Below are 40,992 nucleotides of genomic sequence, written 5' to 3'. Positions count from 1 at the left end.
TCATAGTGTTTCGGTGGTCATAGCGGTTGGGGAACACCCGGTCCCATTCCGAACCCGGTAGTTAAGCCTTCCAGCGCCGATGGTACTGCACTCGTGAGGGTGTGGGAGAGTAGGACGCCGCCGAACATACTTCACCCTCAGGGGCACTCGATCCGTCGAGTGCCCCTGAGGGTTTTTTGGCGTTCGGCACAGATTTTCCACGCGACCGCGACCCCTTTCCACGCGACGGCGAACCGTCACTTTCCGGCGGCTTCGACCGCTGTTCGGGCGACGCGCCTGGCGCGACCGGGTGACGTGCAGTTTGCCAGGGTCGATCGTCCATACCGTAGCCGGCATGAGCAGCGATGGATGGACGAGGGAGGCGTCGGTGCCATGGCGCGCGCGCAGACAAACGAGACGAAGAGGCAGGCACGTCCGTGTCCGCCCGTCGTCGTCGGAGACACCGATGTGGGCTTCGACCGTTCTCGGCCTGGTGGTCCTCGTCGCTTTGATCTTGTTGTTGTTGACCTACGTCTAATCCGTCGTCACTCGCCCGGCTTCGGAAACTCGCCCGGCTTCGGGACTTCGACGGGCTTCAGGTCACCGGTCGGGAAGCGGCGTTCGTTGCGCTCGATCTTGGCGAACGCGGCCTCGACCAGGTCGACGTCCAACTTGTCGGCCAACCGCACCAGGTAGTGCATGACGTCGGCCAGCTCGTCACGGACGTTCCACGCCAACTCGGGGTCGTCCATCGCGTGCGCGGCCTGCTCGGGCGTGAGCCACTGAAAGAGGTCCGTCAGCTCACCGACCTCCCCGGACAACGCCATCACCAGGTTCTTCGGGGTGTGGTACTCGTCCCAGTCACGCGCGGCGGCGAACCGGCGCAGCGCGTCCCGCAGGTCTTCCAGGTCCTTGCCCGCTGAACCAGTACCCGCTGAGTCGTTACCCGCAGAGTTCATGCCCGCAGAGCTACCACACGGTGGTCGCTGGGCCGCACGCCGCGTACCCGTTTGAACGCCGTGCTGAACGCGAACCCGTCGCCGTAGCCGACCGCACGTGCCACGGACTCGACCGTGGCGTCCGGCTCGCCCAAGAGGTCCGCGGCGACGTCCATGCGCCACTGGGTCAGGTAGGTCAGCGGCGGCACACCGACCAGTGCGGTGAACCGGCGCGCCAACGCCGCCCGCGACACCCCTGCGCGCGCGGCCAGTTCCGCGACGGTCCACGCACGCTGCGGCTCGTCGTGCATCGCGCGCAGGGCGGGGCCGACGGTCTCGTCGCCCAACGCCCGGTACCACGCGGGAGTGTTCGCCTCAGGCCGGGCGAACCACTCGCGCAGCGCGTACACGAGCAGGAGGTCGAGCAGTCGTTCGAGCACGATGTCCTGCCCGGCCTGGTCCTTCGCCACCTCCGCGGCCAGCACGTCCACCGTGGGGCAGTGCTCGTCGTCGCACGTCACGACGAAGGCGGTCGGCAGGGCGTTCAGCAGCCGCGCCGCCACGCCACCGTCGACCGAGTAGGCGGCGGTGATCACGAGCGCGTCACCGTCGCCGGCGAGGCCGTAGGTGCGGGTGCCGACGAGCCACTGCTCGCAGTCCACCTCACGGACTTCGAGCTGCGGTGGTGTGGACGGGTCGTCGGCCAGGACGAACCGCTGCGGTCCGTGGATCAGGCCGAGCGAACCCGGTCGCAGCAGGACCTGGGTCCCGTCCTCCGCGAGCAGCCAGGTGTCGCCGCGCACGGCGGCGACGAGCGTGAACGGCCGCGTCTCCGTGAACGCCAGCGCCCACGGCGGTGAGGCGAACGAGCGGCACACGTCGGCACTACGCGCGCGCAAGCCGCGCAGGAGATCGGTGAGCGCGTCCATGTCATCCACGTAGACGATTGAACATGCATCGGGGACGGTGAGCCATGTTCCGTCCAGCACGATCTTGGTTGTCTTGTGGCATGACGATCCTGGTGCTCGGCGCGACCGGCAAGACCGGTCGCCGTGTCGTTTCCTCCCTCGACGCCCTCGGCGTCGACTACCGCGCCGTGTCCCGCCGCACGGAGATCCCCTTCGACTGGTCGGACCCGTCCACCTGGGCGCGTGCGCTCGACGGCGCCACCGCCGTCTACCTCGTGCCGCTCGCGATGAACCTCGACGACGCCGAGTTGGCGGAGTTCGTGCCGCAAGCCGTGGCGGCCGGTGTGCGGCGGATCGTCCTGCTCTCGGCCCGCGGCATCCCGTCCGACGACGGTCGCGAGCGCGCCGTGCGGGAGTCCGGTGTGGACTGGACGATCCTTCGGCCGACGTGGTTCTCGCACAACTTCAGCGAGGACTACTTCCTGCCGGAGATCCTGGCCGGCGAGATCGTGCTGCCCGTCGGCAACGGCGCCGGCAACGGCGCCCACCCGTTCATCGACGCGCAGGACATCGCCGACGTGGCGGTGGCGGCGTTGACGCAGGACGGCCACGCGGGCGTCACCTACGAGCTGTCCGGGCCGGAGGCGTTGACGTTCGCCGAGGTGGTGGCGCGGATCGGTGAGGTGTCGGGTCGTTCGATCCGCATCACGGACGTGCCCGCCGCCGACTACACCGGCATGTTGGTGCAGGGCGGCATCGAGAGCGCGTACGCGGAGGTGTTGTCGATGTCGTTGACCGCGATCCGCGACGGCCACGACGCCGCGTTGTCCGACGGTGTGCCGTCCGTGCTCGGGCACGACGGGCGGCTGTTCGGCGACTACGTGAAGGAGGCGGCCGGGAGCTGGGTCACTCCCTGACGAGGGTGAGGTTCGGCCTGGTCGCGCGGCCGGGGTCGCCTCGACCCGGCAGGGCGGTGAGCACGAGGCCGAACACCAGCCCGTTCAGCTCCTCGACGTCCAGCAGGAGCTCGCGGGCGACGCCGTGCGGGGTGGTGCCCTGGGCGCGCAGGGCGCGGAAGACCTTGGCGAGCAGCTGGGACGTCTCGCGGTGGGTCATCCCGACCGTGCGGCGGGCCAGCTGTGCGCACACGGTCGCGTGCTGGGGTCGCGTCAGCAGGCCGAGGTCGCGCAAGCGGTGCGCCATGGTCTCCGGGTCGACGTGCCAGCCGGCGCTGTGCGCGACGACGTGCTCGGTCAGCGGGCCTCGGGTCACGGCGGCCAGCACACCGGCGCGGGGCAGCAGGAACGCGGTGGCGAACGTTTGCGCGTCCGCCGCCCCGGTCAGCCGCCCGAGCTCGCGCGCCGCGTCCAGGCGCGCCTGGCCTGGCGCGACCGCCGGGTCCAGGAAGACGTACGGGGTGCCGGCGTGGCGGCACGAGAACGGACCGACGCCCGCGCAGTCCGGCGGCAGGGAGAAGACCCGGACGCCGTGCGCTTCCAGCAGGTGCACCATGTTGGGCGCGGGCCGGTGCGGGATGCCCCAGCGGGCGCGCAGCACCTCGGCGGCCGTCTCCGGGTCGGGGTGCTCCCACGTCGGCACGTCCGGCTCGGGGAACGTGAACGCGCGCGTCAGCCAGCCGTCGAAGCCGATGGCCAGGCGGGCGGCGCCGATCGCGGCGTCCCGTTGCCGCTTGGCGGCCGGCCTGGTGAACGCCACCTCGATCTCCGGCACGTCGTCGGCTTCGAGGAAGCCCGGCGGGAAGCCGAGGGCCTCGGTGAGCCTGGCGGTGGTGGCGGGTCGTGGTTGGCGGCGGCCGTGCTCGTAGTCGCCGATGCTCGCCGGGCTCGTGCCCGCCTTGCGCGCCAGTTCCACCGCGGTGAGGCCGCGGCGGGTCCGGGCGAGGACGAGGCGGGAGGGCGTGAGCATGATCGCGCCATTCTCGCACCCGCCTAGCGGCGCGGCGTGACGGTGACGTCCACCTCGTCCGGGCCGTGCGGGTCGCGCGGGGTGGGCAGGGGGCCGAAGACCAAGGGCGGCAACGTGATCCGGCGCGCCCACCGGTCGACGACCTGGCCCTGCGGCGTGGGTTCGGGCTGCGCCACCTCGCGCAGCACGACCAGCCGTTCGCCTTCCTGCTGGGGGTAGGTGACCAGGAACCACAGCTTCCACTCGTGCGTGTGCAGCGAGTCGAAGAGGGTGAACTGGTCGCTGTCGTTGCCGCGCATCATGGCGGCGATCGCCGGGCCCTTGGCGTAGTCGCTGCGCAGGGGCGCACCGGGCGTGCCGGTGTGGCGGTTGCCCTGGAGCGTGCCGAGCACGACCGGCTTGGTGGGGTGCTGGACGAGGCCCGCGTTCCACTTGTCGACCCGCGTCCAGCCCTCCGCCACGAGGACCTCGCGGAGTCTGCCGACCCGGTGGATCCAGTCGAGCAGGCCGGCGCCGTTGGTCGGCCCGAGCGGGGGCGCGGAGGCCCGGGCGTCGACCCCGGCCCAGATCGCCTCGTCCAGGTGGTCGGTGCGCAGGCCGAGCTCCGCCAGCTGGGCGTGGTGCTCGGCGGTCAGCTCGGTGGCGTTCGACATCCTCATATCCGGCACGGTAGCGCCGACCACCGACAATCCGACCCCACCGCCGGCCAGGACCGCCCGCGACCCTGAGCGCCGACGACACCGGCGCGCCGTTCAGCCCACCAGGTTCAGCATGACCGCCTCGGCCAGCCGCCGGGCCCCGTCGCACGGCTTCGCGAGATCCGGTGAACCGCGCTTCGCCGTGAACGACGCGACCAGGTACTGCCCTGCCGCCGTGTCCACCATGACGTCACACGAGGCGGTGTCCGACGGGATGGTGACGGTGACCGCCGGGAAGCCGCGAACCGGGTCGGTGACCTCCGACCGGGCCGCCCGCTCGTTGCCGGTCCACGCCTCGATGCCCTCCGCGGTCACCGGGACCAGGGTGTAGCTCGCGTTGGCCGAGGTCCAGTTGCAGCCCGTCGTCTCGTATGTCTTGATGGGCAGGGGCTTGCCCTCACCCTCGACGAGCAGCTCGGCGCGTTGCGCGTCGGTCAGGAGCAGGCACGGCTGCTCGGCCTCCAGCCTGACCTCCCGGGGCCGCGTCACCGGTGACGTGGGAGAAGGGCTGGACTGTGACGTGGGTGCGGGCTCCGGCGAGGCGGGCTCCGCCGGCGTCGCGGAACCGCACGCCGTCGTGAGCGCGACTGCCACCAGAACACCGGCGAGGGATCGACGCATGGCTCGGGCTTCCCCTGTTCCGCTGCTTTCCGCCGACGATCGACGTCAGGTGTGACGCCGTCGCGCGGAACGGGGTTCCACGCCCGGGAAGTGGAAGGATGACGTGGTGGATGCGCGGCGCAGGAACAACGTGGTCGTGACCGGCAACGCCCGCGGTCCCGTCGTCATGCTCGCGCACGGCTTCGGGTGCGACCAGACCATGTGGCGGCTGGTGGCGCCCGCGCTCGCCGCCACGTGCCGCGTAGTGCTGTTCGACCACGTCGGCGCGGGCCGGTCCGACCTGTCCGCGTGGGACGCGCGGCGTTATTCGACGCTCGACGGGTACACGCGGGACGTGCTGGACATCTGTCACGACCTCGACCTGCGCGACGTGGTGTTCGTCGGCCACTCGGTGTCGGCGATGGTCGGGGTGCTGGCCGTGGCCGCGGAGCCCGCGACGTTCGCCAAGCTCGTGCTGGTCACGCCGTCGCCGCGGTACATCGACGACGTCGACTACCGGGGCGGGTTCAGCGCCGCCGACATCGGCGAGCTGCTCGACTCGCTGGACAGCAACTACCTGGGCTGGTCGGCGTCGATGGCCCCGGTGATCATGGGCAACGACGACCGGCCGGAGCTGGCCGCGGAGCTGACCAACAGCTTCTGCCGCACGGATCCCGAGGTCGCGCGGGTGTTCGCCCGCACGACGTTCCTGTCCGACAACCGGGCGGACCTGGACCAGGTGACCGTGCCGACGCTGGTGCTGGAGTGCGAGCAGGACGTCATCGCGCCGCCCGAGGTGGGCGCGTACGTCCACGCGCGGATCCCCGGCAGCAGGCTCGTCACGCTCCCCGCCACGGGCCACTGCCCGCAGCTCAGCGCACCCGAGGCCACCGCGGCGGCGATCGCCGGGTTCGTGGCGGACAGCGCGTGACCGGCGACCGCGAGGCGTTCTCGGCGTTGTTGGAGGACAGCGCCGAGGACCTCTACGAGAACGCGCCCTGCGGCTACCTGTCGACCATGCTGGACGGGCAGATCGCGAAGGTGAACGGGACGCTGCTGCGGTGGCTGGGGTACGAGCGCGAGCAGCTGGTGGGTCGGCTGCGGTTCGCGGACCTGCTCAGCGTCGGCGGCAAGCTGTACCACGAGACGCACTTCGCGCCGTTGCTGCGGATGCAGGGCGAGGTCGGCGGCGTGGCGCTGGAGATGGTCGCGGCCGACGGGACCCGGCTGCCCGTGCTGGTGAACTCCACCGTGAAGACGAGCGGTGACGGCGAGCCGTTGCTGATCCGCACCACGGTGTTCGACGCGAGCGACCGCCGTGCGTACGAGCAGGAGCTGCTGCGCGCCCGGCAGGAGGCGGAGCGGGAGCGCGACGAGATCCGGCGGCTCGCGACGACCCTCCAGCGCACCCTGCTGCCGCCGGTGCTGCCCGCCGTGCCGTGGGTGGAGACGGCGACGCACTACCACCACGCGTCGCCGTTCGAGGTGGGCGGCGACTTCTACGACCTGTTCCCGCTGGCGGACGGCCGGTGGGCGGTGTTCCTCGGTGACGTGTGCGGGAAGGGCGCGAACGCGGCGGTGGTGACGTCCCTGACCCGCTACACGCTGCGTTCGGCGGCCGTGTACGACCCGGACCCGGTCGCCGTGCTGACCAACCTCAACGCCGTGCTGAACCAGGAGGTGGGCACGGGGTTCTGCACGGTGACATTCGGCGTGCTGACCGTCGAGGAGGATCGCTGCGCGCTCACCCTCGCGGCCGGCGGCCACCCGCCCGGCCTGCTGCTGCGGGCCGACGGCACGGTCGAGTACGTCGAGATGCCCGGTGGTCAGCTGATCGGGATCCTGCCGGACGCGCGGGTCGTCACCACGACCGTCCACCTGACCGCCGGCGACACGTTCGTGCTGTACACCGACGGGCTGATCGAGGCGAGGACCGGCCCGGACACCCGGTACGGCGAAGAGGAGCTGCTGGCGTTCGCGGCCACCCTGCCGCCGGTTTCCGCGACGGGCGCCGTGGACGCGCTCGTCGGCCTGCTCGACCGGCTCGGCGACGGCGTCGAGGACGACACCGCGGTGCTCGCGATCGGCGTCCCGACCCACTAGCCCTCAGCGGCGCGCGGGCGGTCCGAGCAGCCGTCGGCCCGTGATCAGGGCGATGGTGGCGAGCACGAACGGCATGGCCAGCAGGAGCATGAGCGTCCACACGCCAGGCCAGGAGATGGAGCGGGCGTCCCTGTTGAGCGGTGCCGTGGACAGCCCGAGCGACAGGCCGCCGAAGGCGAACATGGTCATGAAGAGCGACGCCGTCCACGCCACGACGATCCCCGAGCGCAACTCGCCGACCTTGTGGAGGTCGAGGTGCTCGGCCGACACGTGGCGTCGGGCGGCGAAGAGGAAGACGCCCGCCAGGACCACCATGACCATGCTGCTGCCCACGAGCGACCAGCTGAAGACGCCGAGCGCCGGGTACACGGGGGGCAGTTGACCGCTGAGCAGGGCGAGCAGCGGGATCAGCACGAGGCAGGCCGTGATCAGCAGCAGGGCGACCCGTCGGCACCTCGTGCGGATCAGGTGCGCGTGCGGCGCCGGGATCCACAGGTACCGAGGTGGTAGGGGCGGCGGCGGGTAGCTCACGGTTCTGCCAATCCGGTCGGAACGACCTCGTGCCGGTGTGCGCGTGTGCCACCGGTCCCGACATCCTTGCAGCGGGTAGTCAACCAGGTTCGGAAAGTAATCGGCTTTGCGGGTTGCTCTACGGCTCCCAGACCTGGATCGCCCTGACCACGAAAGGCGCGTCCGGCACGTAGGTGCCCTTGCCCGGGTAGGTGGTGAACTCGGCCTCGGTCGAGCACGTCACCCGCTGGTAGACCGAGGTGTCCCTGGTCAGGTTGTTCACGAACGAGCGCGCCACGAAGCCGTCGGGCAGCGGGATGCACTCGCGCGGGTTCGCGGACTCCAGGTCGAGCCGGTGGGCGTCGCCGGTGTACTGGACGCCCGACCACACGCAGAACTCGCCGCGGTCGCAGGTGGGGTCGGGCTGCCGCGCCACCGCCGTGCCGCTCGATGCCAGGGCTCCGGTGGTGAGGGCCAGGGCGGTCACGAGGCCGAGGGTCGTCATCGGGGTCACCGCTCCAGGGTGCTGTGGTCGGCGGCCGTGCGGGGGCCTGGCGACCGCCGTTCACCTGATTGTGTGGGCAGGTCCGGGTTTCGGCAGGGCGAGGCGTTCGGCGAGGCGGAGGGCGTCGTGCGGTGCGACGGCGTCGGTGTCGTTGTCGAAGTACGCGTAGACGTCGTGGTCGGCGGCCCAGGCGCGGATCTTCGCGGACCACTCGTCCAGTTCGTCGTCGGTGTAGCTGCCGACGTACAGGGCCTGGTTGCCGTGCAGCCGCACGTAGGCGAAGTCCGCCGTGACGTCTTCGAGGTAGGGGAACCGGTCAGCGGAGTGGGAGACGACCAGCGCGATCCCGTGCGCGCGGAGGAGGTCGTGGAACTCCGGGACCTGGAACGTCGGGTGCCGGACCTCCAGCGCGTGCCGCAGTGGCCGGTCGGCGTCCGTGGTGGTCCAGGCGCGGTCGTCCGGCAGGCGGTCGTCGTGCCGTTCGGCGAGTTCGGCGGCGGCGGTCGTGGTGCGGGGGAGGAGGTCGAAGAACGTGGTCAGCCGGTCGGGGTCGTAGGCGGTCGTCGGGGGCAACTGCCACAGCACCGGTCCGAGCTTGGGGCCGAGCGCGAGCACGCCGGAGGCGAAGAAGTTGGCCAACGGGGTCTCCACGTCGCGCAACTGCTTGAGGTGGGTGATGAACCGACCGCCTTTGACCGCGAACAGGAAGTCGTCCGGCGTCTGCCGCGCCCACGTCCGGTAGCTGGAGGGGCGTTGCAGGGAGTAGAAGGAGCCGTTCAACTCGACCGACGTGAGGAGCCGGGAAATGTGCTCCAACTCCCGCCGCTGTACCAGGCCTTCCGGGTAGAACGCCCCGCGCCAGGTCGGGTACACCCAACCCGACGTCCCGATCCGCACCTCGCCCGTCACGTTGGCGGGGTACCCGGATGATCTCCGGCGTACCCCGCGAGCGGGTGGGACCATGCCGGTGTGGGATTCGCCGACCGCGTTCTCCAACTGCTCGCCGAGCACCCGGAAGGGCTCAGCGACCGCGAGATCGCGGACGCGCTGCACGCCAACCACTCGCAGGCGAACATCTACTGCCGCCAGTTGGCCGGGGAAGGGCGCATCGCGCGGGACGACTTCGCCCGACCCATCCGCAACCGCCTGCTCGAGCCCGAAGGGCCTGCGCCCACCCGGCCGTCCACTCGGTTGACGGCCCCACCGCGAGACGTGGTCGACCGGACGGAGGCCGCTGTCCAGGATCGGGTGGTCTCCTGGTTGGTGGGTGAGCGGTGGCGGGTGTTGCGGGTCGCGGACACCGCCGCCCGCGAGCGCGGCACCGACATTCGGGCCGAACGCGCCGGAACGCTGCTGCACGTCGAGGTGAAGGGTTACCCCTCGACGTCTTACGCCGACCCTCGTCGGGTGCACGAGGCCAAACCGACCCAACCGGCCACCCAGGCGCGGGTGTGGTTCGCGGGTGCGGTGGTGAAGGTGCTCCAGCTCCGGCAGGAGCACCCCGATGACGAGCTGGCGTTCGCGTTCCCGGACGTGCCGACCTACCGTTCGTTGCTGCGCACGATCGAGACGACGGTGACCGCGATGCGCCTGTCGGTGTTCCTCGTGCGCGACGACGGCTCGGTCGACGCCCACTGGCCTTGACCTCCACCGCACTCGAAGGTGCAAGTTGTGCGCATGGACGACCGCACACTTGACGCCTACCTGGCCAGGATCGGCGCGACGCGCGCGAGCACCCTGGTCGAGCTGCACGAACTGCACGTCGCCTCGGTGCCCTTCGAGAACCTGAGCATCCACCTCGGCGAGGCCATCGTGCTCGACGAGGACCTGTTGGTGGACAAGATCGTCAACCGGCGCCGCGGTGGGTTCTGCTACGAGCTCAACGGGGCGTTCGCGGCGTTGCTGCGGGCGCTGGGGCACGACGTGCGGATGCTGTCGGCCAAGGTGTTCAACGACGGCGCGTACGGGCCGCCGTTCGACCACATGGCGTTGCGCGTGGGCGATCTGCTGGTCGACGTCGGTTTCGGGCGGTTCAGCTTGCGGCCGTTGGACCTCGTCAGCCGGGAGGACCAGCACGATCCCGCCGGTGTGTTCCGGATGGTCGACACCCCGGAGGGGGACGTGGACGTGTTGTTCAACGGCGTGCCCCAGTACCGCCTCGAACTGCGCCCGCGTGCGTTGGAGGAGTTCCGCGCGACGTGCTGGTACCAGCAGACGTGGCCGGAGTCGCCGTTCCGGCGTGGTGCGACGTGCTCGTTGCCGACGGCGACCGGTCGGATCACCATCGCGGACAACAAGTTGATCACCACGACCGGTGACGACAAGGTGATCGAGGAGCTGGACGACGGCGCGCTGCTGGATGCCTACGCCAAGCACTTCGGCGTCGTGCTGGACCGCGTGCCCAGGCTCGGTTGACTGCGGCTCAGCCGAGGCGTTCGGCGAGCGCGAGGGCGTCGAACGGCGCGGCGCCGCCCATCGTGTTGTCGAAGTAGACGTACACGTCGCGCGAAACCGACCACTCGCGGAACCGTGAGGCCCAGCGGTCCAGGGCCGGGTCGGAGTACGCGCTGACGTAAAGCTCTTCGTCGCCGTGCAGGCGGGCGTAGACGAAGTCGGTGGTGAGCTCGCGCGGTTCCGGGAAGCGGCCGGCAGATTCGGCGACGACGAGCGCGACGTCGTGCTGTGCCAACAACTCCACCAGTTCGGGTGTGTCCCAGCTCGGGTGGCGGACTTCGAGCGCGTGCCGGACCGGCGGGTCCGGCAGCAGTTCCAGGAACGCGGCGAGCCGTTCGGGCCGCCACGGCAGCGTCGGCGGTAGCTGCCACAGGACCGGCCCGAGCTTCGGCCCGAGGTCGAGGACACCGGAGCCGAAGAACTCCTCCACGTCCTTCCCGACGTCGCGTAATCGCTTCGTGTGGGTGATCTCCCGATGGCCTTTGACGGCGAACACGAAGTTCTCGGGGGTGCGTTCGAACCAGGACTTGAAGTCCGTCGGCTTGCGCAGCCCGTAGAACGAGCCGTTGATCTCGACCGTGTCGAGGCGTCGTGACAGGAACTGCAATTCCAGCCGCTGTTGCAACCCTCGCGGGTAGAAGTCGCCACGCCACTCGGGATAACGCCAGCCGGATGTGCCGATTCGGATCTTGCCCACGGTGACGATGTTGCCCATCGGTGTGACCACCCAAACGTGTTCGGCTAGAAGCCCGCGCCGTCCAAGGCGCCACTCACCACGCGATCGACCCGCGCCTGTTGCGGATCACGCGCCAACGCCTCCGTGCACGGGCACCCGGCCAAGTCGTTGCCGCACAGGTACACGCCGAGCACCCGCAGGCTGCGCGCCGTCTGCCGCAATCGCGCCGCACCCCGCAACCTGACCTGCCCGTACACCGCCTTGGCGAGCTGGTACGGCACGCCGGGCCCGAGGTCGACGCAAGCCTGGCTGTCCAACTCTTCCGCCACGTGCGCGATGGGCCGACACCCATACGCCCGCGCCGACCGCACGAGCCTCTGGTCCAGCCTCGCCACCAGCCGCTTGGCCACCTCGTCCCGCCACGCGCGGTCGGCGCGGAGGTAGGCCACCAACTCCTCCACGCGCACGGGATCGGGCCGGGGACGGCGGGCGCGCGCTCTTCGTCGTTGCGACATGCTCTCAAGATCGTGCGTCGCAATCCATCGTGAGCACCCCTCACCCGCCTGCGCGGCGAGAGCACCCGCGTGCAGTAGCGCCCACCCACTCAGCGACGCCACCGCGCCTGACCGGCCGGACGATCAGGCGCAGTGTGACGGGCGGGGCGACGAACACCGCACCTGTGGTTCGCGTGTCGCTGGCTCCGTCCACTCACGTGGGCTTGTCCCAGCGCGGCGTCAGAGTGCTGCCGGCGCCTTCTCGTACCAACCGGCGATGACCTCCACGAGGTGGACGATGTTCTGCGTTCGCATGATGGGTGCGGCCGCGTTGGGCTCGAAATCGACTTCGGCGTTGGTGCTGCGCCAGATGCTGGTCTCGATGACAGGCGCGGCCATGTGCGGGTCGAGACGCTTGACGAACTCGGTGATGTCGTTCAACTTCGCGGGGTCATAGGACGAACGTCGCTTCGCGTTTCAGGTATCACCCGTTCAGCGCGGTAACAGTGCTCGTCATCTTGCGGACACCGGTGGCGCGAACAGTCGCCGACCGGCGAAGAACGCGACGCCGGTGGACGCTCCCGGCACGAGCGCCAGTGCCGGCACCGCCCACGCAGCGGCCGAGTGGTGGACGAGCCCGGCCTGACCTTCGGCCGCCGTCGAGAGCCCGAGCCACAGGGCGATAGCGGAGAACACCGTGCTGAACAGCCCACACCCCCAGACCACGGCGAGTGACCTGCGTGTCGTCAGCGCCCCGTGCACATCCAGGTGCTCGCCCGTGACGTGTCGGCGGGCACCGCGGAGCACGCTGGCCGCTATGAACACTTGGACCACGCCGATGGCGGCGAAGGTCCAGCCCAGGACACCGAGCGCCGGGTAGATCGGGGGCAGTCGACTGCCGATCAGCACGATGATCGGCGGCAACAGTGCACCGACGGTGAGCATCGCGGTGCCGAGCCGCCCGCACGCCACGCGGACTGCGTGTGCGCGCGGCGCCGGAATCCACACGTGGCGCTGTGGCGGCGGGTAGGGCATGGCCGGAGCAGCCGTCACTCCCGGGTGGTCGGGAGGTGGAGCAGTGACCAGGAGACGGCGGCCCACGACAGACAGGACACCGGCCAGCACCGGAGGTGAGGCCATCAGGCACAGGTACGCCCAGACACCGATCCTGAATCGCACCTCGGGGTGGCGGGGGTTGTCCGACTCGGCCGCGACGGTTCGCGAGTGCTTGCATGGTGGCCGCGTTCGTCGCCGCTGTGACGGCCGAGCCCAGACTCCTGGGGTCAATGGCCTGCTTCCACTGCGCCGCCAGCGCCACTGACAGCACGTCGGCCGAGTCGTCGACCGTCACGGTCACGACGCCGCCGGAATCCCTCCCCCGCAGGCCGTCGGCCTGAGGTCCTCTTCGTCACCCTCTTCGAAGCCGAGATCGAATGTCTCGCCCACGTCGCCCCCTGCGATCCGTAGTCAATCAACTTCGGACTGTAGCGAGGCGGCGAGGTGGGGCGCAGCCGAACCCGGGATAACCCGCCGGCGGGCACCTCGAAGGGGGTGCCCTGCTTCCGGATGGCGGCTTCGCTCAGCGACTCCGCCACACCAAGTGCATGTACCGGCGGCGATCGTCGGGTGCGTGTTCCGCGGTGAACAGGTCATCGCTGGTTCGGTAGACGCAGTCGATTCCCAGTCGGTGCAGGAGACCGACGCCGTCGGTACTGGGGCGCTCCGGGAAGAGGGCCACCAGGCGGGTGACCGGCTCCGGGCTGTCCACCGCGTAGTCGAGCAGTTGGGCGACGGCCTCCCGCACCTTCCCGTGCGTGGCCAGACTCTTCGCCTCGATGACCACGACATCCGCGTCGTCGCGGTAGTACAGGTCGGCCCGCTTGCCGTTCGGCGTGACGAAACTGTGCATCTCGACGTCGGAGCGGAAAGCCCGGTAGTGGGCGACCAGCCGAGCCTCGACCCGCTCGTGGGCGGTCTGCCGCTCCGCGATCCGGTGCCAGACGACGTCCACATGGGTTCGTTCGACGGGGATCACGCGGGTGTCCAGTCCGACCAGGTCGGCGGCGGAGTTCAGCTTGGAGCTCAACTCCGCTTCCACGGTGCCCGGGTTGATGCCGAAAGCGGTGATGAGGCGTGACGACCGGGGCTCTTCGACGACGCGTTGCCCGTACACGTAGTCGCCTGCGGTGAATCCTTCGATGCCCCAGAGGTCGGTGATCGGGTAGTCGGTGAGCCGGACGTTGAGGACGCTGTACACGTTGGTGAAGCTCGAATCGTTGGCGTGCTGGTTCCAGAGGAGGTCAGCCAAGGGTTCGTTGCGGAACAGGTGTCCGATCTCGCCGGTAGCCTTGATCTTCTTCTCGCCGACGAACAGCACCACGCCGCCGGAGCGCAACCGTTCCATGGGCTTGTCGTGACGGGGGATCGCACCCCAGAACTGCGCTTCGCCGGACGGGTGCAACTCCTGCAACCGAGCCAGGTCGGTCTCGGACAGAAGTGAACGATAGGGCTCCCGTGCGAAGGCGATCGAGCCCTCGATCGTTTCGTGGAACCGTTTCCTCGTGTCGGGGTTGCCGTAGCAAGGGGCGAGAAGAGCGAGCGTCATGGACGGTCCCACCGGTCGTCACCTGATCGTGTGGGGTTGACCTTAGGTCCCGATGTTCACCGGAGGATGAACAGGGTCGAGTTCAGCCGGCACGGCGCCGCCGAACGCCTCGCCGGCCGTCGTGGGTTGTCGTCGGCGTGATCGTCATTCCTTGACCAGGACCTTCGCCTGGCGCGAGAGGTACTCGTTCACCTCGTCGGCGTCGAAGGCGGCTGGGTCGAAGTCGGCGGCGGAGTCCAGGTCGAGCCACTCCAGCCGGTCCGCGTGCTCGGGGTGCTCCGGGTCGGCCAGCACGTCGCACAGGTCGGCGTAGCCCCAAATGCCGCCGCTGTCCTCCGGTGGAGCGGCGCGGCGGCCGGTCAGGCAGCGGGGGTAGGCGAGACCCGGCTCGGCTTGGACCACGTCTTCCACCACGATGTCGTGGTCCCACGCGTCACCGAAGTCGTACAGGTAGCCGATGCGGTCCTTGGGTGCCTTCGCCACGTCGGCCAGCGCCACGGTCGCGGCGTCGCCGTGGCCCAGTTCCGGGTCGGGCATCCCGTACTCGCCGTCCGGGGTGTCGAAGACCCACATGTGGTAGTCCTCCCAGGCGAACGCGTCCTGGACGACCTGGTGCAGCCGCACCAGCGGCGTGGCGGACGGCACCTCCAAGCGGCGCCAGATCGGCGGCTTCGAACCGCGCAAGGTGATCTTCAGGCGGTGCACGCTGGTGTCGAGGGCGGTCGGCGCGGCCTCCGGGAGCAGTTCCAGCCGCTGCCGCAGCAAGGCTAGGTTGGACCGCACGTCCTCGACCTGGTCCGGTTCGACCGGGCACGGGTCGCGTTCCAACGCGTCCGCCACGATCGCGCGTGCCTGTTCGGGCGTGTACTCGCGGAACGGGAAGCCGTGTTCGCCGGCCGCCTCGACGTACCCCGCCCGGATCGCCTTCGGCTGGTCGCTGACGAAGCAGTCCTTGAGGCCGCCGAGGTCGTGGTCGATGAGCAGGACGAAGGCGTGTGCCTTGCGGCCGTACGAGAAGGTCAGCGCCAACCCTTCCTGAGCGCCGCGCGGGTCCGCGTAGCCGAAGCACGCGCCGACGGTCGGCTTGCCCACCGTCCGCGTCCACCTCGGGTCCTTCAGCCCGGTCGCGACGAGGCGGTCGGCGGCCTGGGACGCGACCGGCCGCACCTCCGGCGGCGCGAGCACCGCGAACGACCGCGCCAGCGCGAGGGCTTCCGCCTCACCGGTGGCCTCAGCGTCGGCGATCATGGCGGCCACCATGTCCGGGAAGTCCTGGGGATCGGCGTTGTCGCGCATGGCACCCAGGAACTCGGACGCGCACAGCTCGGCGTCCAACGGTCCGCAACCCTGCTCCAGCAGCGGCGTGAAGGCGTCGAGGAACGCCATCGCGAGGTCGGCCACCGGCTGGACGAAGCCCGCCGTGGTCAGGCGCTCCAACGCGTCAGGCACGTCAATCGCGGCGTCGACCAGTCGCAACACCTCATCGGGGGCACCCTGGTCCGCGAGCATCGCGCGGAGGTCGGACAAGGTCGGTTCGACGTCGTTCGGCACCCGTGTCATCGTGCCATTCACGTGATGGGGCGTTGCCAGGGCTTCCAGAGCTGAAGGGCCCTCATGACCGCGTCGCTGGGCAGGGGACGCACCCGCGTCGGTCCGCTACTCCACGGTTCGCAACTCCCGCCCTTCAGTCAGCCGCGCCACCGCACCTCTGTCGGCGGTGCGACGGGTGGCCGGAACAGGGCACGTCCGAGGAAGAAGAGAACGCCCGCCACCACCGAAGGCGCGGCCAACAGGAGCAGGTAAGCCCACACCTCACCGGTGAACCCGACCTGCCGACTTCCGCTCGTCACCGTCATGACCAGCAGGAACCACGCGATGACGGCGACGATCAGCGCGCCCGCCCAACCGCCGGCCAGCGCCCGCCTGGCCGCTCTCGCGCCGTTCACGTCGAGGTACTCGCCCCGGACGTAGGACCGGGCCGCGAGCAGGCTCACCGAGGACAGGAGCACCGCGAAGACCGAACCGCACCCGGCGATCCAGACCAACGCGTTGATCGGGTGGTAGGCCGTCGGCAACGCCCGACCGAGCCCCACGATCGCCCACGCGAGCGCCAGGCAGGCTACGAATCCCGCCGTGCCGAGTGCGCCGCACAGACCTCGGATCCTCCGAGCCTGGGCAGGCGGTATCCGGAAGTAGCGCGGCGGCGGCCCCGGGTGCGTCACGAGTCGGGTCGCCAGTCGGAGCCGTCCCCGTCGGCGACGCTCGCGTCCGCCATGTCCGCGGTGTTCGGCATGGCCCACGTGGAGCCGAGGTCGTGGATCTTCTGCTGGATCGTGGACTGCTCGGTCTCGATCGTGTTGACGTGGGACTCCAACGCCATGATCGCCGCGGCAATGGCGCCGATCGTCGCGGCCACCCCTCCGATGATCAACGTGATCGCCGCGGGGATGCCCACGAGCGTGCACGCGGCGACCACCGCGCTGACGATGGCGACGACCGCGCCGAGCAGCGCGAACCCGATCGCCATCCAGAACATCTCGATCGAGTTCGCCAGGCTGTTCAGGGACGAGCGCAGTTGTCCGGCGATGTCCTTCACCGAGTTCAGCCCGGCCGCCTGCGGTGGCACCGTCGCCTGGTAGGCGCGGGCGGCGCGGCCTTCCCACTCGATCGTGGTGCGGAGCTTGTCCAGCCCGATCGTCTCCGCGACGTCGCCGAGCGCGTTGCCGACCTGCGACACCCACTGCTCGCCGACCTGCTTGAGGCGGTCCGGGTCCCCGGGCTGCTCCCACAGCAGCTTGATCCGGTCCCAGAGCTCCTGCATCTTCTCGTTGAGCACCTGCATGCCGCGGATGATGGGGTCGACGAGGTGTTCCAGCACCGAGGGGACCCAGCTCATCACGCTGTTGACCTGCTCGAAGAACTTCTTGACGTTCTCCTCGATCTCCTGCGCCTTCCGCTGCGCCTCCTCCACGAGCGGCGGGTTCATCGGCCACCGCCGTCGTTGTGGATGCTGTTCATGGCGTGCAGGTTCGCTTCCTCTTCGGCTTCGTAGGTGTTCGCCGCCGCGTTGAGGGTCTCGCTGAGGCTGCGGAACGCCTGGGTCGCCTGGGTGAGCATGTCCTCCAGGGCCAGGCGGGCGTCGTTGTAAGTGCGGTCCAAGCCGCGGTCGACCGCCCACAGCGACACGTCGGCGCCGGTGAGGACCAGGCCGCCGATCGTGGAGCGCGGGCCGTCCAGGTTGTCGGATGCGGTCGCCCACACGGTGGCGTCGGACCGCATCGCTTCGAGAGCTACTTGAAGGCTCATGGCAGCAACCCCACTCGGCGCAGCAGCGTGTTCGGATCACTCACCAGCGCGGTGAGCTCGGTGATGGCGGGGCTTTGCGGGCCCTGCGCCAGGTCGGCGGGAACGCTCTGGGCGCGCAGGTTCCGCAGCACTTCCAGGAACTCCTGCTGCATCTCCGTGACGCGAGCCGAGTGCGTCCAGGCGGGATCGACCTCAAGGTCGAGGATCTGTCCCCGGTGGATCGTGCCGCGGACGTGCCCGCCCCGGCTCTCCACCGTCAGCGGACGGTCCACGACCTCGTTCATCCGCTGCGTGAACCGGGCCAGGTCGGCGCTGACGGCGTCCATCAACCTCAACGCCTGCTCGGGCGTGATGCGTTCGTCGGACTGCGGTGGCGGTGCCTCCTGCCGTGGCGCGGGCTCCGCCGGTCGGTCGATCTGCTGGACCAGCGCGGCCATGGAAGCGGCGTTCGCGGCCTGGGTCACCGCGGAGCCGAGGACGCGGGGGTCGACGGACTGCCGCCACCGCGTGGCGATGGAGACCGCCTGGAACTCCGCACTCTCGTTCACCGTCACGGTGACGACACCGTCGGCGTCACGTCCTACCAGGGCGTCTTGCGGGGTCTCGGGTTCTTTGGGCGCGGAGCGAGGGCGCTGGTCCTCTTCATCGCCGTCCTCGAAACCGAACCTGTACACGTCATCGTCGCTCATGTGTCCCCTTGCACATCCGGTGACGAGCTGATTCCCGAACGTAGCGGACGGCGTCGGTTGCCCGCAGCCGGTTCGGCCGGCTCGTCGACGACGCAGCGTTCGGTGATCGTTTGGATGCGCAGAGTAGCGGAAGCGCATGCGACGCTGCGGGCGGCGGGTGGTGTTGAGGTTCGCAGAAAGCACCGCGCCCCGGCTGCGAGAGCAACCGGGGCGCGGGGATCGGGGGTCAGGCAGGCACGGAGGCGACGCCGGGCGCCAGGAAGCGCTTGCCCGTCACCTTCTCCGAGATGCCCGAACGGTCCAGGTAGGGGGTGATGCCGCCCAGCCAGAACGGCCAGCCGGCGCCCAGGATCATGCACAGGTCGATGTCCTGCGCCTCCGCCACCACGCCCTCGTCGAGCATGATCCGGATCTCCTCGGCCAACGCCTCCAGCGCACGCGCGAAGACCTCGTCACCGGTCAGCGGTTTGTCGCCGAACGACCACAAGTCCTGCACCTCGGGGTCGACGCTCTGCTTGCCCGACGAATCCCACTGGTACACGGCGGTCTTGCCGGCCTTCACGAACGCCTTCATGTTCTCCGACACGCCGAACCGGTCGGGGAAGGCGGCGTTCATCGTCTCCGCCACGTGCAGCGCGACGGCGGGGCCGACGAGCTGCAGCAGGATCAGCGGCGACATCGGCAGGCCCAGCGGCTCGGTGGCCTTGTCCGCGACCTCGAACGGCGTGCCCTCGTCGATCGACTTCACGACCTCGCCCATGAAGCGGGTGAGCAGCCGGTTCACCACGAACGCCGGGGCGTCCTTCACCAGCACGGACGACTTCTTCAGCTGCTTGCCCACCGCGAACGCGGTCGCCAACGTCGCGTCGTCGGTCTGCCCGGCGCGCACGATCTCCAGCAGCGGCATGATCGCGACCGGGTTGAAGAAGTGGAAGCCCACGACCCGCTCGGGGTGCTTGAGGCCCGACGCCATCTCGGTGATCGACAGCGACGACGTGTTGGTCGCCAGCACGGCCTCCGCCGAGACGAACTCCTCGACCTCGGCGAACACCTTCTGCTTCACGCCCAGGTCCTCGAACACTGCCTCGATGACGAAGTCCGCGTCCGAGAACGCCGCCTTGTCCAACGAGCCGCTCACCAAGGCCTTGAGCCGGTTCGCCTTGTCCGCCGACACCCGGCCCTTGCCCAGCAGCTTGTCGATCTCGCCGTGCACGTACCCGACGCCCTTGTCCACGCGCGCCTGGTCGATGTCGGTGAGCACCACCGGCACCTCCAGCCGCCGCGCGAACAGCAGCGCCATCTGCGACGCCATCAGGCCCGCGCCGACGATGCCGACCTTGGTGACCTTGCGCGCCAACGACTTGTCCGGCGCCCCGGCCGGCCGCTTGGCCCGCTTCTGCACCAGGTTGAACGAGTACAGCCCGGCCCGCAGCTCGTCGCTCATCACGACGTCCGCCAGCGCCTCGGTCTCCGCCGCGTACCCGGCGTCCAAGTCGTTGGCACGAGCCAGTTCCAGCAGCTCCAACGCCTTCAGCGCACCCGGCGCCGCGCCCTTGGTCTTGCCCTCGACGATCGCCCGGGCCCGGGCCACGGCGGCGTCCCAGCCCGCACCGCGGTCGATCTCACGACGAGCGGGCACGACGTCGCCGCGCACCACGGAGGCCAGCCACAGCAGCGACTGCTCCAGGTAGTCCGCCGAGTCGAACAGCACGTCCGCGATGCCCAGGTCGAGCGCCTGCTTCGGGTTGAGCATCTTGTTCTGGTTCAACGCGTTCTCGAAGATCACGGTGACCGCGTCGTGCGCGCCGATCAGGTTCGGCAGCAGCTGCGTGCCGCCCCAGCCCGGGAACAGGCCGAGGAACACCTCGGGCAGCGCGATGGCCGCCGCGTTGGACGCCAGCGTCCGGTAGTGGCACGACAGCGCCAGCTCCAGGCCGCCGCCCATCACCGCGCCGTTGACGAACGCGAAGGTCGGCACGGACGACTCGGTGAACTTGCGGAACACGTCGTGGCCCAGCTGACCGATCGTCACGGCCTGCGAGCGCTCGGACGCGCCCTCCACGGCCGTCAGGTCCGCGCCCACGGCGAAGACGAACGGCTTGCCGGTGACCGCGATCGCCGCCGGGTTCGCCGCCGCGGCCTCGTCGAACGCCGCGCTCAGGCTCACCAGCGACTGCGGGCCGAACGTGGACGGCCGGGTGTGGTCGTGGCCGTTGTCGATGGTGATCAGGGCGACCTGGCCGGCCAGCCCGGGCACCGTGATCAGCTTGGTGCGGGCGTGGGTCACGACCTCGTCGGGGAACAGGGCCTTGGCCTCGTCAGCGGTCAACGTGGTCACTTGGCTGCTCCGTTCCAGTGCGGGTTCTCCCAGATGACAGTCCCGCCCATGCCGATGCCGATGCACATGGTGGTGATGCCGTAGCGCACGTCGGGGCGCTCGGCGAACTGCCGCGAAAGCTGGGTCATCAGGCGCACGCCCGAGGACGCCAGCGGGTGGCCGGTGGCGATCGCGCCGCCCCACTGGTTGACCCGCGGGTCGTCGTCGGCGATGCCGAAGTGGTCGAGGAAGGCGAGCACCTGCACGGCGAACGCCTCGTTGATCTCGAACAGGCCGATGTCCTCGATGGACAGGCCCGCGCGCTTCAGCGCCTTCTCGGTGGCCGGCACCGGGCCGACGCCCATGACCTCGGGCTCGACGCCCATGAACGAGTAGCCGACCAGGCGCATGCCGACCGGCAGGCCGAGCTCGCGCGCGGTCTCCTCCTCGGCCAGGATGCAGCCGGTCGCGCCGTCGTTCAGGCCGGCCGCGTTGCCCGCGGTGACCCGGCCGTGCGGGCGGAACGGCGTCTTGAGCTTCGCCAGGTCCTCGACCGTGGTGCCCGGGCGGGGCGGCTCGTCGGCGGTGGCCAGGCCCCAGCCGTTCTCCGCCGAACGGGTCGCGACCGGCACCAGCTCCGGCCCGATCTTGCCGTTCTTCACCGCGTCGGCGTACTTGGCCTGCGACGCCGCCGCGTACGCGTCCGTGCGCTCCTTGGTGATGTGCGGGAACCGGTCGTGCAGGTTCTCCGCCGTCGAACCCATGACGAGCGCGGACGGGTCCACGATCTTGTCCGACAGGAACCGCGGGTTGGGGTCGACGCCCTCGCCCATCGGGTGGTGGCCCATGTGCTCCACGCCGCCGGCGATCACCACGTCGTACGCGCCGAACGCGATGCCGCTGGCCGACGTCGTCACGGCCGTCATCGCGCCCGCGCACATGCGGTCGATGGCGTAGCCGGGCACCGACTTGGGCAGGCCCGCGAGCAGCGCGGCGGTGCGGCCGATGGTCAGGCCCTGGTCGCCGATCTGCGTGGTGGCGGCGATGGCCACCTCGTCGACCCGCTCCGGCGGCAGCCCGGGGTGGCGGCGCAGCAGCTCGCGGATCACCTTGACGACCAGGTCGTCGGCACGGGTCTCCGCGAAGATTCCCTTGGGGCCGGCCTTGCCGAACGGCGTGCGCACGCCGTCCACGAAGACCACGTTCCGAACGCGTGCCGGCGCTACTGGTGCGGCCACGGCGTCTCCTCCGCTTGTGGTGACGATTCGCCCGAGCGGTCGGGCGCGACTCCTACCGATCGGTAACACAACTCTAGCCCCTGTTACTGGCCGGTAACCACCGTGGTCGCCCTGTCGGGTCGGTCACAGAACGCCCGGATGGCCAGGAACAGCCCGAACCCGAACGGGGACAGGACGATCGTCAGCACCAGCAGCGGGCCCATGAGCAGCGGGTGCAGCCCCAGGCGGCGGCCCTCCCGGTGCATCCACGCGCCGATCAGCAGGTCCCACGCGATCACCTGCGCCCAGACCGCCGAGGCGCCCCACGCGGTGGCCAGGAACTCCCTCAGCGTGTCCAGGTTCGGACTGCTCATCGTCGCCCACAACTCCGGCAGGTGCGCGGCGACCAGGACCGTGTAGACGACCAGCGGCGGCACCGCGATCAACGGGGACGAGACGATCCGGTTCGTGAGGGCGGACGTCGGCGCGAAGATCATCAGGCCCCAGAACGGGACGGTGAGCCAGAACGTGATCTGGAAGAGGAACCCGGTCATGCGTGCACGACCTCCTTCTGGTCGTCGGTCGTGTCGGTCGTCCGCAGGGTCCTCGCGATCACCGCGGCGGTCCAGGTCGCCACGGCCAGCGCGCCCAGCGCGGTGAGCAGGTCGGGGCGCAGCAGCGGCTGCCCGCGCAGCGCCTGCCACGTGACCAGGGCCATCAGGCCCGCGTAGCCGACGGTCAGGCCCCAGGCGAGCTTCGGGGTCGCGCGCCGGCCGAACAGCGCCACGGCCAGCGGGATGACCTGCAGGGCGTGGATGCCGACGAAGTGCGGCACGCGGAGGTCGCCGCCCTCGGTGCTCCAGCCCGTCAACGGCATGTAGGGGCCGCCGTCGCGCACGCCGACGCTGTGCGCGCCCACGATGCCCGCGGCGACGTCCTCGTCGTCCGCCCGGCCGGTCATGAGGGTGCCGAGGCCGAGGCCGACGAGGGCGAGGAGCAGGCCGAGTCGGATGGAGAGCCCGGTGGCGCGGTCGCGGAACCTGGTGAACAGCAAGGTCACGGCGATCACCGCGTGCATGATCCAGAGCGTCAGGATGCTGTAGGTCATGATGTCCCACAGCAGTTCGTCGAACGGGGTGCCGACGTTGAAGTGGCTCCGGGCGCCCCGCAGCACCTGGCCCACGATGATCGCCATCTCGGCGGCGGAGGCGAGCGCGATGACCGTACCGGCCCACCAGCCGACCCGGCGGAACCTCGTGACCAGGGTGAGCATCCACGCCAGCGTGACGGCGTAGAGGCCGAGGGAGACGGCGAACTTGAACGGCTTGAACCAGATCGGTGACCCGACCAGGATCCGGTCGTCGACGACCAGGCCGACCAGTGAGACGGCCGTCAGGGCGGCCATCAGCAGGGAGAACAGCATCAGCGGCAGGTGCCAACGCAGGGCGCGGGTCATGGACGACTCCTAAATGGATAGCAGCACTTTCTACTATCGGATAGTTACAGTATCCATGCTGAGGATCGCCTCAGGAAGGGGCCGTGCGGGATGCGCATCGCCGAGTTGAGCCGTCGCAGCGGCGTGCCCGTGCCGACGATCAAGTTCTACTTGCGGGAAGGGCTGCTCCCGGCCGGTGAGCTGACCAGTCCCAACCAGGCCAGGTACTCCGACGGGCACCTGCACCGGCTGCGGCTCGTGCGGGCGATGGTGGAGCTGGGCGGGCTGTCGATCGCGGCCGTGCGGGAGGTGCTGGGGGCGTTGGACGACCCGGAGCGGTCCCTGCACAAGGCGATGGGCACGATCTCGGCCGCGGTGGCGCCGGCGGACCTGGGCAGCGAGGACGAGGTCGCGCACGAGCAGGTCGAGGCGTTCCTGGAGCGGCAGGGGTGGGTGTGCCGCCCCACGTCGTACGCGTACAAGGCGCTGGTGGGGGTGCTGGCGACGGCGCGCGAGGTCGGGCACGAGCGGTTCGCGGACCTGCTCGACGGGTTCGCCGCGGCCGCCCGGCCGTTGGCCGAGGCCGATCTGGGCTACGTGCTGGGCGCGGGGTCCGCGGACGAGTCGTTGGAGGCCGTCGTCGTGGGGACCGTGCTGGGTGACGCGGCCATGGCGGCGGTGCGCGCGCTGGCCCGGCGCGAGCTGTCCGGCACCATCCAGTCCACCGAACCCCCGACCCAACCCTGCACCGACACCTGACCAGACCCCGCGAGAGTCCTACCTTCACGGCGCGAGAGTCCTACGTTCACGGCCCCTGAATTCAACGTTCGGCGCATGGACCGGCGCGCCTGAGTGTTCAACTCAGGGTGTCTGAACGTAGGACTCTCGGGCCCTGAAGGTAGGACTCTCGCGGGCTGGAGGTAGGACTCTCGCGGTTAGGTCGGTGGTTGGGTCAGGGCCTCGGAGAGGACGTCGGCGGTCAGGGCGATCTGCCACGAGCGGGCGCCGCCGTCGCGCAGGGCCGCGGCCACGCCCTCGGGCGAGACGTCCGCCGGCGGCTGCCAGCACGTGCGCCGCACGAGGTCGGGCAGCAGCAGGTTCTCCACCGGCAGGGTGTTCGCCTCGGCCACGGCCGTCAGGGCGGTCCTGGCGGCGGCCAGGCGCGCTGCCGCGACCGGGTCCTTGTCCGCCCAACGGTTGGCGGGCGGCGGGCCGTCGTGCTGCTGTGACGGCTCCGGCAGCTCGTTGCGGGGCAGTGCGGCGGCACGTTGCAACGCGCCGAGCCACACGCCGACCATGCGCCGTTGCGCACGTCCGCGGAACACGGGCAGCGCCAACAGCGCCGCCTCGTCGGAGGGGTTCTTCACCGCGGCGTCGACCAGCGCGGCGTCCGGCAGCACCCGACCCGGCGCGATGTCGCGCTCACGGGCCAGCGCGTCACGCGCCTCCCACAAGGCCCGCACCGCGGCCAGTTGCCGGGGACTGCGGATCCGGTGGATGCCCGACGTGCGCCGCCACGGTTCGGCGCGCGGACGCGGCAGGGGCGCCGTGCGGGCCGCCTCGAACTCCTCGAGCGCCCACTCCAGCTTCCCCTGCCGCTTGAGCTCCTGCTCGAGCACGTCACGCAGCTCGACCAGCAGTTCGACGTCGAGGGCGGCGTAGTTCAGCCAATCGGCGGGAAGGGGGCGGCGCGACCAGTCGGCCGCGCCGTGCCCCTTCTCCAACCGGTAGCCCAACAACCGCTCGACGAGCGTGCCCAGCGCCACCCGTTCGAAGCCGGCCAGCCTGCCCGCCAGCTCGGTGTCGAACAACACGCTCGGACGCAGCCCGAGTTCGGCGAGGCACGGCAGGTCTTGCGACGCCGCGTGCAGCACCCACTCGGTCCCGTCCAGCGCCTGGACCAGCGGATCGAGCCGACCGCCGAGGGCGATCGGGTCGACCAGCACGGTCCCGGCACCTTCCCGGCGCAGTTGCACCAGGTAAGCGCGTTGCGAGTAGCGGTATCCCGAGGCTCGCTCGGTGTCCACCGCAACCGGACCCGGGGGGGGGGGCCCCCCCCCCCCCCCCCCCCCCCCCCCCCGGGGCGGGGGCCCGGCGCCCCGCACGGTGCCCCCCGCCCCCCCCCCCCCCGCCCGGGCGCCCCCCCCCCCCCCCCCCGGCCGCGACGGTGCGTCGGCGACGACAGGCGGAACGCCGTCAGCGGGTTCCACCAGCGGCACCGGATCAGCACCGGTTGGTTCGGTTGGCTCGTCGGAGGGTACGTCCACGGCGGAAGACCCTACGACGAACGCACCACTCGCGGGTGTGTTCGGCCGGTTCAGTGTGCCGACCTGCTCAGCGGATCACGCCGGCACGCATGGCCAGCGCCACCATCTGAGCCCGATCCCCGGTGCCCAGCTTGCGTCCGATCCGCGACAGGTGAGACTTCACCGTGAGCGCGGAAAGGCTGAGCGCCTCGCCGATTTCCTTGTTGCTCTGGCCATCGGCGACCAGCTGGAGGACCTCGACCTCACGCGCGGAAAGCTCCCGCGGCGTGTTGTCGGTGCCCGGCACCCTCGTGCCCGCGGCGAGCACGGGCGCGACGCTCGGGTCTGCGTAGACGCCGCCGTCGAGGACCCTGCGCACCCCGTCGGTGACCACCATCGGCGAGGCGGACTTCAGCAGGTACGCCTGAGCGCCTGCCTGGAAGGCCGACCTGACCGCGTAGGGGTCGTCGGAGGACGCGAGGACCACGATGCGGGGCCAGCCCTGGGCACGGAGTTCCGTGACCAGGTCGATGCCGGTGCCATCCGGCAGACCCAGATCGAGGATCGCGAGGTCGCACGGTCCGGTAGCGAGTGCCCGCGCCCGAGCCTCCGCAACCGAAGCCGCCTCATGCACTGTCCCGGCTCCCATCTGGGTGAGCCGAGCCGATATCGCCTCCCTCAGCAGTGGGTGGTCGTCGACCACCAGCACTGAAAAAAGCTCCTCCCGCGGGTGCGGGACCATGTTCGCCGGCAACGTGCCGGCTGGCGTGGTACGAACGGCCTGACCTAAGCCGACGGCAGCCACGTCACTACCTCCCTGGAGTCGGTCGTGCCCCCCGACCGGCACCGGGACTTTCGTCCAATCAGCCGCGCCACTGATCGACCGAAAGTGGTGTCGTCTGGGGCAGCGTAGCCGCCCAAGCGGGTCTACGGGACGATCAATCGGGTATCTATCCCGAATGAGTTGTCACTGATGGCCCCCGCTGTCACACGATCGGCTGACAACTCGATCGGGCACGTAACGCGAGCGGTTCTCACGACGACATCAAGGAGTTGCGGGTGGCGAGCACCACAGGTCGAGGCCGGGCCGAGGAACTGCTGGCCCGGGTGCCCCTGGTCGACGGGCACAACGACCTGCCGTGGGCGCTGCGCGTGCTGGGCGCCGAGGGTGAATTCGGTGAAAAGTCAACGGCCGGTGATCCGGCCGCGGCCGTCTCGATCGTCGACCTGATGGTGCGCCAGCCCGCTCTCCAGACCGATCTGGTCCGGGCGCGCGACGGCCGGTTGGGCATGCAGTTCTGGTCCGTCTGGGTGCCCTGCCAACTGGCGGGCGACGCAGCCGTCACCGCCGTGCTGGAGCAGGTCGAGCTGGTGCACGACCTCGCCGCGCGCTACCCCGACCACCTGCGCATCGCGACCACCGCCGACGAGGCTGAACGGGCCTTCCGGGACGGGCGGATAGCCTCCCTGATCGGCGCGGAGGGCGGACACAGCGTCAACGGCTCGCTCGGCGTGCTGCGCGCGTTGCGGCGGCTCGGCGTGCGGTACATGACGCTCACTCACAACGAGAACACGACGTGGGCGGATGCGGCGACGGACACTCCCGTGCACGGCGGGCTGACCGACTTCGGGCGGGACGTGGTCCGCGAGATGAACCGCATCGGGATGCTGGTCGACCTGTCGCACGTCGCGCCGTCCACCATGCGGGACGCCCTGGAGGTCTCGACGCGGCCGGTGGTCTTCAGCCACTCGTCGTGCCGCGCCGTCGCCGACCACCCGCGCAACGTGCCGGACGACGTGCTGGCGCGGCTGCGGGACAACGACGGGGTGTGCATGGTGACGTTCGTGCCGCAGTTCCTGTCGCAGGCCTACGTCGACTGGGACGCCCGGCTCAAGGACGCGATGGAGGCGGCGGGGGAGAACCACAACGACCTCGACGCCCGCAACCGGTTCGCGGACGCGTGGCCGGCCGCCGGCCCAACACCGCGCGTGACCATGGACGATGTCATCGCCCACTTGGATTACGCCCGTGAGGTGGCCGGCATCGACCACATCGGCCTGGGCGGCGACTACGACGGGACGCGCAGCCTGCCGGAGGGCATGGAGGACGTCTCCTGCTACCCGGACCTGATCGGCGCCCTGCTGGACCGGGGGTGGAGCGAGGACGACTGCGCCAAGCTCGCCGGTCTCAACGCCCTGCGCGTGCTCCGCGCCAACGACTGATCCGCCTCGCTGCCGCAGGGGTCCCCGCCGGGGGACCCCTGTCTTTATTCTGCCGGCCGGCACCGACGGATTCGGGCGGACGGATGGCGCCTGTGGACAACCGGTGGCCGCGGTCAGCGCAACGTCGACACGCCGACCGGGGGTAGGCCCACGGCGGTGGCCATGACGTCGTAGAACGCCGTGCCGTGAGCGGCCAGGTCGGCCGTGCGGGCGGTCCAGGAGGCGCGTAGTTCCAGGTCGTCCGTGCGGGCCGGGCCGGCGATGTCGCCGAACCTCGCCGACGACGTCTGCGTGACGGTCCCGCCCAGCGCCAGGAACTCCGCCCCGGCCACCTCCAGCGCCTCCACCAGCCACGACCACCCGACCTCGGGCAGCAGCGGGTCGGCGGCCAGTTCCGCGTCCAGCTCGACCCGCACGTAGGCGACCAGCCGGAACACGCCCGACCACGCCTCGACCCCGTCCGGGTCGTGCAGCAGCACGAGCCGTCCCGAGGACAGCTCGTCGGCGGGCCCGGTCACCTCCGCGGTCAGCGCGAAGGCCCAAGGCGCAAGCCGTTGCGGCGGGCGCACCTCGGTCAACTCCAGTTCGGGTCGGGTTCGCACCGACCGGAGCGTCGCCACCGCCCGCTGGAACAGTTCGGGCTCCGTCACACCACGGACTGTAGGCCCCTAAACCTCGGAACGTGAGCGCGGCACGCCGTGCCTGAAGACCCCGCCCGAAGACGCGCCCGACGACGTCCACCGCCCAGCCCGTGGGAGCATGGAGGGCGAGATGAACGACATCACCGAAGCCCCGTTGCTCGTCGCCGCGCGCGGCGGCAGGCCGTCACGCACCCCGGTCTGGTTCATGCGCCAGGCGGGCCGCTCCCTGCCGGAGTACCGCAAGCTGCGCGAAGGCACCGCGATGCTGGACGCCTGCATGGACCCGGAGATGGTCTGCGAGATCACCCTCCAGCCGGTGCGCCGCCACGACGTGGACGGCGCGATCCTGTTCTCCGACATCGTCGTGCCGCTCAAGGCCGCGGGCGTCGACCTGGACATCGTGCCGGGCACCGGTCCGGTGGTGGCCAAGCCGATCTCGACGGAATCCGACGTCAAGGCCATCCCCGAGCTGCACGAGGAGCAGGTGCGCCCGGTGGCCGACGCGATCGGGCTGCTCAACGCCAAGCTCGGGAACGTGCCGCTGATCGGCTTCGCCGGCGCGCCGTTCACCCTGGCCTCCTACCTGGTCGAAGGCGGCCCGAGCAAGAACCACGAGCGCACCAAGGCGCTCATGCACGGCGACCCGCACCTGTGGCACGCGTTGCTGGACCGGCTGGCGGGCATCACCGCCGAGTTCCTGCGGGTGCAGGTGCGCGCGGGCGTGAAGGCGGTCCAGCTGTTCGACTCGTGGGCGGGCGCGCTGTCCGAGCGCGACTACCGCGAGTTCGTCCTGCCGCACTCGGCGAGGGTGCTCCAGAGCGTCAGCGGCGTGCCGCGCATCCACTTCGGCGTCGGCACGGGCGAGCTGCTGCCCGCGATGCGCGAGGCGGGCGCGGACGTGGTCGGCGTCGACTGGCGCACGCCGCTGGACGTGGCGGTCGAGCGGCTGGTGCGGGCCGCGCCGGACCTGCCGAAGCCGGTGGTCCAGGGCAACCTCGACCCCGCGCTGCTGTTCGCGGGCCTGCCCGCGCTGGAACGCGAGATCGAGCGGATCAAGCGCGAGGGCCGGGCCGCCGCCGGGCACATCTTCAACCTCGGCCACGGCGTGCTGCCCGACACCGACCCGGACGTGATCACCCGGGCCGTCGAGCTGGTCCACCGGGCCGCATGAGAGCGCCGCGGGTGGCGGTGGTCGGGGGCGGGATCTCCGGCCTCGCCGCCGCGCACCGGCTGCGCCACCTGCTCGGTCCCCGGGCCGTGATCACCGTGGTCGAGCAGTCCGACCGGCTTGGCGGCAAGCTGCGCACCGCCGAGGTCGGCGGGCGCGCCTACGACGTGGGCGCGGAGGCGTTCCTGCACCGCCGCCCCGAGGCCACCGCGCTGGTCGCCGAACTGGGCCTGGCCGACCAGCTCGTGCACCCCGCGAAGGTCGCCGCGAGCATCCACGCCGCCGGCGACACCCGCCCCATCCCCGCGCACACCCTCATGGGTGTCCCCGCGTCGGTCGACGCCGTGCGCCAGGTGTTGTCGCACGAGGGCCAACGCCGGGTCGCCGCGGAACCCGACCTGCCGCCGATCCGGCTGGACGGCGCGGACGTCTCCGTCGGCGCGCTGCTGCGCGAGCGGTTCGGCCCCGAGGTCGGCGACCGCCTGGTCGGGCCGCTGCTCGGCGGTGTCTACGCCGGCCGCACCGACGTGCTCGGACTGCGCGCGACCATGCCGCAGCTGGCCCGCGCGCTCGACTCGGGCGTCGGTTCGCTGCTGGCCGCCGCCGCGACCACGATTCCCGCGCCACCCCGGCCGGGTGTCGCCCGACCGCCGGTCTTCGGCACGCTGCGCGACGGCCTGTCGACGTTGGTCGATCGTCTGGCGGAGGCGGCCGAGGTCAGGCTCGGCCTGCCGGTGCGCGCCCTGGTCCGCCGCGAGCACGGGTGGCGGCTGGAGATCGGCTCCGCCGCCGCGCCTGAGCACCTGGACGTGGACGGTGTGGTGCTCGCCGTGCCCGCGCCCGCCGCGCGCAAGCTGCTCGCCGACGTCGTGCCCGCCGCGGCCCGCCGCTACGCCGAGGTCGAGCTGGCGTCGATGGCGGTGGTGGCGCTGGCCCTGCCGCCCGGCACCGAGCTGCCCGAGCGGTCCGGCGTGCTGCTGGCCGAGGACGAGCGGGCAGCCGACGGGGTGCCGTTCACCGCGAAGGCGTTCACCTTCTCCAGCCGCAAGTGGGCGCACCTGGCCGGCGAGCCGGTGCTGGTGCGCGGCAGCGTCGGCAGGCACGGCGAGGCGCACCTGTTGCAGCGCGACGACGGCGAGCTGATCGCGGCCGTCCGGCACGACCTGCGCGAGCTGACCGGCGTCACGGCCCAGCCGATCGACGCCGTGGTCACCCGCTGGGGCGGCGGCCTGCCGCAGTACGGCGTCGGCCACCTGGACCTCGTCGGGGGCATCGAGGACGCCGTCGGCGCGGTACCGGGCCTGGCCGTGGCGGGTGCCACGCTGCACGGCGTCGGCATCCCCGCGTGCATCGCGACCGGGGACGCCGCCGCCGCGCGTGTCGCCGCTCACGTGCTGCCCCGCGCCGGCTGAGTGAGAGGATTGGGCCATGGCCCGCCTGAACTACAACGAACTCAACGACACCATCCGCTACACCATGTGGTCGGTCTTCCGGGTGGAGCCCGGTCGCCTGCCCGACGACCGCGGTCCGGCGGCCTCCGAGGCGCAGGAGTACCTGGACGGCCTGGAGTCCAAGGGCGTGGTGGTGCGCGGCGTGTACGACGTGGCGGGCCTGCGCGCGGACGCCGACTACATGATCTGGTGGCACGCCGAGGAGATCGAGCAGGTCCAGCAGGCCTACACGGGGTTCCGCCGCACCGCGGTCGGCCGCGTGTCCACCCCGGTGTGGAGCCAGGTCGCGCTGCACCGGCCCGCCGAGTTCAACCGCAGCCACATCCCGGCGTTCCTGGCGGGCGAGGAAGCGCGCAAGTACGTGTGCGTGTACCCGTTCGTGCGGTCCTACGAGTGGTACCTGCTGCCGGAGGAGGACCGCCGCCGCATGCTCGCCGACCACGGCAAGGAGGCGCGGGACTACCCGGACGTGCGGGCGAACACGGTCGCGTCGTTCGCGCTGGGCGACTACGAGTGGATGCTGGCGTTCGAGGCCGACGAGCTGCACCGCATCGTCGACCTCATGCGGCACCTGCGCGGCACGGAGGCGCGGCGCCACGTGCGCGAGGAGATCCCGTTCTACACCGGGACCCGCGTGCCGGCCGCCGAGCTGGTCACGAACCTGCCGTAAGGGCGGCGACGACGCGCTGGGCGTGGGCGCTGCCGACGTGCGCGCCGAACGTGCCGAGCACGATCCACGAGCCGTCCCGGAACACCAGGCCGAACCGTCCCCGCGCGAGCAGCCGGGGACGGCGCCTGGCCGCCGCCACGACGTCGCGCGGCATCGCCCAGGCCACGGTCATCCGGTCGTCGGCGTTGACCAGGGCGACGACCCGCTGCGACGTCACGGCGAAGAAGCTGTGCCCGGTCACGACCGCTTCGAGCTGCCTGGCCAGTGACCCGACGGGGCCGTAGCACGTGCGCCCGCCGATCCAGCTCTCCGGGAACTCGCCCGGCAGGTCGAGCGACGGCGACGCGAACGCCACCCCGCCGACCCCGGCCAACGCCTTGCCGACCCAGCCCTTCGGCTCCGGCACGGCCCGGTTCACCCGGTCGGCGACCCGACCCGCCGGCGTGGTCCAGAAGTCCGGTTCGGCCCCGCCGCGCGCGCCGTAGGCCACGCCGACGGACGTGATCGCGAGCAGGGCCTCACCGGGGGCCAACGCGCGCCGCGCGTCGTCCCCCCACACCTTGAGGTCGTCGACCATCAGTCGTCGTCGGTCGCGTAGTTGTAGACGTCCTTGCCCATGTTGAACAGGCCGCCCGCCGGTCCGCCCGGCACCGATTCGCCCAGCACCTGGCCCAGCGGGATGCGCACCGGCGCGGTGTAGATCGACTTGGCCACGCCGAGCGCGATGCCTTCCTTGCTGAACGTGCCCGCTGCCTTCTTCAGCGCCTTGATCGCCTTCAAGCCCGCCTTGTACGCCTTGGCGGCGTCGGCCAGCTTGCGCAGCATGTTCGAGAGCTTCATCAGCAGGTCGGCCAGCTTCTTCACGATCTTGAAGACCTTGCCGAGGGTGGCCGCGGCCTTGGCGGCGGCCGCGGCGGCGCCGGCGGCCAGCGACGCGCCGAAGCTGACCACCGAGAGCGCGAGGCTCACCAGCAGGTCGGTCACCAACATCATGATCAGGTCGATGACGAGGTCGATGATCAGGTTCGCCGAGTCGACGCAGCCCTTGGCGGCCTCGACCAGCATCCCGGACGTGTCCTGGACGTTCTGGGCGAGCTGGTCGATCTGCTCCTCGATCTCGGTCAGCCTGCCGTTGAACTTGTCCGCCGCCGGGCCCTGCCACACGCCGCTGACGGCCTGCCGGGCGCTCGCCTCGTCCGACACGATCGCGCGGATGTCGGTGGCGGCCTTCTCCCATGCGTCGGCCGCGCGGATCAGGTCGTCCGGATCGCCCGCGACCCAGTCGATGGCTTCCAGGAACGGGTTCAGCAGCGGCCGGATGATGCCCTGGACCGGGCCGGGGCAGCCGTTCAGGAAAGTCTCGATCTTGTTGTTGACCTCGACGGTCGTGCTGGGACTCATCCGCCCACCTTCGGAATCGTCAGACCTTCGAGGCCTTGGACGATGTCTGTGAGGATCTCTCCGATTCCGCCGTCGACGCCCTGGTAGTCCTCGGCGGTGTCGCGCACCGATTCGGCGATGTCGCGCATGGCCTCGGCGCATTCCTTGAGATCGTTCATGGTCGAGGTCACGCGCTCTTCGTACGAGGCGTGGATGTCGCCGCTGGACGGCATCTTGCCGAACGACTCGCGGCCGACCTTGGCGGCCTCCAGAGCGGCCATGACCTGGTCGAACCGGTCTCCCCGGCGGACCGACGTGCCCGCGAACTCCAGGATGCCGTCGAGCTTGACGTCGAACTTCGCCGTCATCGCGCCACCTCCCCGATATCGAACCCTCGGACGGTCGCGATCACGCTCTGGTTCCACCGGATCGCGAATTGCGCCGCCGTTCGGTGCACTAGCCTGCGGCAGACAGTAGTACAGCGGATCGAGGGCGCGATGCGAGAAGATCTCGAACAGAAGCTGGCGCGGATCACCGAACTCGCCGAGCAGAAGCAGCAGCAGGCGGGCGAACTGCAGGGGCAGCTGGCCGGGCTGCGGGTGACCAGGAAGTCCGGTGACGGGTTGCTGACCGCGACCGTGACCGCGAACGGCCAACTGGTCGACCTGCGCATCGACGACCGGGCCCTGCGCAACGGCCGCGAGCTGGCCGCGAACCTGCTGAACCTGGTGTTCCAGGCGTCGGCGGAGGCGTCGAAGCAGGTGCAGGCGCTGGCCGCGCCGCTGTTGGAGGACAGCTCGATCGACCCCGCCGAGCTGGGCCTCGGCCCGACGCCGCCAGTCGTGCCGGGGATGCCCGGACCGGGTGGGCCGGGGCCGGGACCGGGTGGACCTGGTGGGCCGCAGCAGTACGAGCAGCCGCCCCGGACGTTCCAGCAGCCGGTGCGGAACCACCCCCAGCCGCCGCCCCCGCCGCAGCCGTTCCAGCAGCAGCCGCCGCCACCCGCGCGCCGCCCGCCGGTGGACGACGACCCGGACGAAGGTGGCTCGATCTACCGCAAGGACACGTGGTGACCCGGGCGGAGGGACGCCCGAACTCGGACGCCCCTCCGCACCGGTCCGCGGTTACCGGGTGAGCCGGTAGGCCCGGATCACCGAGTGCTCGAACGTGTTGCCCGAGCTGTCCGAGCCCTTGGCGCGCAAGGACGCGAAGCCCGCCCGGTCGGCGTTGCGCACGAGCGCCGCGCCACCGACGACGGGCACCTTGGACCACGTCTTGCCGTCGTCGAACGACACCTCGACCTCGACCTTGCGCACGCGGCCGTGGTCGGCGCCCTGTTGCTGCTGCACGGTCAGCGGGATGCGCAGCACGCGTCCGGCGGGCGCGCCGCCGTTCGCGTCGAGCTCGGGAGTGAACCGCACGACCGAGATCGGCAGCTTGCGGAGCTCACCGGCGGGCACGGTGTCCGAGCGGAACGTCCACGCGCCGGTGACCCGCGAGCTCAGCTCGGAGATGCCCGGCGCCCGGACGACGTCGACCTCCGCGCGGTAGTCCGCCGCGCCACCGGGCACGGTGAACTGCCCGCGCGGCTCCGCGACCTCGCCGATCTTGGTCCCGTCGCGGTAGAGCGCGGTGCGCGCGGTCTCGTAGGCGGACCCGCCCAGGTTGTTCGCGCCGTCGTTGAGCAACGGCACCTGCACGAGGATGTGATCGTCGATCCGGGAGAGGTACTCGAAGCGCGACACGGGCAGACCGGGACCGTAGACCGGGAAGTTGAAGCTCTCCCGGCCGCGCTCGCCGGGCCGGTAGGTGCGGTCGGGCGACTGGTAGTCCGCGACGAAGTCGAACTCGCCCTGGAGCTGGGCGAACCGCCAGATCCACTTGAGGTCGGCGGTGGCGACGTAGTCGATCGCGGTGCTGCCCGGCTTCACCGGGAACAGCACGGACCAGCCACCGGAGCCGCTCGGACCGATCGCGCTGCCGCCGTGGATGAACTCGTCGGCGGCGGGGCCGGGGCCGAACTTCGTCCGGACCTCGGCCAGCTCGCGCTTGGCGGGCGCGCGGACGAACCCGGTGGGCACCCGGCCGTGCTCGATCCACGCGAACCGGTAGGCGACGTGCGCGCCGTCGACCGGCTTGCCCTCGTACTGGGCGCCGATCATGACTTCGAGCTGGTCGGCGGGCAGTTCCGGACCGCTGTGGGCGACCGTCATGTGCTCCGGGAACCCGTCGAAGAACGCTACGCCGTACCCGGTTCGCCGGTCGCCGACCGTGCGGTCGAAGCCGATGTCGCCGATCATCGCCACCGCGTCCGGGTCGGGCGGTGTGATCTTGAAGGGTTTGGCGGCGCGGGCGTCGAAGGTGAGGGTGGCGGTCCCGGTGACCGTCAACGAGGGCTGCGGCAGCACGGCGATCCGGCCGTCCGCCACGTCACCGGTGACCACCGTGGCGGACACCATGTACTCGCCCTTGGGCAGGCGGGTGGTCACGGTGTTGTCGGTGTCCTCGAGGAACGTGAACGTGTCGTTGTCCACGCCCATCAGGGTGCCGGTGTAACTGCTGGGCGCCTGGCCGTCGGCGTCGAGGAACGTCGCGGTGAGGTCGTAGCTCTCGACCTCGCGGTCGACGGCCACCGGCGTGCGCAGGACGTCACCGGCGACGACCGTGCCGGAGAACGCGCCGTCGACCGCGCCGACCTTGGTGTCGGCGGTGACGGTCACCTTGGCCTCACCGCCGGCGGGCACGGTGACGGTGGCCGGTGCGACGGTGAACATGCCCGCGGGCGCGGGCTTGCCGTCCGGGCCCTTGGCGTCGACGGACACCGGGAAGGTGACCGGCGCGGCGCCGCTGTTGCGGTAGGTCAGCTCCTTGGCGACCGGCGTGTCGTCGGTGTGCGGCCACTGCTGGACGCCCATGGAGAGGCTGACGGGGTCCGTCGTCACCGAGGCGGTGATGGCCTTGGCCAGGTCGACCCGGCCCGCGCCCTGGTCGAACGCCGTCAGCGCCGGGTTGTGCTTGGCCGAGGCCATGAGCGCGGCCTTGATCCGCGCGCCCGTCCAGTCCGGGTGCTGCTGGGCGATCAACGCCGCCGCGCCCGCGACGTGCGGCGTGGCCATGGAGGTGCCGGACAGCGCCACGTGGTTCTCGTCCACGGGCGTGCCGATGCTGCCGGTGGCGGCCTTCGCCGCGACGATGTCCACGCCCGGCGCGGTGATGTCGGGCTTGACCGCGCCGTCGCCGACGCGGGGGCCGCGGCTGGAGAAGTACGCGATGGTGTCGTCGCGCTCGACCGCGCCGACGGTGAGCGCGGCGTCGGCGCTGCCCGGTGAGCCGACCGTCCCGGGACGGCCCGCGTTGCCCGCGGCGATCACGAACAGCGTGCCGCTCTGGGCGGACAGCGTGTTCACGGCTTCTTCCAGCGGGTCGAGGCCGGGTGAGTCGTTGCCGCCCAGGCTCAGGTTGACCACGTCGGCGCCCTGGTCGACGGCCCACTGCATGCCGCCGAGGATCCACGACTCGGCGCAGCCCTGGAGGATGCACACCTTGCCGTCGAGGATCTGCGCGTCCGGCGCGACGCCCCGGTACTCGGTCCCGGAGCTGGCGATGGTCGCGGCGACGTGCGTGCCGTGGCCGTCCACGTCGGTGGCGTCGGGGTCCTCGGTGAAGTTCTGCTCCGCGACCTCCTTGCCCGTCAGGTCGGGGTGCGTGCCGTCGACGCCGCCGTCGAGGACCGCGACCTTGACGCCCTTGCCGGTGTGCCCGGCCTGCCACGCGGTCGGCGCGCCGATCTGGGCGGTGGAGCGGTCGAGGCTCGGTTGGCGCAGGCCGTCGAGCCAGACCTTCCGCACGCCCGGGTCGTTCACCAGGGCCTGGAACGTCGTGCCGGCGTCGGCCTTCGCGGTCCGCGCGGCGACCGCGCCGACGGTGGGCAGCGCGCGGGTGACGTGGACGCCGCCGGCACGCGGCTGGTCGCCGGTGATGATCAGCGGCAGCGTGTCGCGGCGCGCGTCGTCGTAACCGGCTTCGACCAGCCCGGTCACGTCGAACAGGCGCAGGTCCAGCTTGCCGGTGGCCACCGCCGCGGCGGCGTCGGCCGGCACCACGTGCAGGTTGCCGTCCCGGTGGAACGTGTGGAAGACGACCCGCTCGCGGCCGGGGCCGGCCTGGAGCGAGCCGGACGTGGGTCCGGTGAGCAGGACCTTGTCGCCCGTGATGAGGGTGACGGTCGCCGGCGTGTGCCCGGCGGGCCGGTCGTGCCGCTCCGGTGTGGCGGCGGCAACCCCCGTTGCCGCGCCTGCCGTGAGCCCGGCGGCGAGGACGGTGGCCGCCCACCCGGCCCCGAGCCTTCGTGATCTCGACGTCAACGCAGATACCTCCCGAATCTGGTTGTCGCGCTGCGGAAACGCGCGCAGTCGGAAGGCACCGCCGGCTCACGGTGCGGCGGAGTACCGGAACAGTCGAAGCCCCCCAACGACTTCGACGCTATCCACCCGTCAGGGTGAAGACAGCGTCTCTTTGTGGGAAGTTAACCCCTCGAATGGGTCAGTTGGTGCTCACTCACCGTCGATAGTTCGCGAGAGGGGGCATCCGATCGAGCGAACGCCCCCTCTCGTCACACGACCGTGCTCAACCGATCCGGTAGGCCCGGATCACGGTCTGCTCGAACGTGTTGCCGTTGCGATCGGAGCCCTTGACGCGCAACGAGGCGTCCCCGGCCGTCGCGGGGTTGCGCACGAAGGCGGTGCGCCCGACCACCGCCGCCGACGACCACGACTTGCCGTCGTCGAACGACACCTCGACGGCGACCCGGTCGACCCGGCCGTTGGCCGCGCCCGGCTGCTGCTCGACCACGAGCGGCACCCGCAGCACCCGGCCGGCGGGCGCGACGCCGTTCGCGTCGAGCGCGGGCGTGAACCGGACCACGGTCAACGGCAGCGGCGCGAACCGGTCACCCGTGACGGTGTCCGAGCGGAACGTCCACGCACCGCTGACCGCCGTGGAGAACTCCGAGACGCCCGGCGCGCGCACGCCCTCCGCCTCGACGCGGAAGTCCGCCGCCCCCGGCGGCACGAGGAACCGACCGGCGGCCGGCTCGCCCGTCTCACCGACCACGGTCCCGTTGCGCAGCAACGTGGTCCGCGCCGACGACGTCACCGACCGGCCGGAGTTGCCGTCCCGGTCGCCGAACAGCGGCAGGGAGAAGTCGACCAGGTCACCGGACCTGGCCAGGTACGGGAACGGCGCGGCGGGCATGGCCGGCCCGAACACCGGGCGGTTGAACCGTTGGTGGTACGTGCGCCCCGGCTGGTGCGTCCGCAGCGGCGAGTCCAGTTGCGCCTCGATCCCTCCTGACCCGAACTGCGCGAGCGACCACGCCCACTCGACGCCCGGTGCCGTGGTGGCGTAGTCGAGGGACCGACCCGGCGCGGTCACCGCGGCCTCGACGCCGAGACCGCCCAGCCCGCCCGGTAGCACGGGGAAGCCCGCGAAGCGGTGCTCCTTGCCCGCCGGACCGGCGGCGAACTCCGACCGCACCTCGGCCAGTTCCCGCTTGGTCGGCGCGCGGACGAAACCCGTGGGCGCCCGGCCGCGCTCGACCCACGCGAACCGGTAGGTCACCGGGGTGGCGCCGACCGGTGTGCCGGTGGCGTGCGTGTTCACCAGCACGGAGAAGTCCTCGGCGGGCAGCTCGGGGCCGAGGTGCCCGATCGACACGTTGCCGAAGCCGCCCGCGTACACCCCGCCGATGGCGGCCACCAGCCTGCCGTCACGGCTGCGGGTGAGCAGCAGGTCGCCGAGCGGCGCCTCGGCCCGCGGGTCGGGGAAGGTGATGGAGACCGGTTTCGCCCTCCGGGCGTCCGCGACGACCGACGTGGTGTCGCGGTTGACCCGCAGGCTGGGCTGCGGCAGCACGGCGGCCTTCGTCCCGTCGGTCAGCACCTCGTTCACGACCAGGTACTCGCCGACGGGCAGCCGGGCGGTGGCCTTCCCGCCGTCACCGCTCGGGAAGAGGACCTTGTCGTTGTCCAGGCCGATGACGAACGCGAAGTAGTCGACCGCGGGCCTGCCCTCCGCGTCGATGAACTCGAACGTGACGTCGTAGCTCTCGACCTCGCGGTTCACGCCGACCGGCACGCGCAGCTCTACGCCGCCGCCGGAGGCCACGACCGTGCCGCTGTACGCGCCGTCGACGGTCGCCGCCTTGGTGTCTGCGGTGACGGTGGCCTTCGCCTCGCCACCCGCGGGCACGGTGACCGTGGCGGGGCTGACGGTGAACACGCCGGCCGGCACGGGCGCGCCGCCGGGGCCCTTCGCGTCGATCGCGAGGTCCAGCGTGACCGGCTGCGTGCCGGTGTTGCGGAGGGCGAACTCCTTGCTGGTGGCGACGTCGTCGTCGTGCGGCCACTGCTGCAGGCCGAGGGCGAGCGACGGCGGGTCGGCGGTCACCGTGGTGGTGATGGCCTTGGTGAGGTCGACGCGGCCGGTGCCCTGGTCGAACGCGGTGAGCGCCGGGTTGTGCTTGGCGGAGGCCATGAGCGCGGCCTTGATCTGCGCGCCGTTCCAGTCGGGGTGTTGCTGGGCGATCAACGCCGCCGCGCCCGCCACGTGCGGTGTGGCCATGGACGTGCCCGACACGGCGACGTGCTTGTCTCCCACCGGTGTGCCGATCCGGCCGGTGCCGGACTTGGCCGCGACGATGTCCACGCCGGGCGCGGTGATGTCGGGCCTCGGCGCGCCGTCGCCGACGCGGGGTCCTCGGCTGGAGAAGTCCGCGATGGCGTCGTCCCGCTCGACCGCGCCGACGGCGAGCGCCGCGTCCGCGCTGGCCGGCGAGCTCAGCGTCTCGGGGCGGCCGGAGTTGCCCGCCGCGACCACGAACAGGGTGCCGGTCCGCGCGGACAGGGTCTCGATGGCCTGCTCCAGCGGGTCGACGTCCGGGGTGTCCGTGCCGCCGAGGCTCATGTTGATCACGTCGGCGCCCTGGTCGGCGGCCCACTGCATGCCGTCGACGATCCAGGACTCGGCGCAGTTCAACGAGCACACCTTGCCGTCGAGGATCTGCGCGTCCGGCGCGACACCCCGGTACTTCTCGCCCGCGCTCGCGACCGTGGCGGCGACGTGCGTGCCGTGGCCGACCAGGTCGCTGTTGTCGGGGTCTTCGGTGAAGTTGCGCTCGACGACCTCGCGGCCGACCAGGTCGGGGTGCGTCTGGTCCACACCGCTGTCGAGCACGGCGACCTTCACGCCCTTGCCGGTGTACCCGGCCTGCCACGCCGTCGGCGCGCCGATCTGGGCGACCGAGCGGTCGAGGCTGGGCTTGCGGATGCCGTCCAACCAGATCTTCCGCACGCCCGGGTCGTTCACCAGGCCCTGGAACGCCGTGCCGGCCTCGGACTTCGCGGTGCGCGCGGCCACCGAACCGATGGTGGGCAGCGCGCGGGTGACCTGGACGCCGCCGGTGCGCGGCTGGTCGCCGGTGATGATCAAGGGCACGGTGTCGCGGCGCGCGTCGTCGTAGCCCGCGTCCACGAGCCCGGTCACGTCGAACAGCCGCAGGTCCAGCTTGCCGTCGGCGAGCGGCCGGGCGACGTCGCGCGGGATGACGTGCAAGCGGCCGTCGCGCAGGAACCGGTGGAACGTGATGCCGTCGCGGTCCCGACCCGGCGTGACCGACAGGAGCGCGTGGCCGGCGACGACGACCCGGTCGCCGGTGATCAGGGTGACGGTGTGCCGCTCGCCGTCGACGCGGTCCGGTGGTGGTGCGGGGCCCCCCCCCGCCCGCCCCGGGGCCCCCGCCCCCCCCCCCCCCCCCCCCCCCACCCCCCCAAACCCACCCCGCCCACCAGATCTAG

The 40,992-nt window shown here is 71.2% G+C and carries 41 protein-coding genes and 1 rRNA gene; 12 read left to right on the top strand and 30 right to left on the bottom strand.

The genetic code is table 11. The annotated features are described in order from the left end of the window. Positions 1 to 9 precede the first annotated feature (9 nt). Positions 10 to 126: ribosomal RNA gene (rrf, locus tag LNK82_RS36055) — 5S ribosomal RNA — on the top strand. A 398-nt stretch (positions 127 to 524) separates the two neighbouring features. On the opposite strand, the gene LNK82_RS36050 is transcribed toward rrf, so the two are convergent. Together LNK82_RS36050 and LNK82_RS36045 are read right to left on the bottom strand one after the other, a co-directional pair. Then, positions 525 to 938, bottom strand: coding sequence for a nucleotide pyrophosphohydrolase (locus LNK82_RS36050; RefSeq protein WP_230571408.1), 414 nt, complete (start codon positions 936 to 938; stop codon positions 525 to 527). Next, on the bottom strand, positions 935 to 1,846 hold the full coding sequence (locus tag LNK82_RS36045; RefSeq protein WP_230571419.1) for an AraC family transcriptional regulator: 912 nt from the start codon (positions 1,844 to 1,846) through the stop codon (positions 935 to 937). Before LNK82_RS36045 ends, LNK82_RS36050 begins: the two co-directional genes overlap by 4 nt. 80 nt (positions 1,847 to 1,926) lie before the next feature. Here LNK82_RS36045 and LNK82_RS36040 point away from each other — a divergent pair, with 80 nt between their 5' ends. Then, positions 1,927 to 2,742: an NAD(P)H-binding protein gene (locus tag LNK82_RS36040; protein ID WP_230571407.1), complete on the top strand. Its 816-nt coding sequence runs from the start codon at positions 1,927 to 1,929 to the stop codon at positions 2,740 to 2,742. Here LNK82_RS36040 and LNK82_RS36035 read toward each other — a convergent pair. From LNK82_RS36035 to LNK82_RS36025, 3 genes are all read right to left on the bottom strand, one after another. After that, complete coding sequence (locus LNK82_RS36035) at positions 2,732 to 3,751, bottom strand: ImmA/IrrE family metallo-endopeptidase (protein ID WP_230571406.1); 1,020 nt, start codon at positions 3,749 to 3,751, stop codon at positions 2,732 to 2,734. The two genes, LNK82_RS36040 and LNK82_RS36035, sit on opposite strands and share 11 nt — an antisense overlap. Before the next feature lie 23 nt (positions 3,752 to 3,774). Continuing rightward, positions 3,775 to 4,410, bottom strand: a complete 636-nt coding sequence (locus LNK82_RS36030) for a hypothetical protein (protein ID WP_230571405.1) — start codon at positions 4,408 to 4,410, stop codon at positions 3,775 to 3,777. 93 nt (positions 4,411 to 4,503) lie between these two features. Further along, positions 4,504 to 5,070: a DUF3558 domain-containing protein gene (locus LNK82_RS36025; RefSeq protein WP_230571404.1), complete on the bottom strand. Its 567-nt coding sequence runs from the start codon at positions 5,068 to 5,070 to the stop codon at positions 4,504 to 4,506. Between the two features lie 106 nt (positions 5,071 to 5,176). Between LNK82_RS36025 and LNK82_RS36020 the strand changes: the two genes are divergently transcribed. Next, complete coding sequence (locus tag LNK82_RS36020; protein ID WP_308257415.1) at positions 5,177 to 5,980, top strand: alpha/beta fold hydrolase; 804 nt, start codon at positions 5,177 to 5,179, stop codon at positions 5,978 to 5,980. After that, positions 5,977 to 7,152 carry a PP2C family protein-serine/threonine phosphatase gene (locus LNK82_RS36015; protein WP_230571403.1) on the top strand — a complete coding sequence of 392 codons (1,176 nt, stop codon included), beginning with the start codon at positions 5,977 to 5,979 and terminating at the stop codon, positions 7,150 to 7,152. Before LNK82_RS36020 ends, LNK82_RS36015 begins: the two co-directional genes overlap by 4 nt. Positions 7,153 to 7,155: 3 nt before the next feature. Here the strand turns inward: LNK82_RS36015 and LNK82_RS36010 are convergent, their stop codons facing one another. The 3 genes from LNK82_RS36010 to LNK82_RS36000 all read right to left on the bottom strand — a co-directional run bounded on the left by LNK82_RS36010 (position 7,156) and on the right by LNK82_RS36000 (position 9,076). Further along, positions 7,156 to 7,683 (bottom strand): hypothetical protein, encoded by a 528-nt coding sequence (locus LNK82_RS36010; protein WP_230571402.1) that lies wholly within the window; start codon positions 7,681 to 7,683, stop codon positions 7,156 to 7,158. A gap of 118 nt (positions 7,684 to 7,801) precedes the next feature. Then, the gene (locus LNK82_RS36005; RefSeq protein ID WP_230571401.1) at positions 7,802 to 8,167 is read right to left on the bottom strand and encodes a peptidase inhibitor family I36 protein; all 366 of its coding nucleotides are present in this window, start codon (positions 8,165 to 8,167) and stop codon (positions 7,802 to 7,804) included. Positions 8,168 to 8,227: 60 nt separating this feature from the next. Beyond that, complete coding sequence (locus tag LNK82_RS36000) at positions 8,228 to 9,076, bottom strand: DUF72 domain-containing protein (RefSeq protein ID WP_230571400.1); 849 nt, start codon at positions 9,074 to 9,076, stop codon at positions 8,228 to 8,230. Positions 9,077 to 9,136: 60 nt separating this feature from the next. On the opposite strand from LNK82_RS36000, the gene LNK82_RS35995 reads away from it, so the two are divergent. Continuing rightward, the gene (locus tag LNK82_RS35995) at positions 9,137 to 9,811 is read left to right on the top strand and encodes a hypothetical protein (protein ID WP_230571399.1); all 675 of its coding nucleotides are present in this window, start codon (positions 9,137 to 9,139) and stop codon (positions 9,809 to 9,811) included. A gap of 33 nt (positions 9,812 to 9,844) precedes the next feature. After that, the gene (locus LNK82_RS35990; protein WP_230571398.1) at positions 9,845 to 10,582 is read left to right on the top strand and encodes an arylamine N-acetyltransferase family protein; all 738 of its coding nucleotides are present in this window, start codon (positions 9,845 to 9,847) and stop codon (positions 10,580 to 10,582) included. A gap of 7 nt (positions 10,583 to 10,589) precedes the next feature. Here the strand turns inward: LNK82_RS35990 and LNK82_RS35985 are convergent, their stop codons facing one another. The 14 genes from LNK82_RS35985 to LNK82_RS35920 all read right to left on the bottom strand — a co-directional run bounded on the left by LNK82_RS35985 (position 10,590) and on the right by LNK82_RS35920 (position 23,381). Continuing rightward, positions 10,590 to 11,327 (bottom strand): DUF72 domain-containing protein, encoded by a 738-nt coding sequence (locus LNK82_RS35985; protein WP_230571417.1) that lies wholly within the window; start codon positions 11,325 to 11,327, stop codon positions 10,590 to 10,592. Between the two features lie 35 nt (positions 11,328 to 11,362). Beyond that, a complete protein-coding gene (locus LNK82_RS35980) occupies positions 11,363 to 11,812 on the bottom strand; it encodes a hypothetical protein (protein WP_230571397.1) in 450 nt (149 codons plus the stop codon). 219 nt (positions 11,813 to 12,031) lie between these two features. After that, positions 12,032 to 12,232, bottom strand: a complete 201-nt coding sequence (locus tag LNK82_RS35975) for a hypothetical protein (protein ID WP_230571396.1) — start codon at positions 12,230 to 12,232, stop codon at positions 12,032 to 12,034. A 72-nt stretch (positions 12,233 to 12,304) separates the two neighbouring features. After that, complete coding sequence (locus LNK82_RS35970; RefSeq protein WP_230571395.1) at positions 12,305 to 12,763, bottom strand: hypothetical protein; 459 nt, start codon at positions 12,761 to 12,763, stop codon at positions 12,305 to 12,307. A 607-nt stretch (positions 12,764 to 13,370) separates the two neighbouring features. Then, the gene (locus LNK82_RS35965; RefSeq protein WP_230571394.1) at positions 13,371 to 14,195 is read right to left on the bottom strand and encodes a hypothetical protein; all 825 of its coding nucleotides are present in this window, start codon (positions 14,193 to 14,195) and stop codon (positions 13,371 to 13,373) included. Positions 14,196 to 14,540: 345 nt separating this feature from the next. Beyond that, a complete protein-coding gene (locus LNK82_RS35960) occupies positions 14,541 to 15,947 on the bottom strand; it encodes a plasmid pRiA4b ORF-3 family protein (RefSeq protein ID WP_230571393.1) in 1,407 nt (468 codons plus the stop codon). 137 nt (positions 15,948 to 16,084) lie between these two features. Then, complete coding sequence (locus LNK82_RS35955) at positions 16,085 to 16,489, bottom strand: hypothetical protein (protein ID WP_230571392.1); 405 nt, start codon at positions 16,487 to 16,489, stop codon at positions 16,085 to 16,087. Between the two features lie 125 nt (positions 16,490 to 16,614). After that, positions 16,615 to 17,382 carry a hypothetical protein gene (locus LNK82_RS35950; protein ID WP_230571391.1) on the bottom strand — a complete coding sequence of 256 codons (768 nt, stop codon included), beginning with the start codon at positions 17,380 to 17,382 and terminating at the stop codon, positions 16,615 to 16,617. Beyond that, a complete protein-coding gene (locus tag LNK82_RS35945) occupies positions 17,379 to 17,702 on the bottom strand; it encodes a hypothetical protein (RefSeq protein WP_230571390.1) in 324 nt (107 codons plus the stop codon). The genes LNK82_RS35950 and LNK82_RS35945 overlap by 4 nt, the downstream gene beginning before the upstream one ends. Beyond that, positions 17,699 to 18,391, bottom strand: a complete 693-nt coding sequence (locus tag LNK82_RS35940) for a YbaB/EbfC family nucleoid-associated protein (protein WP_230571389.1) — start codon at positions 18,389 to 18,391, stop codon at positions 17,699 to 17,701. Before LNK82_RS35940 ends, LNK82_RS35945 begins: the two co-directional genes overlap by 4 nt. A gap of 226 nt (positions 18,392 to 18,617) precedes the next feature. Continuing rightward, positions 18,618 to 20,729: a 3-hydroxyacyl-CoA dehydrogenase NAD-binding domain-containing protein gene (locus tag LNK82_RS35935; RefSeq protein WP_230571388.1), complete on the bottom strand. Its 2,112-nt coding sequence runs from the start codon at positions 20,727 to 20,729 to the stop codon at positions 18,618 to 18,620. Further along, positions 20,726 to 21,946, bottom strand: a complete 1,221-nt coding sequence (locus LNK82_RS35930; protein ID WP_230571387.1) for a thiolase family protein — start codon at positions 21,944 to 21,946, stop codon at positions 20,726 to 20,728. The genes LNK82_RS35935 and LNK82_RS35930 overlap by 4 nt, the downstream gene beginning before the upstream one ends. An 83-nt stretch (positions 21,947 to 22,029) precedes the next feature. Next, positions 22,030 to 22,479 (bottom strand): ABA4-like family protein, encoded by a 450-nt coding sequence (locus LNK82_RS35925; RefSeq protein ID WP_230571386.1) that lies wholly within the window; start codon positions 22,477 to 22,479, stop codon positions 22,030 to 22,032. Next, the gene (locus LNK82_RS35920) at positions 22,476 to 23,381 is read right to left on the bottom strand and encodes a hypothetical protein (protein ID WP_230571385.1); all 906 of its coding nucleotides are present in this window, start codon (positions 23,379 to 23,381) and stop codon (positions 22,476 to 22,478) included. Before LNK82_RS35920 ends, LNK82_RS35925 begins: the two co-directional genes overlap by 4 nt. 90 nt (positions 23,382 to 23,471) lie before the next feature. Here LNK82_RS35920 and LNK82_RS35915 point away from each other — a divergent pair, with 90 nt between their 5' ends. Next, positions 23,472 to 24,119, top strand: a complete 648-nt coding sequence (locus tag LNK82_RS35915) for a MerR family transcriptional regulator (protein ID WP_230571384.1) — start codon at positions 23,472 to 23,474, stop codon at positions 24,117 to 24,119. A gap of 176 nt (positions 24,120 to 24,295) precedes the next feature. Here the strand turns inward: LNK82_RS35915 and LNK82_RS35910 are convergent, their stop codons facing one another. Next, entirely contained in the window at positions 24,296 to 25,627 is a 1,332-nt protein-coding gene (locus LNK82_RS35910; RefSeq protein ID WP_230571383.1) for an HRDC domain-containing protein, read from the bottom strand. A 67-nt stretch (positions 25,628 to 25,694) separates the two neighbouring features. Further along, the gene (locus LNK82_RS35905; RefSeq protein ID WP_053718177.1) at positions 25,695 to 26,411 is read right to left on the bottom strand and encodes a response regulator; all 717 of its coding nucleotides are present in this window, start codon (positions 26,409 to 26,411) and stop codon (positions 25,695 to 25,697) included. Between the two features lie 254 nt (positions 26,412 to 26,665). Here LNK82_RS35905 and LNK82_RS35900 point away from each other — a divergent pair, with 254 nt between their 5' ends. Then, positions 26,666 to 27,829, top strand: a complete 1,164-nt coding sequence (locus LNK82_RS35900; RefSeq protein ID WP_230571382.1) for a dipeptidase — start codon at positions 26,666 to 26,668, stop codon at positions 27,827 to 27,829. A 113-nt stretch (positions 27,830 to 27,942) separates the two neighbouring features. Here LNK82_RS35900 and LNK82_RS35895 read toward each other — a convergent pair whose 3' ends face one another. Beyond that, positions 27,943 to 28,479: a DUF3000 domain-containing protein gene (locus LNK82_RS35895; protein ID WP_230571381.1), complete on the bottom strand. Its 537-nt coding sequence runs from the start codon at positions 28,477 to 28,479 to the stop codon at positions 27,943 to 27,945. Between the two features lie 109 nt (positions 28,480 to 28,588). Here LNK82_RS35895 and hemE point away from each other — a divergent pair, with 109 nt between their 5' ends. Genes hemE through hemQ form a run of 3 tightly spaced genes read left to right on the top strand, consistent with a single transcriptional unit; the run spans position 28,589 to position 31,759 of the window. Further along, on the top strand, positions 28,589 to 29,641 hold the full coding sequence (gene hemE, locus LNK82_RS35890) for a uroporphyrinogen decarboxylase (protein WP_230571380.1): 1,053 nt from the start codon (positions 28,589 to 28,591) through the stop codon (positions 29,639 to 29,641). Then, the gene (gene hemG / locus LNK82_RS35885; RefSeq protein WP_230571379.1) at positions 29,638 to 31,050 is read left to right on the top strand and encodes a protoporphyrinogen oxidase; all 1,413 of its coding nucleotides are present in this window, start codon (positions 29,638 to 29,640) and stop codon (positions 31,048 to 31,050) included. Before hemE ends, hemG begins: the two co-directional genes overlap by 4 nt. A 16-nt stretch (positions 31,051 to 31,066) precedes the next feature. Beyond that, complete coding sequence (gene hemQ / locus LNK82_RS35880) at positions 31,067 to 31,759, top strand: hydrogen peroxide-dependent heme synthase (RefSeq protein WP_230571378.1); 693 nt, start codon at positions 31,067 to 31,069, stop codon at positions 31,757 to 31,759. On the opposite strand, the gene LNK82_RS35875 is transcribed toward hemQ, so the two are convergent. Genes LNK82_RS35875 through LNK82_RS35865 form a run of 3 tightly spaced genes read right to left on the bottom strand, consistent with a single transcriptional unit; the run spans position 31,743 to position 33,507 of the window. Beyond that, complete coding sequence (locus LNK82_RS35875; protein ID WP_230571377.1) at positions 31,743 to 32,336, bottom strand: hypothetical protein; 594 nt, start codon at positions 32,334 to 32,336, stop codon at positions 31,743 to 31,745. The genes hemQ and LNK82_RS35875 overlap by 17 nt on opposite strands. Continuing rightward, the gene (locus tag LNK82_RS35870) at positions 32,336 to 33,160 is read right to left on the bottom strand and encodes a WXG100 family type VII secretion target (RefSeq protein WP_230571376.1); all 825 of its coding nucleotides are present in this window, start codon (positions 33,158 to 33,160) and stop codon (positions 32,336 to 32,338) included. The genes LNK82_RS35875 and LNK82_RS35870 overlap by 1 nt, the downstream gene beginning before the upstream one ends. Continuing rightward, positions 33,157 to 33,507, bottom strand: coding sequence for a hypothetical protein (locus LNK82_RS35865; RefSeq protein WP_230571375.1), 351 nt, complete (start codon positions 33,505 to 33,507; stop codon positions 33,157 to 33,159). The genes LNK82_RS35870 and LNK82_RS35865 overlap by 4 nt, the downstream gene beginning before the upstream one ends. 129 nt (positions 33,508 to 33,636) lie before the next feature. Here LNK82_RS35865 and LNK82_RS35860 point away from each other — a divergent pair, with 129 nt between their 5' ends. After that, positions 33,637 to 34,212: a YbaB/EbfC family nucleoid-associated protein gene (locus LNK82_RS35860; RefSeq protein WP_230571374.1), complete on the top strand. Its 576-nt coding sequence runs from the start codon at positions 33,637 to 33,639 to the stop codon at positions 34,210 to 34,212. A gap of 51 nt (positions 34,213 to 34,263) precedes the next feature. Here the strand turns inward: LNK82_RS35860 and LNK82_RS35855 are convergent, their stop codons facing one another. After that, positions 34,264 to 37,503 (bottom strand): S8 family serine peptidase, encoded by a 3,240-nt coding sequence (locus LNK82_RS35855; RefSeq protein ID WP_230571373.1) that lies wholly within the window; start codon positions 37,501 to 37,503, stop codon positions 34,264 to 34,266. Between the two features lie 262 nt (positions 37,504 to 37,765). Beyond that, on the bottom strand, positions 37,766 to 40,960 hold the full coding sequence (locus LNK82_RS35850) for a S8 family serine peptidase (RefSeq protein ID WP_230571372.1): 3,195 nt from the start codon (positions 40,958 to 40,960) through the stop codon (positions 37,766 to 37,768). Between the last annotated feature and the right edge of the window lie 32 nt (positions 40,961 to 40,992).

Source organism: Saccharothrix luteola, from assembly GCF_020859565.1.
GTDB classification, from domain to species: Bacteria; Actinomycetota; Actinomycetes; order Mycobacteriales; family Pseudonocardiaceae; genus Actinosynnema; species Actinosynnema luteola.
Note: the sequence above shows the minus strand (reverse complement) of the source record. Positions and strands in the feature narration are given on the sequence as shown.

Coding starts and splice junctions, on each gene's coding strand:
- LNK82_RS36050 (WP_230571408.1), bottom strand. CDS start 938: ATGAACTCTGCGGGTAACGACTCAGCGGGTACTGGTTCAGCGGGCAAG.
- LNK82_RS36045 (WP_230571419.1), bottom strand. CDS start 1,846: ATGGACGCGCTCACCGATCTCCTGCGCGGCTTGCGCGCGCGTAGTGCC.
- LNK82_RS36040 (WP_230571407.1), top strand. CDS start 1,927: ATGACGATCCTGGTGCTCGGCGCGACCGGCAAGACCGGTCGCCGTGTC.
- LNK82_RS36035 (WP_230571406.1), bottom strand. CDS start 3,751: ATGCTCACGCCCTCCCGCCTCGTCCTCGCCCGGACCCGCCGCGGCCTC.
- LNK82_RS36030 (WP_230571405.1), bottom strand. CDS start 4,410: ATGAGGATGTCGAACGCCACCGAGCTGACCGCCGAGCACCACGCCCAG.
- LNK82_RS36025 (WP_230571404.1), bottom strand. CDS start 5,070: ATGCGTCGATCCCTCGCCGGTGTTCTGGTGGCAGTCGCGCTCACGACG.
- LNK82_RS36005 (WP_230571401.1), bottom strand. CDS start 8,167: ATGACGACCCTCGGCCTCGTGACCGCCCTGGCCCTCACCACCGGAGCC.
- LNK82_RS35990 (WP_230571398.1), top strand. CDS start 9,845: ATGGACGACCGCACACTTGACGCCTACCTGGCCAGGATCGGCGCGACG.
- LNK82_RS35980 (WP_230571397.1), bottom strand. CDS start 11,812: ATGTCGCAACGACGAAGAGCGCGCGCCCGCCGTCCCCGGCCCGATCCC.
- LNK82_RS35965 (WP_230571394.1), bottom strand. CDS start 14,195: ATGGAACGGTTGCGCTCCGGCGGCGTGGTGCTGTTCGTCGGCGAGAAG.
- LNK82_RS35950 (WP_230571391.1), bottom strand. CDS start 17,382: ATGAACCCGCCGCTCGTGGAGGAGGCGCAGCGGAAGGCGCAGGAGATC.
- LNK82_RS35945 (WP_230571390.1), bottom strand. CDS start 17,702: ATGAGCCTTCAAGTAGCTCTCGAAGCGATGCGGTCCGACGCCACCGTG.
- LNK82_RS35940 (WP_230571389.1), bottom strand. CDS start 18,391: ATGAGCGACGATGACGTGTACAGGTTCGGTTTCGAGGACGGCGATGAA.
- LNK82_RS35925 (WP_230571386.1), bottom strand. CDS start 22,479: ATGACCGGGTTCCTCTTCCAGATCACGTTCTGGCTCACCGTCCCGTTC.
- LNK82_RS35920 (WP_230571385.1), bottom strand. CDS start 23,381: ATGACCCGCGCCCTGCGTTGGCACCTGCCGCTGATGCTGTTCTCCCTG.
- LNK82_RS35915 (WP_230571384.1), top strand. CDS start 23,472: ATGCGCATCGCCGAGTTGAGCCGTCGCAGCGGCGTGCCCGTGCCGACG.
- hemE (WP_230571380.1), top strand. CDS start 28,589: ATGGAGGGCGAGATGAACGACATCACCGAAGCCCCGTTGCTCGTCGCC.
- hemG (WP_230571379.1), top strand. CDS start 29,638: ATGAGAGCGCCGCGGGTGGCGGTGGTCGGGGGCGGGATCTCCGGCCTC.
- hemQ (WP_230571378.1), top strand. CDS start 31,067: ATGGCCCGCCTGAACTACAACGAACTCAACGACACCATCCGCTACACC.
- LNK82_RS35875 (WP_230571377.1), bottom strand. CDS start 32,336: ATGGTCGACGACCTCAAGGTGTGGGGGGACGACGCGCGGCGCGCGTTG.
- LNK82_RS35870 (WP_230571376.1), bottom strand. CDS start 33,160: ATGAGTCCCAGCACGACCGTCGAGGTCAACAACAAGATCGAGACTTTC.
- LNK82_RS35865 (WP_230571375.1), bottom strand. CDS start 33,507: ATGACGGCGAAGTTCGACGTCAAGCTCGACGGCATCCTGGAGTTCGCG.
- LNK82_RS35860 (WP_230571374.1), top strand. CDS start 33,637: ATGCGAGAAGATCTCGAACAGAAGCTGGCGCGGATCACCGAACTCGCC.